This window comes from Nocardia sp. NPDC050413 (genome assembly GCF_040655475.1).
GTDB classification, from domain to species: domain Bacteria; phylum Actinomycetota; class Actinomycetes; order Mycobacteriales; family Mycobacteriaceae; genus Nocardia; species Nocardia coubleae.
Window position 1 is genome coordinate 1 of the sequence record NZ_JBFAJZ010000015.1, and the last position, 56,511, is coordinate 56,511.

The window sequence follows — 56,511 nt, forward strand, 5'->3', positions numbered from 1 at the left end:
TGACCGTCCCACCGGTGCATCAGCGTCTCGTGGGCGCGGCGACGCCGCCAGACCGACGATCAGGCGCCGTTGCTTGCTCCTTCGTCGCCTACGCACCGGCACCTGATCGTCGGGACGGCCGCCGACCGCCGCTGCGCGGCGATCCCTCCTCGAGGTCGGGATGTGCGGGGTCGGGAAGGTGGTCATGGGCATGACCCGGGTGGATCTGGTCGAGGGCGCGCGAGGTGTGGTCGCCGCCGTCGAGGACAACGATGTGGCGATTCGGGAGGGGGCGGTAGGTCACGCACGCTGCGTCGAGTGTGCCCGGCGAAGGGTTGACACTGTGGGTGCGGCATGTTGTTCGGCTGCCTTCGGGCGCGCGACTCGGTGCTCGTCGGGAGGTTCACCCGGTGAAGGGTGGCGGGTTCAGCGGGGCATGTGCTGTGGCCAGGCGGGGAGGGGTGGGGTGGGGCGGGCCGTCAAGTAGCGGCTCCACTCGGGGAAGGTGGGCAGCGGCTGCGGCTTGTAGTAGGTGAGCGGTGGGCGCAGGGTTGTGGTGGGGCGGGTCGAGGCGTCGTCGGTGTCGACCCCCGACACAGCGCGGGCCAGTCCGACGACGAACAAGAAGACGAGTACGGCGATCACGCCTGAGCTCGATCGTCTGGCACCGCCGGCGCTCGGACCTCCGAGGTACTCGCGGCGCACCGCCGGGTCTCGCAACGACCCGGAAGGATCGGGTACCTGCCGCAGCAGTTCCCGCGCCGCGGGCCCGTGGGCCGGTTCGAGTTCGGCGGCCCGCAACAGCCACCGCTCGGCATCCGCCCGCCTGCCCGACCGCGCGGCGTCCGCGCCGAGCAGATACATGGCCTCGGCATTGTCGGGTAGCAGCCGCAACGCCTGCTCGAGTGCCGCACGGAACGCCGCGGCGCGCTGGGCGTCGGCCTCGGCGCCGTGCCACAGCACGCGGGCACGCGTGATGTAGAGCAGGGGTTCCTGCGGGTCGAGTTCGATGCCGACGTCGACGGCGGCCAGCGCCGCCTCGCGGTCCCGGGGCGCCAGTACGACCGCGAGTACCCGGTGACACTCGGCCGACCAGGGGTTCAGGTCCACGCAGGTGTACGCCGCGCGCACCGCCTCGTCCTGATGGACGAGCGCCGCGATCCGATCGGTATCGGTCAGCCGGTCGAACAATCCGTGTTCACTGAGCGCGAGCAGGATCCACGCGAACAGGTGCTCGGGGTCGTGGCGCAGCGCCGTGCGTGCCGCCGCGCTCGCGGTGGCGAAATCCGCGGACCTCAGCCACGTGTGCGCGACGTGTGCGTGGGCATCGGCGTTGTCGGGTTCGACGGCCAGGAGGGCGGCCAGCTCGGCGCGGGCCGCCTCGAGTCGGTCCAACTCGACCAGTACGACCGCCCGGTCGAGTCGCGGTTCGCTCATCGGTGTCGGTTCAGCGCTTGATGCGCTTCAGGTACCGGGCGAGATCGTCATAGCTCCCGTCGCCGTTGGCGAATTCGACCACATTGCGGGCGGATTCGAACCAGGCACCGGTACTCGGCCGCACCTGGGCGAGCGCGGCCCGCACATCGGGCATGCCGACGGGACGCACCTCACCCGTGCGCATCGAGTCCGCCATCGCCAGCTGGGTGGCCGAGGTGCAGATGTGGGCGAGGTCGGCGCCGGACAGGCCCTCGGTGTGCGCGGCGAGGGCAGTGAGGTCGATGCCGGCGATCGGGCGGTCGCGCAAGTGGTAGTGCAGGATCGACCGGCGCGCGGTCGCGTCCGGCAGGCCGACGAAGATCATCCGATCGAACCGGCCCGGCCTGCGCAGCGCCACATCCACATCCCACGGGTGGTTCGTCGCGCCGAGCACGAACACGCCCTCATTGCTGTGCGTCGCCGAATCCATCTCGGTGAGCAACTGGTTCACCACCGTGCGCATCGCCGAGGAGCCGTGCATCTGGCTGCGCTTGTGTCCGAGCGCGTCCACCTCGTCGAGGAACAGCACGCACGGGGCGTTACGGCGGGCCATCTCGAAGATGCTGTGCACATTGCGCTCGCTCGACCCGGTGTAGATGTCGAGGATGTCGGCGATCTCGATCGGGTAGAAGTTGGCGCCGAGTTCCCCCGCCACCGCCGAGGCGATGAAGGTCTTGCCGCAGCCGGGCGGGCCGTAGAGCAGCAGGCCGCCGCGGGCGGAGGTGCCGAACGCCTTGGCGAGCTCGGGGTTGCGCAGCGGACCGAGCAGGGTGAGGTCGAGTTGTCGCTTCACCTCGTCCATGCCACCCACATCGGCCAAGCCGAAGCGAGGGCGTTCGAGAGTGGCCGCGTCGTCGTCGGTGACGAACTCGGTGGGAGCATCGACGAAGGCGGGGGCGATGATGTCGCCGACCTGACTCTCGGCGGCCGCCCAGTCGTAGCCGGTCGGCACGGCAGCGGGCGGGGCGGCGGGCGCCGGTTCCGGCGATCCACCACTCAACGCAGTACTGCACCGTGTCATCAACGCCAGGACCTGCGCGTTTCCGGGCTCGTTCCCGAGTGCGACACCACAGTGAGCAAGCGCGTCGGCATACCGTTGCCGCTCGATCAGCAGCTCGATGACGCACACGCGCAGCGCGAGCACCCCCGGACTGCGGTCGAGCATCGTCAGCATGTCGGTGAGTACCTGGTCGTCGGCCACCTCTCCCCCTTCGAACCGCGAACATTCGACCGTACCGTAACCGCCCCAACGGGTTTCGCTGAATCGGCCGAAGATCGGTCCCACCCACCGGGACCAGGTCCGCGAGCCCGGTGCCCGACCCGATGCCGATCATTCGCCGCGAATATTTCGCACCGATGCGAACAAAATGACCGCGAGCAAACCCAATTGAGACCGGCATCACAGATATCGCAGTTATGCATTACTACCGCCGAAACGATCGGATAAGTGACGTTTCCAGATTCCGACCGCGACGGCGGGCGGCGCGCCCGGCATGTCGACTGGACGTCAACGGGCGGGTCGCCTTGGCGCCAGGCTCGCCCAACCTGGGACTTCACTGAGAATTCACGGCGTGTCGCACAGACACACCGACCCGACGCCGCGCCGGGGGACAGTCGGCCCGCTCGAGAATTTCGACCTGGCGTTATCGTTTCGTGATTCGGTGTGACTCACGTCGCACGTTCGTTCCGGTCGAATCGACGAATTCCCTTCCAGGACGCATGTCCGACTTTACAAACCACCGTGATTGGTTCGTAACCTTTTCGAGACCTCACGGAGTCCGCCAGGCCGCAACGGCTCGGCGCGAGGAGTCCGCCCCGTCATACGGACGGGACGTCGTGGGGCAGATTGGAAGTACCGCATCATGGCGACCAACACCGTCAAGCGTCAGGCGCAGCGTGCCGTTGCCGCCGGAGCCGTCGGCGCTGCCACCATCGGCGCGTTCCTCCTGCCGGCCGCTCCCGCGTCGGCGACGCCCGTCACCGTGCCCGGCATCGGCACCTTCGAGGTGCCCAACGAGATCCCGATCCCGGCGGGCATCCCCGGCATCGAGGCCCCGGCCGCGCCGCACGTGTTCACCGCGCCCACCGCCACCGCCGCCGACATCGCCCTCGATGCCGCGCTGAGCAAGGTCGGCTCCCCCTACGTCTACGGTGCCGCGGGCCCGGACGCCTTCGACTGCTCGGGTCTGGTCCAGTGGGCCTACCGCCAGGCGGGCGTCGAGCTGCCCCGCACCAGCGGCGCCCAGCTCGGCGCGGGCACCCCGGTCGCGCTCGGCGACCTGCGCCCCGGCGACCTGGTGTCGTTCTACGGCGGCGGTCACTCGGGCCTCTACGCCGGTGACGGCAATGTCGTCCACGCCGCCACCTCGGGTTCGCCGGTGCACGTCGCGTCGCTCGACTCGATGCCGTTCGCGGGTGCGCGCCGCTTCTGATCCAGCCGGCACGGTGCGTCGTTCTCGGGGAAGGGCGCACCGTGACCCTTTCGTGCCCCACTGGACACGAACCCTCGCCGTTCCGTAATCTGATCGAGACCTTCGTGGCGGACGGGGAAGTCCGGGTTCAGGTAAGGCGCTTGCATCGTCGGATATCGAGAGAACGGGGCACGGGGCACTGTGAGATCACAACACCGGAGATTTCACGCAGCGCGTGGATTGGCCGGAGCCCTGTCCGCGACCGTCCTGGTATGCACCGCCGCCGTAGCCGGCCCCTCCGCGGCCGACCCGGTCGCCCTCCCCACCACCGCCGGTGACGCGATCGCCCGCATGGTCGACCTGTCCCGGCAGGCCGAAGCGGTCAACCAGGAATCCCTCACCGCGCAAACCGAACTCGACGCGAAACTGGCCGTCCAGCGCGATGTCGACGCGAAGCTCGCCGCCGCGACGGCCGTCGCCGACGCCGCCCGTGCCGAGGTGCGCAAGTTCCAGCCGATGATCGATCGCGCCGCCGTGGCCGCCTACACCGGCGCGCGCACCGACCGCATGTTCGCCGTGCTGTCGAGCAACTCCCCCCAGCAACTGCTGGACAAGATGTCGACCCTCGACGTGCTGTCCCAGCAGACCGCCGACTCGGTCCGCGAATTCAAGAAGGCCGCCGACGCGGCGACCGCCGCCGAGACCACCGCCCGCACCGCCGCCGATGCCGCCCGCGCAGCGACCGCCGCCGCCGAGGCCGTGCGCGCCGATGTCGACCGCAAACGTGCCGATCTCGCGGCCGCGACCACACAGGTCGTCGAGGCGTGGGGTGCGCTGTCGGCCCGCGACAAGTCGACGCTCGCCGGCTCCCCCTTCCCGCCCGGCTTCGATCGCGACAGCCTGCTCGCGGGCCTCGTTCCCGGCAGTGGAACGAGCGCGCTGGCCGCCGCCCTCACCCGGGTCGGCGACCCGTACGTGTGGGGCGCCACCGGCCCCGACCAGTTCGACTGCTCCGGTCTCGTGCAGTGGGCCTTCAAGCAGGTCGGCAAGAACGTCCCGCGCACCAGTTCCGCGCAGGCCGGCTACGGCACGCCCGTCGCCAAGGAAGATCTGCAGCCCGGTGACGTGGTGCTGTTCTATCCGGAGATCTCGCACGTCGGGATCTACGCGGGCAACGGAATGATGGTGCACGCCTCCACCTTCGGTGTGCCGGTCGCCGTCGCACCCATCGGCACCACCCCCTATCACTCGGCCCGGCGATACTGAAGCCGTGAACGTGCGCACCTGGCTGTCGGCGCGTGGCCGACTCGAATTCTGTCTCACGCTCGCCTCGGTCACCCTGCTCACCGGGGCGTGCGTCGCCCTGATCCTGGTGCCGCGCAACGCCGGACCGCTGCAGCTGGCTACCGATCAGGCCGAGGTGCTCGGCACGACCGTCGGTATCGACGATCCGCGCCTGGCCCCGGTGCGCCGCGAGGTGCAGCCGTTCGGCCCGATCCTGGTGCGTCAGGTCGAGGCCGGTGGCGCCGACACCGCGCTGGTGGTCGCCCATCCGGGACACGAAGCCGATCTCGAGGTGCTCGAGGCCCAGCTCGCGCCCGCGATCGCCGACGTCGGCGCCGTGTGGGGCACCGAGTGGAACCGGGCACCGGTCATCGTGGTCGCGAGCAACAGCGCCGAGTTCACCGCGTTGACCCGCCGGGCGGGGGCGTCGACCACCGCCGACGTGGCCGCGGTGTCGTTGACCGGCTCCTACGTGCCCGGTACCGAACCGACCGAGCAGCGCATCGTGTTCAACCCCGATGCCCGTCGCCGCGTCGGTGACGAAGGCATGGCCACCCTGTTGCGCCACGAACTCACCCACGTCGCCACCCGCGCGGTCACCGTCGACGGTGCGCCGCAGTGGATGCTCGAGGGGTTCGCCGAGTACGTCGCCCAGCGCGCGAGCGGTCAGACCTTCTCGCAGATCGCTCCGACACTCACCACCCGATTACGGGCGGGCACGCTGCCTGCCGACCTGGTCACCGACGCCGAGTTCACCGGAACCGACGCCGCCCTCGCCTACGAATCGGCGTGGAGCGCGTGCGCCTACATCGCCGAGCAGCACGGCCTCGGCGCGCTCACCCAGCTGTACCGGCAGCTCGCGCAGGGCCCGCAGTCGACCGCCGCACAGGACGCGGCGTTCACCACCGTGCTCGGCGCCTCCCGATCCCAGCTGCTCGACGGCTGGCGCTCCTGGCTGCGCGCCAACGCTGTCTGACCACCGGCCACCTCGCCCGACCGCCGCCCCTCGCCGAGGCACCGACACATTAGGTTGTTCACTATGGCCCGAACTCTCCTGGTTACCAACGATTTCCCACCTCGGCCGGGTGGTATCCAGTCCTATCTGCAGGCACTGACCCAGCAGCTGCCGCCCGAGGATCTCGTCGTCTACGCCCCCCGCTGGCGCGGTGACAGTCACGAGAAGTTCGACGCCACCCAAAAGTTCCGCGTGGTCCGCCACCCGACCACACTCATGCTTCCCACGCCGGCCGTGATCAAACGAGCAAGTGCACTGCTGCGCGAAAACGATTGCGACACAGTCTGGTTCGGTGCCGCCGCGCCACTGGCCGCGATGGCGCCCGCACTGCGGCGAGCGGGCGCCGAACGCATCCTGGCCAGCACCCACGGGCACGAGGTCGGCTGGTCGATGCTGCCCGGTTCGCGACAGGTACTGCGCACGATCGGCGAGAACACCGATGTGGTCACCTACGTCAGCAAGTACACCCGAGGCCGGTTCGCCTCGGCCTTCGGCCCGCGCGCGGCGCTGGAACATCTGCCCCCTGGCGTCGATCCGTCCGAATTCCGCCCCGACCCGGGCGCCCGCGCCGAGCTGCGCGCCCGCTACGGCCTCGGCGACCGACCGACCGTCCTGTGTCTGTCGCGGCTGGTGCCACGCAAGGGCCAGGACATGCTCATCGTCGCGATGAACGAGATCAGGGAACGGGTCGACGGCGCAGTGCTGGTCATCGCGGGCGGCGGACCGTACGAGACCCGGTTGCGCGGCCTGGCCGAGGCCCTCGACCTCGGTGACAGCGTGGTGTTCACCGGCCGCGTCCCCTCCGGTGAGCTCGCCGCCCACCACACCATCGCCGATGTGTTCGCCATGCCGTGCCGCACCCGTGGCGCCGGGCTGGACGTGGAGGGACTCGGCATCGTGTTCCTCGAGGCATCCGCGACCGGGGTGCCGGTGGTGGCAGGCGATTCCGGCGGGGCGCCGGAGACGGTGCGCGAGGGCGAGACCGGCCTGGTGGTGCACGGTCGTTCGCTGCCGCAGATCAGCGATGCCATCGTCGAGCTGCTCACCGACCGCGACAACGCCGCGCGCATGGGTGCCGCGGGCCGCGAATGGGTGCAGCGGAACTGGCATTGGGATCGCCAGGGAGCCCGGCTGCGGCAACTGCTCGGATGACACCCCGGACTGTCGCAGTGGCGCGTCCATTACTCTCAGCGAGGTGAGCAGTATCCAGGTCGCCGATCAGACCTTTCTCGCCGCGCCGCCCGCCGCGATCGCCGAGGTGCTCGGCGCCCCGAACAATTGGCGTCGCTGGTGGCCCGACCTGCACCTCGACGTGCGGGAGGACCGGGGCGACAAGGGCATCCGCTGGACGGTCGCGGGCCCGCTGACCGGCACCATGGAGGTGTGGCTCGAGGCCGTCGCCGACGGTGCGATCCTGCACTACTTCCTGCACGCCGAGCCCACCGCGAGCAAGCCGCTCACGCCGCGGGCACTGGCCGCCGCCAACCGTGCGCGGCGGGTCGCGGGCAAGGACATGTCGTTCGAACTGAAGGCACGGCTGGAAGCGGGCCGCCCCGCGGGCGTCGCACCCGCCTCGGCGCTGTAACGAAAGGAATCCATGGCCCCCGACCGGACCAAGAGATCGATCGTCATCGAGGCGCCGTCGCAGCAGGTGATGGCCGTTATCGCCGATCTGGAGTCCTACCCGGAATGGGTGGCCGCGGCGAAATCGGTCGAGGTGCTCGGCACCGATGCGGCGGGCCGCGCCTCGACCGCGCGTTTCGTGCTCGACGCGGGCGTCGTCAAAGACGCCTACACCCTCAGCTACACCTGGCGAGCCGACGGCAAGGCGGTGAGCTGGCACCTGCTCGAGGGGGACCTGCAGAAAGCCCAGGACGGCAGCTACGAACTGCTCGACCGTCCCGACGGCAGCACCGAGGTGACCTACGAGCTCACGGTCGACTTGAACATCCCGATGATCGGCATGTTCAAGCGCAAGGCCGAGAAGGTGATCACCGATACGGCGCTGAACGAACTGAAGAAGCGGGTCGAGGGCTGAGCGCCCCGGGCATCACCCGCGTCGAACTGTTCGTCGGCAAGGGCGGGGTCGGGAAGACAACACTGGCCTGCGCGACGGGCATGTCCTACGCGCGCGCCGGCGAGCGGGTGCTCATCGCCTCGCTCGACCAGGCGCATTCCCTCGGCGACGCGCTGGGTTTCCGTTTCCCGCACGATCCGGGCACGGTGGCCGGGGTCGCCCGGGTGGCGCCGGGTCTCGAGGTGATCGAGATCGATTCCCTCGCCCTGCTCGAGGACCGGTTCCGCGATGTGGTGCGGATGCTGGACAAGGGCAGCGGCCATGATCACGGCATCGACCTGGCCGCACTCGATCCCGCCGAGCTCACCGGGCTGCCCGGGGTGCAGGAACTGCTCATGCTGGTGGAGATCGGGCAGTTCGCCGAGGAGAACGACTGGGACGTCATCGTGGTCGACTGTCCGCCCTCGGCCGACATGCTGCGGATCGTCACCGCCCCCGACACCCTGCTCAACTATCTGGAACGGCTCTGGCCCAAGCATGCTCGCACGATGAGCGCGATCGGCACCGACCTGCGCAAAGCGGTACTCGCCGCGGCCGTGGAGCGGGTGGTGAACGCGGTGACCCAGGTGCGTGACCTGCTCGCCGACCGCGCCCGCACCAGTGCCCGCCTGGTCACCGGACCGGAGCAGGTCGCGGTGGCCGAGGCGCGGCGGGTGCGGTCGGCCGCGGCACTGCTCGGCTTGCGGTTGGACGCGGTGGTGGTGAACAAGGTGCTCGCCCCCGTCCCGCCGCCCGGTGAGAACGCGCACCCGGCGGTGCACTGGTATCTGAATCGGCGCGCCGAACAGCTCGAGGTGGTCGCGCGGTTGCACGAGCAGCTCACCGATGTCCCGATCGTCGTCGCCAAGCACGCCGGCGCCGAACCGGTGGGGCTGAGCGCGCTGTCCGCGTTCTCCTATTCGGTCGACACGCTGCCCCGCCCGTCGCTCGGGGCTGCGGAATCAGGGGAACCGATGGTTCGATGGGAGTCGGGCTCCGGCGTCGACTCCGTGTACGCGATGCGGATGCGGCTGCCGGTGGTCGATCCCGGCACCTTGCGGCTGGGCCGAGTGGAGGACGATCTGATCGTGGGAGCTGACGGGGTGCGCACCAGGGTGCGCCTCGCGCCGGTGCTTCGCCGCTGCACGGTGGCGGGCGCCGAGCTCGACGACGGTCATCTCGTTGTCCGGTTCCGGCCCGATCCGCAGGTGTGGCCCGCCGATCCGAACTACACGAAGGCCAGGCGCACATGAGCAGTGACAGGCAGTCCGACCGCCACCACGACGGTTTCGCCGAGTTCGCCGAGGAACTGCGCCTGCTCGCCGAGGTGCTGCTCGCGCGCGTCGAACCGGTGCTGCGCCGCACCGCCGCCGACGGCGCGGCCGACCTCGGCGGCTGCGCCTGGTGCCCGGTGTGCGCGGCCGCGGCCCTGGTCCGCGGCGACCACCACGACGTCGTCGCCGCCCTCGCCGAACACGGCACCTCGATGGTGACGGTCCTGCGCGAAGCCCTCGCCGGCGTCCCCGTCGAGCCGGTGCTGCCCCCGGAATGGGCCGATCACGCCGCGGGCCACCCCGGGCACGCGCGCGCGAATGCCACGGGGGCGCAGCGATACCAGCCGGCCGACGAAGCGTCCGGGGCGCAGCCGACGAGCGGTGCCGGTGCCACGCACGGCGATCAGCGGAACCCGCACGCGCCGAGCGGCACGCGTGGTGATCGACCCGCCTCGCCGCGGTCGGACGGGTCCGCTACGCCCAAGGATTCCTCTCGGGCCACCGGTCTCGGTGAACAGCCGACCCCCCGCCCACGCCGGGTCGACGAATTCAGCGCACGCACCCCGCACATCACCCCGGAACCGGCGGACGAAACCACGGCGGGCGCAGGACAGTTCACCGTGGGCTCCGGCACACGTCCGGCCCACGGCGAGGAGCCGCCTGCGGGCGCCCGCGCGCCGCGCTCGCGTTATGTCGATATTCCGGTCACGATCCGGGGATGAGCCAGGCGAGTACCCACCCACTGACCGTCGGAGTCGACGTGGGCGGCACGAATATCCGCGCCTCCGTCGTCGACGCCGACGGTGAGGTGCTCGACACCGTGCAGGCGCCGACACCGCATTCGGCCCGCGCGCTCGAGGCCGCCATCGACCGATCCGTGCGCGAACTGGCCCGCAGGCATCCCATCGCGGCGGTCGGGCTCGCGGTGGCCGGGTTCATCTCCGCCGACCGCACCACCGTCCGGTTCGCCCCGCACCTGCCCTGGCAGGACGCGCCGGTGGCTCAGCGGCTCACCACCCGCCTGGAACTGCCGGTGATCCTCGAGCACGACGCCAACGCGGCGGGCTGGGCCGAGTACCGCTTCGGCGCGGCGGCAGGCGGGCACACCGTCGTCCTCGTAGCGATCGGCACCGGCATCGGCGCGGCCCTGCTCATCGACGGCCGGCTCTACCGTGGCAGCCACGGCGTCGCACCCGAACTCGGCCACCTGCAGGTGGTCCCGGACGGCCGCGCCTGCGCGTGCGGCAAGCGTGGCTGCTGGGAGCGCTATTGCAGCGGGACCGCGCTGGCCGACACCGCGATCGAAATGCTCGCCACCGACCCCGTGCGTTCGGTGCTCGCGCGCGATGTGATCCGTGATCCCGGTTCGCTCACCGGCCGACGGGTGGCCGGTGCCGCCCAGGACGGTGACCCGCTCGCGGTACGGGTGATGTCGGACTTCGCGCGCTGGCTCGGCCTCGGGCTCGCCTTCGTCAGCGACATCTTCGACCCCGACCTCGTGGTGATCGCCGGCGGGGTGAGCAGTTCGGCGCCGCTGTTCCTCGACGAGGCCCGCGAGCACTACGCGAGTGCCGTCACGGGCTCGGGTCATCGCCCCCTCGTCCGGTTGCGCACGACCCAGCTCGGCGAGGCGGCGGGCATGATCGGAGCCGCCGAATTGGCCCGGGCGGCGATTGGAACGCCGCTGGCGGGTACTACCGGGAGATGAGGGTCACACCCATGCCCGTCGGCTACCGTCCTGGTTGGTTGTGACCTGCGACCAGCGGTAAAGTCGTTTTCCGACGAGGCTGCACACGACCATCCCGGTCCCCGGGGAAAGGACGCCATGTTCTACTGGCTGCTCAAGTTCGTACTCGTGGGACCGTTCATGCACCTGTACAACCGACCCGTTGTGGAAGGTGTGGAGAACATCCCGACCGACGGGCCGGCCATCATGGCGGGTAACCACCTCTCCTTCGCCGACTGGTTGTTCGCGCCGCTGCTGAGCCCGCGCCGCATCAACTACCTGGCCAAGGCGGAGTACTTCACCACCCCCGGCTTCAAGGGCCGTCTGCAGAAGTTCTTCTTCTCGGGCACCGGCCAGTACCCGATCGACCGCAGCGGCGCCACCGCCGCCGAGGACGCGCTCAACGCGGCCAAGAAGCTGCTCGACGAGGGCCGCCTGGTCGGCCTGTACCCGGAGGGCACCCGCTCCCCCGACGGTCGCCTCTACAAGGGCAAGACCGGCATGGCCCGCCTCGCGCTCGAGACCGGTGTCCCGGTCATCCCGGTCGCGGTGATCGGCACCGACAAGGTGTCCCCGCCCGGACCGTTCAAGTGGCGCCGCCACCGGGTCACGCTGAAGTTCGGTGCGCCGCTGGACTTCTCGCGGTACGAGGGCATGAGCGGCAACCGTTTCGTCGAGCGCGCCGTCACCGACGAGGTGATGTACGAGCTGATGCGCCTGACCGGTCAGGAATACGTCGACGTGTATGCCCACAGCCTCAAGAAGGGTGTGAAGCCCACCGATCACCAGATCGAGGCCACCCGCATCCCCGACCGCGCCGCCAGCTGACGCCGATCCTCCTGTGCCGCAGGCCGGCTCGGCACCGCGCCTGAAAAGCATCTCGTAAGGGCCGTCGGCCAGACTGGTCACATGTTCAAGCAAATGCTGGCCGCAGCCGGCGTCGGCGGCGCCGAGGTCGACACCGAATTGTTCACTCCCGGTGTGCAACCGGGCGGTCTCGTCGAGGGTGTCATCCGGTTGCGCGGTGGGCGTGTCGATCAGGCGGTCGGGCAGGTGGCCGTCGAGTTCATCACCCGCGTCGAGCGCGAATACTCCGACGGTGAGGAGCGCGTCGCCGATCAGGCGTTCGGCCGCGTCGCCGTCACCGGGCCGTTCACTCTCGGCGCCGGCCGGATCGCCGAATTCCGTTTCGCCGCACCTGTTCCGCTGGAAACCCCGATCACCTTCTTCGACGGTCACCACCTGCCCGGCGCGGCGGTTGCCCTGCGCACCGTGGTCGATCTGCACGGTGCGGTCGATTCCACCGATACCGATCCGATCGGCATCGGCGCGCTGCCCGCTCAGCACGTGGTGCTCGACGCGGTGCGGCGCATGGGTTTTCCGCTGCTGCGCACGGACGTGGAGGCGGGCCGGGTCAACCGCACACCGCAGCGGCTGCCGTTCTATCAGGAACTCGAATTCGGCCGCTCCCCGCATTTCCCCCGGGTGAACCAGCTCGAGGTCACCTTCATCGCTGCCGAACAGGGCATGGCGGTGGTCCTGGAAGCCGATATCCAAGGCGGCCTGCTCCGTGGAACCCGCGATGGGATCGGTATGTTCTGGGTCGATTACGCCCAGCTGGCACACCAGGATTGGACCCGGGAGATCCACCAGAGCCTGCACCGGCTCGGCGCCCTCGGCTGAGCCGCCTCGCAAGTTCGGCTCAGTTCCGCCTGCGGTCCGGTTCGGCTGAGCCCGGCCCCGCCGCTCGATTCGGCAGCGCCCGGCCCGCCGCTCGATTTGGCTGAGCCCGGCTCGCCGCTCAGGTTCGGCAGCGTCCAGCCTGCAGCGTGATCGGCTGAGCCCGCGGGAACCTGGCAGCGGAGCACGCAGGCGTATCTGCTCGGGCAGTCGCCTGCTCGACAGGTCCTGATGTGCGGACGCCACCACGACCGGTTGGTAACGTGTGCCGCACACGCGGGCCGAGGATGTGGGTCGCGTGGCCGTCGACGGGGAGGGCGAGGTGGACATGGCCGCAGATGAATTCGACGCGGGTCGTGTCGTGCGTTTTCCCCGCCGCAAGCCCGACGGGGCGCCGCCCACCGGCCGGGTTGCCCGGGGCACCAGGCTGGCAGCGGTGCCCGTCGCCTATATGGGCAGACGCGTAGCGGGAATCGGCCGACGGGCGGCCGGACGCGATGCGGCCACTGTGGAGCGCGAGATCCGCCACCGCACCGCCGAACACCTCTTCCAGGTGCTCGGCGAACTCAAAGGCTGCGTCGCCAAACTCGGCCAGTTGCTCGGCCTGCTCGAACTCGGGCTCGCCCCCGATCTCGCCGAACCGTACAGCCGAGCCCTTGCGCGCCTGCACGATTCGGCCCCGGCCATGCTGCCCGCCGCCGTCCACGCCGAACTCGCCACCCATCTGGGCCCCCGCTGGCGTTCGCTGTTCCTCGAGTTCGACGACCGCGCCGCGGCGGCCGCATCGGTGGGTCAGGTGCACCGGGCCCGCTGGCACGACGGCACACCGGTGGCGGTGAAAGTCATGTACCCCGGTGCGCGGCAAGCGGTGCTGGCAGATCTGAGTGTCCTGCGCCGCGCAACTCCGCTGTTCACCGCCTTGCTGCCGGGCGCGGAGACCCGGCCGGTGGTCGAGGCTCTGTGCGAGGAGATCGGCGCCGAACTCGACTACGCCCGCGAAGCCGCCAACCTCGAGCACTTCCGCACCGCCCTGCGCCACGACCCGGACGTGGTGGTCGGCCGGGTGATCGCGCAGCGCGGTGACGTGCTGGTCACCGAGTGGCTCGACGGAATCCCGCTGTCGCGCTTGATCGCGCGTGCCGAACCGGCCGAACTCGACCGGCTGGGCGTGCTCATCCTGCGCTTCCTGTTCTCCGCGCCCGCGCGCGCCTCCCTCATCTACGGCGACCCGCACCCCGGCAACTTCCTGCGCATGCCCGACGGGCGGCTCGGGGTGGTCGACTTCGGTGCGTGCACGCCCTGGACGCCCGCATTCCTCACCGTCGCCGGTGACGTGGGCGCCGCCGTCGTCGCCGAATCCGTGGCCGACCTCGAAGCCGCGCTGCGCCGCCACGGTTATGTCGCCCCCGGCGGCGACCTCGACATCGCCACCGTCGCCGAGCGTCTCCGTCCTGTTCGCGAAGCACTCATGTCCCCGACCTACCCGCTGTCGGCGGACTGGTTGCGCGAGCAGGTCCGCCTGGCCACCGACCTGAGCCTGTCGAACATCCTGCGCCAGCTCACCATGCCCCCCGCCGACACACCCTTACTGCGTTCGTTCCTCGGCGGGGTCGCCATCCTGTGCCAACTCCAGACGGCGGTCCCGCTCCGTGCGGAGTGCACCCGCTGGTACCCCGAAACCGCTGCCGCCGTGGGTCTTTGATCGCTGAACAGGTCCTTTCGCCCAGGTGGACGTGAGTCTTTCCGTCCGGCAGCGTTCACCGGCTGTTGCCGTACACACGACCGCCCGTTCGATTCGTCCGGGCACGGTGCAGGACATGGTCGACTTCCCGATGTCCCGGCGCACGCTGCTGCGCGCCTCCGCTCTCGGTCTGCTCACCGGCCCCGCGCTGGCCGCCTGCGGTGACGGCCCCGGGTTGGTGCGGGCCAGGCCGACCCTCACCCACGGCATCGCGGTCGGCGACCCGCGTAGCGACGGCGCGCTGATCTGGGCCCGCTCGGATCGTCCCGCCACGCTGGTCGTCGAAACGGCGGCCACCGAGAAATTCAGCGACGTACGACGTTTCACCGGCCCGCTGCTCACTCCCGCCTCCGACGGCACCGGCCGCGTGCGGGTGAACGGCCTGCCCGCGGGCCATCTCGTGCACTACCGGGTACGGCTCGAAGGCGAGGACGGCGCCGCCTCGGAAACGCTGAGCGGCGTGTTCCGCACCGCCCCCACCGCGCCCGCCGACATCTCGCTGGTGTGGTCCGGCGACGTGGCGGGCCAGGGTTTCGGTATCAACCCCGACGTCGGCGGCATGAAGGTCTTCGCGACCATGGCCGCTCGCGACCCGCACCTGTTCCTGCATTCCGGTGACGTCATCTACGCCGACAACGCGCTGAAGGAATCGGTGACGCTGCCCGACGGCCGGGTGTGGCGCAATATCACCGCCGACGCCAAGAACCAGCCCGCCGAGACCCTCGACCAGTTCCGCGGCAACTACGCCTACAACCTCACCGACGAGAACTACCGCCGCTTCAACGCCTCGGTGGCCCAGATCGTGCAGTGGGACGACCACGAGACCACCAACAACTGGTCCCCCGGCGGTACCGTCGCCGCCGACAAGGGTTACACCGAGCGCAACATGGACACCCTCGCCACCCGGTCCTGGCAGGCGTTCCACGAGTGGATGCCGCTCGAGCCGCGCGAGGCCGTCGACGGGCGGCTCTACCGCAAGATCTCCTACGGCCCGCTGCTCGACGTGTTCGTCCTCGACATGCGCGCCTACAAAGATGCCAACACCGCCAACACCGGACCTCAGGGCCAGGTGCTCGGTGCGGCCCAGACGGCATGGCTCATCGATGGTTTGAAGCAGTCCACGGCCAGTTGGAAGATCGTCGCCGCCGATCTGCCCATCGGCGTGGTGGTCCCCGACGGCAAGACCGCGTTCGAAGGCGTCGCCAATGCCGCGCCGGGCGCGCCGTCGGGCCGTGAATCCGAGATCGCCCGGGTGTTGTCGGCGATCAAGGCGAACAAGGTGCGCGACGTCGTCTGGCTCACCGCCGACGTGCACTACACCGCCGCGCACCACTACTCGCCCACGCGCGCGAACTTCACCGACTTCGACGAGTTCTGGGAGTTCGTCTCCGGGCCGCTCAACGCGGGCGCCTTCGGCCCCAACCCACTCGACCCGACCTTCGGACCCGAGGCCGTTTTCGTGCACGCGCCCCCGGCGCCGAACACCTCGCCGCTCGATCCCGAGTACCAGCATTTCGGCGAGGTCCGCATCGACGGCGGCACCGGGGAATTGACGGTCGACCTGTGCGACGCGACCGGAAAAGTCCTGTTCAGCAAGCAACTTCCGCCGTCGGGGAAATAGGTGGGAACTACCCGTCGCCAGAATCGCCGCGCTGTGGTTAGCTATGCGGTCATGGGCACGCCGCATACCGTCACCTCCGAAGAATATCTCCCCACCGACACTGCGGATGTCGTTCGCACCGTGCGTGATTCGCGTGATCGAGCCGAACGTCTGACGGTACGTGGCGGCGAACCGACCGAAGAGTCCTCGTTCGGGCTTGCCGATCAGCGCGGCGTGCTGTCGTTGCGCAAGATGAACTCGGTCCTCGACATCAATCTCGGCCGGCGCACGGTGCGGGTGCAGGCCGGCGCGAAGCTGTCGGAGATCGACCGGCGCCTCGGCGCGCACGGCCTCGGCCTGCCCGTGGTCGGCGACCACCGCGACATCACCGCGGGCGGTTTCGCCTCCGTCGGTGGCGTGAGCACCGCCTCGCACCGCTACGGCATGTTCATCGATCAGATCGTCGACCTCGAGTACGTCGACCCCGACGGCCGGATCGGCACCTGCGGGCGTGGCCACCACACCGAGCGGTTCCAGCGCATCCTCGGCGCGGGCGGGCGCGCGGGCATCATCACCGCGCTCACCCTCGATGTGGTCGAGGTCGACAAGGACCACACCTGGCTCACCACCGACGCCGACCGCTTCCTCGACTTCGATTCCTTCGTCGAGCACGCGACCGCCGAGATCACCAACCCCGGTAGCGCGGCGCTGCAGGTGGGACGCTGGGTCGACACCGCGCCGCTGAAGGTCACCCGCCCCGTCGGCACCGGACAGGTCACCCTCGGCGCGGTCCGGTTCGGCCAGTGGTCGAGCCTGTACCCCACCGCGCCCACCCGTGGCCTGCGGGCGCGGCGCGAGGTCGGCACCCGCACCCGTAAGTCGTTGGGCGCCATCGCCTCGGCGGCGGGCGGGCGCGCCGGTATGCCGGTGCGCAACGCGGCGGCGGGCGCGCTGATGTTCGCGCCGAAGGTGCTCACCATGCGTGATGCCGAGTACCTGGCCGACACCGTCATCAACTCCTCCGAGCGCGGCCCCGCCTACCGTGTCGGCGTGTTCGCACCGCTGGCCAACTACGGTTCGGTCTTCTACGGCCTGCACGACCTGTTCGCCGAGCACCGCGAACGCTCCGGGTGCTTCACCGTCATCTCCGCGATGACCTACGGTGTGCGCTCGCCGTACCTGCGGGCCGAGGCCGCCGCCCGCGGTCTGACCCCCGCCGACTACGGCCTCATCACCTTCACCTGTCGGCTGCGTCCGTCGGCCCTGCCGTCGGAGCAGCTACGGGAGATCGTCGCGGGTATCGACGACATCTGCCGTTCGGAGCAGGCGCTGCGCTACAGCGTCTGACACCTCCGCGCGTCGCCGCATCAGAACGCGGTTCTGGTGGTGTGCACGAAGGGTTGGCGCGCACACCGGGCGGTGAGTGTGTCGGCGCGGCGTGCGGTGCGGTACGCGGCGGGTGGCACGCCGTATTCGGCCCGGAATGCGCGGGAGAGCTGGTCGGCCGTGCGGAATCCGCAGGTCTCGGCTATCTCGCGGATACTGCGTGAGCTTTCGCTGAGCGCGGTCGCTGCGGCGACCAGTCTGCGGGTGCGGATGAGTCCGGCGACGGACAGGCCCTGCAGCTCGAAGGCGCGGAACAGTGTCCTTCTGCTGACGTGCAGTCGTCGCGCCACCGCGTCGGGGTTCATGGCCGGGTCGGTGAAACCGCGGTCGATGACGTCGATCGCGCGGCGACGCAGCATGTCCTCGGTGGATATCTCGATCGCGGCCCCGGCCAGGTCGCGTTCCAGCAGCGCGACCACGGCCGAACGGAAGACGATCTCGTCGATCCGGGCGGCGATGCCGAGATGCGCGGGACTCGTTGCGCCACAAGCCAGATCGCGCGCGAACAGCAGTGCCGACACCGCGGCGCCGGACAGCGCCCACACCTGACCGCCCGCCGCGGCGGGCTCGAGACCCCAGGCAGTCAGCGCGCCCATCGACACGTACAGGTGCAGCACGTCGACGGCGCAGGCCTCACCTCGCGACAGCACCGACCGGAACGGCGAGTCGAGGCAGACGGCGAACGCCTGCCCCGATGCCGCGACGGAGTGTGCGCCACGTTGTTCGAGGGCGACCCGGCCATCGATCACCAGACTCAACTGCAGGTACTGGCCGTAATGATCATGGGCGGCGGCGCTGTCGCGCTCGGCGGTGATGCCCGAGGTGCGCAGCCGGGCGACCAGCACCGACCCCGTGCTCAGGGTCCAGAGGGTGGCGGTGAAGTCCTCGTCGGCGCGCACCCGGCACCCGAAGGCCAAACGGTTCAGGTCCCGCGGCCCGCGCAGGACGATCCCCCCGCCACCGCCTCGGCCTGCCGTGTCGAGCAGGCACGCGAATTCACGATGCGGGGGTTCGCCCATCGATTGCCCTGAATCAGACAAACCAGACGGGACGGGCTCCGCATCACCGGTTCGGCCGGACGGACGGCCCGCCCGGCGTGCGCCGGGCGTATCTCGCCCACCGTGTTGCCGCTCATCGGTTTCGCGCACACCCGCATAGATCCGCATACCCCACCTCCGCGCCTGTCCCCGATAGTTCGACCGTGCCGACAACTCCCAAGCTGCGAAAACACAAGCATAACAGGGGAACTCGCCTCTTCCGGACCGCTTTCCGCGCATTCGGACCGCGAGCGGCCGAGCCCAATTTTCCGTGCCATCTTCACCAGAAAACCGTGCCAAACCCGGTCGCCAGGGAGTGCCGTCCCGAGTTCGGCAACCCCGCTGCGGCCTGGCGATTAGGTGTCACGAGCACGTCACGACCCGCATTCGAGGCGTTAACTGGACCATTGCACCGACTGATCGCCGCGGTCTAACTTCGAGATCTCCCGCATCCCTTGCGATTTCGCCGCGAATTTCCACAGTTCGTGTACCTCCCCTTACCGACGAGGTGGTGTCAGCGTGACTTCAGCGGTATCCGACGACCTGCTCTGCAGGACCGGTCGCGGGCCGATCCCACCTCACCCCGGCCGCGTTGGAGGAAACGTTGCGACTGTGGGCTCCGTTCGACCACGCCACCCGGCGCACGACCATCGAGATCGTCATCGGCGACACCGTCACCTTCGGCCACGGCATCCACTTCTGCCTCGGCGCACACGTCGCGCGGCAGGAATTCGCCTTGGTCCTAGCCGAACTCGCGAGGTATCCGAATTACCACCTGGCGGGCACACCCACCCGCTACTTCGAGAACGGCAGACATATCTGCCTGGATTCACTTCCGGTCATATTCGATCACCCGACGAAGGATGTCTGAGACATGCTGTGGGAAGCCCTGCTGTGGGTCGTGTTGATCGCCGGCCTGGCCGGTACGTGCGCGTACTACCTGCGCAGGCGCGGGAAAGGCCATGAGGGCGAATCGGTCAACGAGTCGGTGGGCCAGGTGTTCACCCTCGTCGCCGGTTTGCAGGTGGTGCTCGCCTCGTTCCTGCTCATCGGCGTACTCGACACCAACTCCGCCGCCGAGAAGGCGGTCTCGGACGAGGCCGACCGGCTGCTCGCCCTGCAGTGGGCGGGCGATTCGCTGCCGGAACCCGCCCGCAGCACCATCTCCGCCTCGGTGCGGCGCTACACCGGCGAGGTGATCGAGGTGGAATGGCCCGCCATGAAGGCCGCGAAGGAGGTCGACGACACCGCCTGGACGGAGCTCAGTGAGGTGCGCACCGCCATCGCCGCCACACCGGCGGCCGACGAATGGCAGCGTTCCCGCCAGATCGCGGCGGCGGACCGGCTGTGGGAGGTCTACGAGGCGCGTCAGACCCGAGTGGAAGCCGCGGGCAGCACGCTGTCGCCGATGATGTGGGTGGCGCTGATGCTCGGGGCGCTGCTGTCGATCGGCCTGTCGTTGATGTTCGCCGGCACCAGCGCCCGGGTGCACGTCGTGGTCGTGGCGAGTTTCGCCGCCGTGGTCACGTTCATGATCTACACGATCTATCAGCTGCAGAACCCGTACGGGCGGGCTGCGAAGATCAGCCCGGACGCCTTCACCGCTGTACTGGGTCAGCTCACGTGAGAACACCGATGCGCACGGGATTCTGCGCGATCGCGGTGGGTGCCAGCCTGTGCTTGCCGGGTGCGGTCGATGCCGCACCCGGATTTCCGTTCGTCCCCGGCGCTGAGCCGGGCGGCGGGATCCCGGGCGGTGGTATCCGGCCGGACCGACCGGTCGACGAGTACCTGGCACCACCGACCCCGATCGATGGGCGGCCCGCAGCGCCGTCACGTCCGCAGACGCCGAACACACCGGCCCTGCCCAAGGTATCCGCCCCGGATCCAGACCGTGACTCACAAAACCAGCCCGGCCCGAAAGGCCCATTCGCCCAGATCATCATCCCCGGACCCGCACCCAGGCGCGACGCACCTCCCGCACCGCCGCCACCTCCCGCACCCGCGCCGGTCCCCGAAACTCCGAGCACGACGCCTACCCCCGCCGTCCCCGAGCCGAACCTGCCCGGCCCCGCGCCGGAGCCACCGCTGCTCCCGCCACCCGACCCACCGGGCCATGGCGACCTGCCCGGAATCCCGCTGCCACCCGAGCCACCTCACCCCGAGCCCGGAATACCCTTGGCGCCCGTTCCTGTGCCCCCGCCCGACGTCCCACCACCAGCGGCACCCGTCCCGCCCGACATACCCCCACCGGCGCCCGCCCCGTTCGACATACCCCCACCCGCTCCCGCGCCGTTCGACATCCCGGCCCCGGCGCTGCCCAACCCGGACCCGCCGCCGGTCGCTCCCGCCCCGATGCCCCCGCAACCACCGGTCGTGCCCGAGCCGCCGGCGCCCGCACCACCCCTGCAGGCTCCCGCACTCCCCGCACCACCGGCTCGCACCGAACAACCCCGCCCCAGCACACCGACCAGCCCGCCCGCGGTTCCTTCGACAAGGCCACCGGTGCGGATCCCAACCTCGCGAGAACGGGAACCACAGGTCGTCGACGCGCGCCCGGTCGTCGAGGAGCAACGACGGTGGGCGCTGGCGATCCTGCTGCTCGTGATCGGCAGCGCGGGCGCGGCCAGAGCCGCGACGCGCCGCTCCTGACCCCGGGCCTACCGAAGGTTCCGAAACGCCAATCGCCGCAATCCTGTACAGGATTGCGGCGATTGTGCGTAGTGCGTCAGTGCTTCTCGACGCCCAGGTAGTACTCGAAGACGAGGCCGGCGGCGGCGGCGAGCACCATCACCACGCCGAGGCCGATCAACCAGAACTGGAAGAACGCCAGGCCGAGCGCCGTCACCGAACCGGCGGCGGCCAGGGTGATGGGCCAGAAGCTGCCGGGCGAGAAGAAGCCCAGGTCACCCGCGCCGTCGACGATCTCGGCGTCCTCGAAGTCCTCGGGCCGCAGGTCGATGCGGCGGGCGACGAACCGGAAGTAGGTGCCGATGATCAGCGACAGGCCCGCGGTCAGCACGATCGCGGTGGTACCGGCCCATTCGATACCGGTGCGCGACTGCGCGGTGAAGAAGCCGTAGACGATGCCCACCAGGATGAAGAACGCCGTGAGCAGTTCGAAGATCCGTGCTTCGATCCTCATATCAGAATCCTCACTTGCTCTCGTTCACCGAAGCGCTCTTGATATCGCGCTTGGTGTTGAAGGGGTACGTGGAGGTGGCCACCGGGGACTCGCCGATCGCCTCGAGGGCCTGACCGTTGGTCTTGCCGTCGATGCGCGCCTGCAGGTACTGGGCGAACTTCTCCGGTGAGACCGCGCGGACCTCGAAGTTCATCATCGAGTGGTAGGTGCCGCACATCTCGGCGCAGCGCCCGACGAACGCGCCTTCCTTCTCGATCTCCGAGATCTGGAAGACGTTGTCGGACTGGTTTTCCTTCGGGTTCGGCATCACGTCGCGCTTGAACATGAACTCCGGCACCCAGAAGGCGTGGATCACGTCGGCGGCGGCGAGCTGGAACTCGATGCGCTTGCCGGTGGGCAGCACCAGGATCGGGATCTCGGTGCTGGAACCGACGGTCTCGACCTTGTCGTAGTGCAGGTACGAGAGGATGTCGTTGGCCGGCTTGCCGTGCAGGGGGCCCGGCTGCTTCTTGCCGTGGTCGCCCTCGCGCTCCTCGTAGCCGCGCAGCTGCTCCTCGTTGGCCTGCTCCCGCTCGGTGTCGATGCCGTTCCAGGTGAGGCCGCCCACGTTGGCCACGTCGCGGTAGCCGAACTTCCAGTTCCACTGGAAGGCGGTCACGTCGACGGTGACGTCCGGGTTGTCGGTCTTCTCGTGCACGTAGTTCTGCACGACGACGGTGAAGTAGAACAGCACCGCGATGATCACGAACGGGATCGCGGTGTAGGTCAGCTCCAGCGACACGTTGTAGCCCGTCTGGCGCGGGAACTCCGGGGAGTCCTTGCGCTTGCGGTGCATGATGACGGTCCAGAAGGTCAGACCCCACACCAGCACGCCCATGGCGAGCGCGGCCAGGACCGACCAGGTCCACAGCTCCCGCATCCGGGTCGCCTGCGGCGTGATGCCCGAGGGCCAGCCGAACCGCAGCCAAACATTGTCGATCGAGCAGCCCGAGACCAGGAGAGCAGTCATCCCCAAGGACACCGCCAGCCCGGCCCGCCGAAGGATACGGCCCTGCCGACCCCGAACGGGTCGAGCCCCGATCTCTTCGCTCGCCTTGTGCGCCACGCTCACGCCTTCCTGGTCGCTACACATTCCGACACTTTGCGTCTTCGGGGCCGCGATCCGCCCGTCCGACACGTTTTCCAGCACGTTTCGGTCCGTCCCGAGTATCGCGGCTGTGACGCCGGTTCACCTGAGAAGGACCTGAGTACTACGCAGCGTAGACCAAAGCGGGTGCTGTCTTGTCGCGGGGTCGGATTCGACACTCCGCCTTGATCGGACGCGACCGCACGACCTGCGGTTCTGTCCACGCGACCCGGCGATTCGGGCGGACGCGCGAACCGCCGCACCGGGTTTCGCCGCGCACATGCCCGCTCGCCTGGGTACCGGGCGGGCGGAGTCGGTAGAGTTCAGTGCAACCCCGGTCGACCCCGTCGCGCCGGACGTCCACGCGCCGAGCCTGCCAGGTGGTCGCACCACCGTCGCTCATGCGCACATCGAACGAGAGAAGGTTGCCGACACGTGTGCGGACTGCTCGGATTCCTGACAGCTGATGCGGCGACGACCGAGGTGGTCGATCAGGTCTACGACGCCCTGCACTGCCAGCGCCACCGCGGGCCGGACGAGAAGGGCACCTGGCACGACGATCACATGATCTTCGGCTTCAATCGCCTTTCCATCATCGATATCGAGCACTCGCACCAGCCGCTGCGCTGGGGTCCCGCGGACAACCCGCAGCGCTACGCGATGACCTTCAACGGCGAGATCTACAACTACCTCGAACTGCGCGAACAGCTGGCCGCCGAGCACGGCGCCGAATTCCCCGAGGGCAAGATCTTCGCCACCGACGGCGACGGCGAGTCGATCGTCGCCGCCTTCCACTTCTGGGGCCCCGAGGCGGTGCGCAAACTGCGCGGCATGTTCGCGTTCGCGATCTGGGACACCGAGAAGCAGGAGCTGTTCCTGGCCCGCGACCCCTTCGGCATCAAGCCGCTGTTCTATGCCACCGGCCCCGGCGGCACCGCGTTCGCCAGCGAGAAGAAGAGTGTGCTCGAACTGCTGAGCCCGCTCGGCCTGTCCGACGAGCTCGACCCGCGCGCCCTCGAGCACTACACGGTGCTGCAGTACGTGCCGGAGCCCGAGTCGCTGCACAAGAACATCCGCCGCCTCGAATCCGGCACCTACGCCACGGTTCGGGTGGGCGCGCAGCCGTCGGCCATCCGCTACTTCCGCCCCGACTTCCGGGTGCGCCCGTTCGCCGAGGGCGCCGCGCAGGCCCGCTACGCGGAGATCGCCGCCGCGCTCGAGGACTCGGTCGCCAAGCACATGCGCGCCGATGTCACCGTCGGTTCGTTCCTGTCCGGCGGCATCGACTCCACCGCCATCGCCGCGCTGGCCATGCGCCACAACCCGAAACTCATCACCTTCACCACCGGGTTCGAGCGCGAGGGCTACTCCGAGGTCGACGTGGCCGCCGAGAGCGCCGAGCTGATCGGCGCCCGCCACATCGTGAAGGTGGTCTCCCCCGCCGAGTTCGCCGCCGCCATCCCCGAGATCGTCTGGTACCTCGACGACCCGGTCGCCGATCCGGCGCTCGTTCCGCTGTACTTCGTGGCCAAGGAAGCCCGCAAGCACGTCAAGGTCGTGCTCTCCGGTGAAGGCGCCGACGAACTGTTCGGCGGCTACACCATCTACCGGGAACCGTTGTCGCTCAAGCCTTTCGAGTACCTGCCCGCCGGCGTACGCAAGCTCGTCGGCAAGCTGGGTGACCGCATTCCCGACGGCAAGCGCGGCAAGTCGCTGCTGCAGCGCGGCTCGCTCACCCTCGAGGACCGCTACTACGGCAACGCCCGCAGCTTCAACGACGCCCAGCTGCGTTCGGTGCTGCGCGAGTTCCGCCCCGAGTGGACCCACCAGGACGTCACCGCCCCGATCTACGCACAATCCAAGGGCTGGGACCCGGTGGCGCGCATGCAGCACCTCGACCTGTTCACCTGGCTGCGCGGCGACATCCTGGTCAAGGCCGACAAGATGACCATGGCCAACTCCCTGGAACTGCGCGTGCCGTTCCTGGACAACGAGGTGATGCGGGTCGCCCAGGGTCTGCCCTACGACCAGAAGATCACCAAGGAAACCTCGAAGTACGCGCTGCGTCAGGCCCTGGACGGCATCGTCCCCGACCACGTCCTCAACCGCGCCAAGCTCGGCTTCCCGGTCCCCCTGCGCCACTGGCTGCGCGGCACCGAACTCTACGACTGGGCCGAAACCCAGATCGCCGAGTCCCAGACCGATCACCTGCTGAACAAGCAGGCCGTCCTCCAAATGCTGCGTGACCACAAGGCGGGCGTCTCCGACCACAGCCGCCGCCTGTGGACGCTGCTGGTCTTCATGGTCTGGCACGGCATCTTCGTCGAAGACCGCATCAAGCCCGAAATCCAGGAACCGACCTACCCGGTCTCCCTCTGACACCACGAACGCCCCCGGGAAATCTCGGGGGCGTTCGTCGTTTCAAGATCAGCTAGAGGAGGACGGCCAGGTCGTCGGCGGCTTCGGGGCCGTAGGCCTTGGTGAGGCGCTCGAGGGCGTCCTCGGTGTTGAGGGTCCATTCCTGGGTGCCGGTGGTTTCCAGGATGAGGACGGCGATGAGGGAACCGAGTTGGGCGGCGCGCTCCAGGCTCAGGCCCGCGCGGTGGGCGGTGAGGAAGCCCGCGCGGAAACCGTCGCCGACGCCGGTCGGGTCGACCTTGTTCAGCTCGGGAACCACGCCGACGCGGACCTCGGTGCCGTCGGTGTCGACCACGAGCACGCCCTCGGCGCCGAGGGTGGTGACCCGGATGCCGACCTTCGCGGTGATCTCGGCTTCGCTCAAGCCCGTCTTGGACTGCAGCAGCGCCCACTCGTACTTGTTGGTGAACAGGTAGGCGGCGCCGTCGACGAGTTCGGCGGCCTGCTCGCCGTCGAGGCGGGCCAGCTGCTGCGAGGGGTCGGCCGCGTACGGAATGCCCTGCGCCTTGGCCTGGCGGGTGTGGGCGATCATCGCCTCGGGGTCGTTCGCGCCGACCAGCACCAGATCCACCGCGTGCTCGGCGGCGATCGCGGCGATGTCGATCTCGCGCGCCTCGCTCATGGCGCCGGGGTAGAACGACGCGATCTGGGCCATCGTCTCGTCGGTGGTGCACACGAAACGGGCGGTGTGGGACTTGGTCGACACGTGCACGGCCGAGCAGTCGACGCCGTTGTCCTCCAACCACTTCCGGTACTCGGCGAAGTCGGCGCCGACCGCGCCGACGAGCAGCGGACGCTGCTTCAGCAGCCCCATCGCGTAGGCGATGTTGCCCGCGACGCCGCCGCGACGGATCTGCAGATCGTCGACGAGGAAACTCAGCGACACATGGTCGAGCTGATCGGCGAGCAGCGCATCGGCGAATTTGCCGGGGAAACGCATGAGGTGGTCGGTGGCGATGGACGCGGACACGGCTACAGACACGAGGCGAAGCCCCTTCGGCGCTAGACGGAAACAAAGAAGCCCGGGATCACCCGATCCCGGACCTCAACCGTAGCAAGCGTGACCGCCGGTAGTTCACCTCTTGGTCACCTCGCCACGTCGTCGCGGCGCATGTGAGCGCGGGTTCACGGAGCCCGCAAACCCGCGGCAGCCGACCTCAGTTGAACGAATCGCCGCAGGCGCAGGAGCCCGTCGCGTTCGGGTTGTCGATGGTGAAGCCCTGCTTCTCGATGGTGTCGACGAAGTCGATCGAGGCGCCCTGGATGTAGGGAGCGCTCATGCGGTCGACCGCCAGCTTCACGCCGGAGAACTCGACGACGATGTCACCGTCGAGGACGCGGTCGTCGAAGAACAGCTGGTACCGCAGGCCGGCACAGCCACCCGGCTGCACGGCGATCCGCAGCGCGAGGTCGTCGCGACCTTCCTGGTCGAGCAGCGCCTTCGCCTTGGCGGCGGCAGCGTCGGTCAGCGTCGCACCGTGGGTTTCGGTGGCGGTCTCGTTCTGCACAGTCATGGACACTCCTAGTTCGGCTCAGCCCGTCAACGGACCTCAGGTGCACAGCGCACGACTGAAATCAACACATCGCACCGGCTGCGTTATTCCATTTTGCCACCCATGCCGGCGCGTGTGGACCCGCCCCGGGTGCTCGTGCCCACACTACTCGCCCACCGGGTGTGATCCAGCTCGCATCGGTTCGGCGGTGAGACCACCGGCACCGCCGGGCAGACCGAGTTTCCCCCTCCTCGACCCCATCGAATAGCCTGGTGAACGTGAAATTGTTCCGTCGCGACGAGTCCAGCACCATCGACGAGTCCGTCGACCCCTCGGTGCCCGACGTCGAGAAGACCGCCGCCGCACCCGCATCGACCACGCCCGGCAAGGGTCGTCCGACCCCGAAAAGGCGTGACGCCGAAGGCAAACGACGCGGCCCGGTGGCGCCCGCCCCGATGACGGCCAAGGAGGCGCGGGCCCGCCGCAAGGCGGCCAAGGGCAACCGCGCCGACCGCAAGGCGGCGGCCGCGGATCGTCGCGCCGCCGTGCAGGAGCGGCGCGCCAGGATGCTGGCGGGCGAGGACAAGTACCTGCTGCCCCGCGATCAGGGCCCGGTCCGCGCGTATGTGCGTGATCTGGTCGACGCGCGCCGCAACCTGGTCGGCTTGTTCATGCCGATGGCGCTGGTGCTCATCCTGACGATGTTCGTGGCACCGCAGCTCAACAGCATCATCACCCTCGCCATGCTGGTGATGATGCTGTTCATGATCATCGAGGGTTTCGTGCTCGGCAAGATCGTGAACAACCGGGTGATCGAGCGGTTCCCCGACACCACCGACACCGGTTTCAAGCTGGGCTGGTACGCCTTCGTTCGCGCGTCCCAGATCCGCAAGATGCGTGCACCGAAGCCCCGGGTCGGCCCGGGCGACGCGGTATAACTTCCCCATCTGCGCGAATGCCGTTCCATCCACCCGGATGGGACGGCATTCGTTGTTTCAGAAGTGGCCCGGACGGATATCGGTCGAGTAGCCGGCGATCGCGCGGAGCTCGGCATCGATGCGCTGGGCGTCGCGGTCGATGACCCCGGTGGCGCCCGCGGTGCCACGTCCGGCGAGGACGGCGAGCGCGGTGACGGCGGCGAGGACGATCAGAAAAGTAAGCATGGCAGTAATTTTGCGCGCGTAGGTTTTCGGCCGAAAGTGGCTGTTCTGTCATTGTGCGTAAAAATTCGGCCAGTAGGATGGGGTGATGCTCTCCAGGGTTGCGGTCGTCCTCAACGAGAAGCTCGCGATGTTCGAGTTCGGTGTCGTCTGCGAGGTTTTCGGGCTCGACCGCACCGCCGACGGGTTGCCCGGTTTCGAGTTCCGGGTCTGCGGGGCGGAGCCGGGTAAGCCGCTGCGCTCGACGACTCCCGGCGTCACCGTGACACCCGAATACGGTCTCGACGAGCTCCTGCACGCCGATCTCGTCGCGATCCCGGCATTCCCCTTCACCACCGAACACGCCTACCAGCCCGGCGTCGTCGAGGCGGTGCGCGCGGCCTCCGATGCGGGCGCCACCGTGCTCACCGTCTGCTCCGGGGCCTTCCTGGCAGGTGAGGCGGGCCTGCTGGACGGGCGCAAATGCACAACCCATTGGCGCTACGTCGACACCCTCGCCGCCAAGTACCCCGAGGCCACCGTCGACCCCGACGTGCTGTTCGTCGACGAGGGCAACCTGATCACCAGTGCGGGCACCGCGGCAGGCATCGACGCCTGCCTGCACCTGGTCCGCCGCGAGATCGGCACGGCCGCCGCCAACGGCATCGCCCGCCGCATGGTGGTGCCACCCCAGCGCGACGGTGGGCAGCGCCAGTTCATCGAGCAGCCCATCCCCGAATGCCACGCGGCGGGCCTGTCCGACCTCCTCGCCTGGCTCAGCGAGAACCTGGCGCATCCGCACACCGTCGACGAACTCGCCGCCCGCGCCAGCATGTCCACCCGAACCTTCGCCCGCCGCTTCGCCGCCGAAACCGGAACCACCCCGGTCAAATGGCTCACCACGCAGCGCGTGCTGTTCGCCAAACACCTGCTCGAAGCCACCGAGCTGCCACTGGAACGCGTCGCCGACCAGTGCGGCTTCGGATCCGGCGCGCTGCTGCGCCACCATTTCCAGCGCCAGGTCGGCTTGGCCCCCACCGAGTACCGCCGACGCTTCGGCTCCGGGAACTGAACGCCTATACCTTCTCCAGGGTTCGAATCCGCCCGGTGAGGCGCAGACCGTCGCGCACATTCAGCGACATGAGGACGATATTGGCGGCGCCCGCCACGAGTTCGAGCGCCTGCACACCGTAGAACAGCGGCCCGAATCGGTCGCGCCCGGCGAGAACCGCGAGGACGATCGCCGACGGGATCAATACGAACAGCCCGTTGGCCGCGATGATCGGCATCCGCCGCTTCTTCGCGACGACGACGGGCAGCGTCGACCCTCCCGCCAGCCGGAACCCGGTGCCGCCGGTCGCAGCGAGCGCGAGGACCAGCACCGGCAGCGCCCACGGGATGGCCTGCTTCACCGCGACAACGGCATCTTTCGAGCCACTGAGTTCGCTGAGCACCGTGGACAGCCAGAACGTGAGAATGGTGAGCAGTCCGATCACGCCCGCGACGGGATGGATTCGAGTGAGCATCGGGTACCTCTGTTCGGTCGTCAGGTGCCGCGATCGGCTTCGAGGTTGCCGATCGCCTGGGCGGCCAGGCGCAGCAGTTCTTCGCGCTGGGCATCGGAAAATTCCGCTGTCGCAAGGGTGTTCACCTCACGGGCCGCCGCTTCCAGTGCGGGGCGGAGCCGGCGTGACCGGTCGGTGAGGTGGATCAGCGCGCGGCGGCCGTCGGCCGGGTCGGGTGTGCGTTCGACGAGGCCGTCGCGCTCCATCCGTTTGAGCGTGTGCGCCATCGTCGACTGGTCGATACGGACCTTCTCGCAGAGCTCCTGCTGCGAGACCCCCTCCCGCTCGTACAGCGCGAGCAGTTGCGCGAATTGGCCGGGCACCACCCCGTGCCGGGCGATGCGGTCGCGCAGCGCCTGTTCCATGAGGCGCGCGAGGTGGTTGATCACGTACCCGAGCGAGTCACCGCGGTCCATAGCGAGCCAACCTCCCGTCGTCTGCCTCTAGATAATACATGGCAAGCCATATATTTGCTCGTTCGCCATCGATTCGCCTGTGACGGTTCATAATTTGTGAACACGTCAGTTCATCGAGAAGCCTGAGCGACTTGACCTGCGATGGGGAACCTGGTCAGCTGGAACGGTGTTTCGTAGCGGGTGGGGAAGTTTCGCGCGGTCGAGGACGGTTCTGGCGGCCGTGACGGCGGCTGTGGTGGTGTCGTCGGTCGGTTCGGTAACGGCTGCGGCCGTGCCTGCCGCGCCCGTGTTGCGTACGCCCGCAGGCGGTTTCGAGGAACTGTTCGTTCCGTCGAGCATGGGGCCGATCAAGGTGCAGGTGCGGTGGGCGGCGCGGGGCGGTTCGGCCGCGCTGTATCTGCTCGACGGTTTGCGTGCACCGGCCGACCACAGCCAGTGGACCACCGATACCGATGTACTGAACCGATTCGCCGGTGACAACGTCACTCTGGTGTTCCCCGTCGGCGGGCATTCGAGCTTCTACACCGACTGGTACCGCCCGAGCAGCACCAACGGACAGGCCACCACCTACCGGTGGGAAACGTTCCTCACCCGCGAACTACCGGACTTCCTTGCCGGATACGGTGTTTCACGCACGAACAACGCGGTGGTCGGCGCCTCCATGGGTGGCAACGCCGCGCTGACGCTGGCCGCGCACCACCGCGACCAGTTCCGGTTCGCGGGCGCGTTCTCCGGTTTCCTCAACCCGACCTTCCCCGGCTGGGATCTGACGATGCGTGCCGCCATGCTCGACGAGGGCCGCTTCAACCTCGACGACATGTGGGGCCCGGTCGGCGATCCCGCCTGGCGGCGCAACGACGCGACCGTCCAGGCCGAACTGCTGCGCGGCCTGCCGCTCTACATCACCTCGGGCAACGGCGTGCCCGGACCACTCGACGCGAGCTCCGCGGTGGGCAACACCGTCAACGCGATGGGCATCGAGTCGCTGGCCGTGATCGCGGCCAGCATCTTCCGGGAACGAACCACCGCACTGGGCATCCCCGCCCGCGTCGACATCACCGCGGGCACCCACACCTGGCCGTACTGGCAGCAGTCGCTGGCCAACGCCCGGCCGATGATCCTGCAGGCGCTCGGCGAAGCCTGAGGTTCCCGGCGAGCGGCGCCGATTGCTACCGTGCTGCCATGTCGGCCACTGCCTCACGCACCCTCGTTCTGGGTGGCGCCCGCTCGGGCAAGTCCGCGTTCGCCGAGGGACTGCTTGCCGAGTCGATCGAGGTGCGCTATCTGGCCACCGCCGTCCTCGATCCCGCCGACCACGACTTCGCCGAGCGCGTCGCCGCCCATCGCGACCGGCGCCCGGCGCATTGGTCGACCGTCGAGAACATCGAACCCGCAACGGTTCTCAGCACCGGCGCACCCGCGACCCTGCTCGACGACATCGGCACCTGGCTCACCGCCCGCCTCGACGCCCGCGCCGCCTGGGACGCGCCGCGCGGCACCGTCACCCCCGACTGCGACGAACTCGTGGCGGCCGTCGCGGCCTACCGGCAGCGGCTGGTGATCGTGTCGCCCGAGGTGGGGATGGGGGTCATTCCGGCGACGCGGTCGGGTCGGCTGTTCCGGGACGAGATCGGCACCCTGAATCAACGGCTGGCCCAGGTGTGCGACGAGGCATTCCTGATCGTGGCCGGGCTGCCGGTCCGGTTGAAATGAGCCGGGGCCGCCCGGCGCACCGTGGTCCGGGCAAGATGAGCAGCGAAGAACCACTTTGTCGAAAGGCTTGCCAGTGACACACGGATTCGGCCCGGTCGCGGCCCCCGACGCGCAGGTGCGTGCCGCGGCCGAGCAGCGCCAGACGCAGCTGACGAAACCGGCCGGATCGCTGGGACGACTCGAGGAACTCGGCAACTGGGTCGCCGCCTGCCAGGGTGTGTGTCCGCCGAAGCAGTTCGAACGTGCCCGTGTGGTGGTGTTCGCCGGGGACCACGGTGTTGCAAAGCATGGCGTCTCGGCGTATCCGAGCGAGGTCACCGCACAGATGGTCGCCAATTTTCTCGCCGGTGGGGCGGCGGTGAACGCGCTGGCCGCCGTCGCGGGCGCGACCGTGCGCGTCGCCGATATCTCCGTCGACGGCGACACCGACCCGACGGTCTCCCAGCACAAGGTGCGCCGCAGCTCCGGCTCCATCGACCGTGAGGACGCGCTCACCGGCGAAGAGGTGGCCGCCGCGCTCGCCGCCGGGCGCGCGATCGCCGACGAGGAGGTCGACGCGGGCGCCGATCTGCTGGTCGCCGGGGACATGGGTATCGGCAACACCACCCCCGCCACCGTCCTCGTCGCCACCCTCACCAACACCGAACCGGTCGCCGCCGTCGGACGCGGCACCGGTGTCGACGACGCGGGCTGGATCCGCAAGGTCGCCGCCATCCGCGACGGCATGCGCCGGGCCCGTCCCGTCGCCGCCGATCCCGTCGAACTGCTGCGCGTGGCGGCGGGCGCCGATTTCGCCGCCATGGTCGGTTTCCTCGCCCAGGCCGCCACCCGCCGCACCCCCGTCCTGCTCGACGGTGTCGTCGTCACCGCCGCCGCCCTGGTCGCCGAGGACCTCGCCGCAGGCGCCAAAGCGTGGTGGCTCCCCGCCCACCGTTCCACCGAGCCCGCTCACGACCTGGCCCTGAAACACCTGCGCCTGCAACCACTCCTGGACCTGAATATGCGCCTCGGCGAAGGTTCCGGCGCCCTCACCGCCCTCCCCCTCCTCCGCGCCGCCGTCGCCACCCTCTCGGAGATGTCGACCTTCGCCGACGCGGGCGTGAGCACATCCGACGAAGTATCTGTCGACCTCGTCAAGTGACGCCGCGAAACAGTGTGAACGCCGCGCGATTGGCGATCTCCTGGCTCACTGTCGCACCCGTTCGCGGTCCGGCACAGGTCGACCGGGCCGTCGCGGGGCGGGCGATCACGCTCGCGCCGCTGGTCGGACTACTGCTGGGCGGTGGGGTGGCCGGGGCGCTGTGGGTGTTCGAGCGGGCCGGACTCACCAGTGCGCTCGCCGGCCTGCTCGCCGTGGGGCTTCTCGCCCTGTGCACGCGCGGTATGCACCTCGACGGGCTAGCCGATACCGCCGACGGGCTCGGCAGCTATGGGCCGCCCGAGCGGGCACGCGAGATCATGAAGTCCGGTGCGGCGGGGCCGTTCGGGGTGGCGGCGTTGATCTTCGCGATCGGGATTCAGGCGTTCGCCTTCGCCGCGCTCGTCGACGAGCGGCGGTGGGCGGCGATCGTGCTCGCGGTGACGCTCGGCCGGGTCGCGGTGGTCATCGCCTGCCGACATGGCGTTGCGGCCGCTCCGGGGTCGGGTTTCGGCACCCTGGTCGCGGGCACCCAGCCGGTCACCGCAGTGGCCTTCTGGTCTGCCCTCGCCCTCTGCTGCTCCGTATTCGTCGTTCCCGGCAACTTCTGGCTCGGCCCCGTCGTCGTCCTCACCGCCCTGGCCGGATCGGTTCTGATCACCCGCCACTGCGTGCGCCGCTTCGGCGGCATGTCCGGTGACATTCTCGGCACGACGGTGGAAATCACGACTTCTCTTGCCGCCCTTGGCTTCTCGCTGACATTCTGACTCCCCGCCGCACGACTATGTGAAACCAGCACTGTTCACAAATGGGGTGCTCGCCGGTTGTGCGCTCCCACAGACCGCCCGGTCATCGGTACTCGGGTGCATCGCCAGCACACCGGTGGCAATACAGTGGAAGACATGTCTTCCGAGCGCCTCTACTTCCGTCAGCTGCTGTCGGGCCGGGATTACGCCGTCGGCGATCCGATCGCGACACAGATGCGCAATTTCGCGTATCTCATCGGCGATCGGGAGACCGGCGAGACCCTTCTCGTCGACCCCGCCTACCAGGCCGCCGACCTCGTCGAGGTGGCCGCCGCCGACGGCATGCGCGTGAGCGGCGTGCTGGCCACCCACCATCACCCCGACCATGTCGGCGGAACCATGCTCGGCTTCACCCTCGGCGGTGTGCGCGAACTGCTGGAGAAGACCAGCGTGCCCGTCCACGTGAACAAGCACGAACTGGACTGGGTCGCCAAGACCACCGGTATCGCCCCGAGCGAACTGACGGGCCACGACAACGGCGACACCGTCTCGGTCGGCGCCTTCGACATCGAACTGCTCCACACCCCCGGCCACACCCCCGGCAGCCAGTGCTTCCTGTTCGACGGCCGCCTCATCTCCGGCGACACCCTGTTCGTCGACGGCTGCGGCCGCACCGACTTCCCCGGCGGCGACTCCGACGAGATGTTCCGCAGCCTGCGTCACCTGGCCGGGCTGAACGGCAATCCCGTCGTCTACCCGGGCCACTGGTACTCCGAGGCGCCGAGCGCCGAACTGTCCTCGGTCCGCGACAACAACTACGTGCTGCGTCCCCAGTCCCTGCAGCAGTGGCAAGCCCTGATGCCGGGCTGACAAGCGAAAAGAGCGGGCCCACACCGGGGCCCGCTCTTTTTTCGCCGATTACAGCTTGCGCATCCACCCGTGGGTGTCGGCGAACGTGCCGCGCTGGATACCGGTGAGCGTGTCGCGCAGCGCCATCGTCACCTCGCCGGGCTCGCCGCCGCCGATCGCGAATTCGCCGTCGTGGGAACGCACCCAACCGACGGGGGTGATCACGGCGGCCGTTCCGCACGCGAAAACCTCACTGATCTCACCGGATTCGGCGCCCTTGCGCCATTCCTCCACCGAGACCTTGCGCTCCTCCACCGGGTAGCCCGAGTCGGCGGCCAGGGTGAGCAGCGAGTCGCGGGTGATGCCGGGCAGCAGCGAACCCGACAGTTCCGGGGTCACCAGCCGCGCCTGCGACCCGGTGCCGAACACGAAGAACAGGTTGTTGGTGCCCATCTCCTCGACGTAGCGACGCTCGCAGGCGTCCAGCCACACCACCTGGTCGCAACCCTTCTCGGTGGCCTGGGCCTGGGCGAGCAGCGAGGCGGCGTAGTTGCCCGCCACCTTCGCCTCACCGGTACCGCCGGGCGCGGCGCGCACGTATTCGGTGGACAACCACACCCGCACCGGCTTCACACCGCGCGGGAAGTACGCGCCCGCGGGCGAGGCGAGCAGCAGGTACTTGTAGGCGGCGGCCGGCTTCACCCCGAGACCGGCCTCGGTGGAGAACATGAACGGGCGCAGGTACAGCGAGTCCTCACCACCGGCGGCGGGCACCCAGTCGGCGTCCACCTCGAGCAGCTGGCGCACCGACTCGATGAACAGCTCCTCGGGCAGCTCCGCCATCGCCATGCGGGCCGCCGAACGACGGAACCGCGCCGCGTTGGCGTCGATGCGGAAGGTGGCGATGCTGCCGTCGGGCTGGCGGTAGGCCTTGAGGCCCTCGAAGATCGCCTGTCCGTAATGGAAGACCATGGTGGCCGGGTCCATCGACAACGGACCGTACGGCTCGACCCGAGCGTTGCCCCACTGACCGTCGGTGTAGTCGATCGACACCATGTGATCGGTGAAGTACCGCCCGAAACCGGGCGCCGCCAGTACCTGTTCCCGCTGCTGCGCCGAGATGGGCGCGGGGTGCGGAATACGGGTGAACTGTGCAGCGACTGTCATGATGCGATCCTATCGGGCGGTAACTGTTACTTGGTCTTGGTGTCGACGAACGGCGGCTTGACCACCTCGCAGCGCAGCCTGCGCCCGCGCACGTCGACCTCCACCTCGTCACCGGGCGCGAGCTTCGCGTCGGTGTCGAGCAGGGCCAGCGCGATGCCGACCTTCAGCGAGGGCGAGAACGTGCCCGAGGTGGTCTCCCCGACCGGTTCGCCGTCGCGCAGGACGGTCTGGCCCTGGCGCAGCACACCTCGGTCGAGCGCTTTGAGACCGAGCAGGGTGCGGCGCGGTCCGTCGGCCTTCTCCTTCGTCAGCGCGTCCTTGCCCCAGAACTGCGGCTTCTGCCAGCCGACGGCCCACCCGGTGCGGGCCTGGTTGGGGGTGATGTCGAGGGAGAGTTCGTGGCCGTGCAGGGGGTAGCCCATCTCGGTGCGCAGGGTGTCGCGGGCACCCAGTCCGGCGGGCTGACCGCCCGCGGCGCGGACCTGTTCGACCAGCGCGCGGAACACCGGTTCGGCGTCGTCCCATTTCGGCAGCAGCTCGTAGCCGTGTTCGCCGGTGTAGCCGGTGCGGCACACGCGCACGGGCCGACCGTCCCATTCGGCGTCGGCGTAGGCCATGTACTCCATGTCGGTGGGCAGGCCGAGCGCGGCGAGTACCTCGGTGGACTTGGGTCCCTGCACCGCGAACACCGCGTACTCACGGTGTTCGTCGGTGACGGTGATGCCCTCGGGTGCGGTCTTGCGCAGTTCGGCGACGACCGCGGCGGTGTTCGCGGCGTTCGGGACGAGGAACACCTCGTCGTCGCCGACGTAATAGGCGATCAGGTCGTCGATCACGCCGCCGTCCTGAGCGCAGCACAGCGTGTACTGCGCCTTGCCCGGGCGGATGCGGCCGAGATCGTTGGTCAGCGCCGAGTTCACGAACTGCGCGGCGCCGGGCCCCGCCACCGTCGCCTTGCCCAGGTGACTCACATCGAACAGGCCGACCGTCGTCCGCACCGCGGTGTGCTCGCCGACGGTTCCCGCGTACTGCACCGGCATCTCCCAGCCACCGAACGGGGCGAAGGTTGCCCCCAGTTCGACATGAACGGCATGGATGGGGCCTTCGAGCAGGACGTTGTCGGTCATGGCAGCGAGCTTATCCGGCGGTCACGACATCGCGGCGTGCCCCTGCATTTGGGGGCTCTCACCAGCCATCTCGGCACGCCGGAGCATGCGAGGATCACGCCATGAATCTCCGTAGACCCATCTCCGTCCTGATGCTCGCCGGCGCCTCGGTGCTGCTGACCCAGCCGGTCGCGCACGCCGAGACCGGCAGCAGCCAGATCAATGTGGGCTGCATCCTGCAGTCGCTGTCCGGCGAGAGCCCGACCGCCGACTGCAACCCGTCCCCGATCCCGATCCCCTGATCGGGAACCGTCGTGACCCGGCTTCGAGGGGTGCACGGGTCGCGACGGTCGCGAGCGAAAGATGAAGACGGGCAACGGCGGTAGTGTTCTCGGTGTGAGTGATCTGCCCCGCGCCCGGTTCGGTCATGTCGCCCGGATGGACGAGACCATGAGCCGGGCTGTGTCCCGCATTCCCGAAACCGCCATCGATCGCGGCATGCTGCGACTGACCCGCTCGGCGAACACGGGCGGGCTGTGGTTGGCCACGGCTGCGGTGCTGGCGGCCAAACCCGGTCCGCCGCGCCGGGCCGCGCTGCGCGGTGTGATCGCCCTGGCGGGCACGAGCATCGCGGTGAATCTCGTACTGAAGACGCTGATCCCCCGGCGCAGACCACCGGCCGAGCTGATGCCGCACGGTCGCAGGCTCGTCGACGCGCCGGTGTCGTCGTCGTTTCCGTCAGGGCACAGCGCCAACGCCGCCGCGTTCGCCACGGCTGTCGCGCTGGAGAGCCCGCGCACCGCGCTCGCCGTGGCTCCCGTCGCCGCCGCCGTCGCCTACTCGCGCATCCACACGGGCGCGCACTGGCCCTCCGACGTGCTGGTCGGCGCGAGCGTCGGCACCGCCGTCGCGCTCACCACCCGACGCTGGTGGCCGATCCGCGAATCCGACGAGGCCGAGGCACACGCCGTGCAGGACGCACCGATCCTGGCCGACGGCAAAGGCCTTGCGCTGCTGATCAATCCGCGCTCCGGGGACTCCACCTACGACCCGACCCCGGATATCGCCGAGGCCCTGCCCGCCGCGAAACTGCTGCACACCGTGCCCGGTCGCGACGCCGCCGAGGTACTGCAGGAGGCGATCGACCCGTCGGTGCTCGCGGTCGGCGCCGCCGGTGGTGACGGCACCATCGCCGCGGCCGCCGCCGTCGCGATCCGCAACGACCTGCCGCTGGTCGTCGTCCCCGCGGGCACCCTCAACCACTTCGCGCGCGACCTCGGCGTCTACGACCTGCGCGAGGTGGCCGACGCCACCGGTGCGGGCGAGGCCGTCGAAGTCGACATCGCCGCCGTCGAATTCGACACCCCCGAGGGACCGCACACCCATCACCTCATCAACACCGCAAGCGTCGGCGCCTACCCGGAGCTGGTCCGGTTGCGGGAGAAGTGGGAGGACCGCTGGGGCAAGTGGCCCGCGTTCGCCGCGGCCCTGGTCGTCACCCTGCGCCGGGCCGAACCGATCCACATCCGCATCGATGACCGCTGGCACGACATGTGGTTCCTGTTCATCGGCAACGGCCCCTACCACCCGCACGGCGCGGTGCCCGCGTTCCGGTCCCGCCTCGACGAGGGGCTGCTCGATGTGCGCTGGCTACGCGCCGACGTGCGGTTCTCCCGGACCCGCGCGGTGATCGCGTTGATGCTGGCCGCGATCGGGCACAGCCGGGTGTACGGCGAACGCCAGACCCACGAACTCACCATCACCTCGAAGTCCCCCATCGCGGTGGCCGCCGACGGTGAGGTGGTCGGCACGGCGAGCACCCTGCGGTTCTCGGTGGCGGGCCGGGTGACGGTGTACCGCCGCGACGAGGAGAACCCGCGCTGGGAGAACCGGGCCCGCCCGCATCACCGTCGCCCGCTGGCCTGGCTCACCGATCGGCGCCGCTGACCCGGGTTTCTCACGAACCCGTCTCACCTCGATCACCATCGCCCACAACAACCTTGCGCCACCGTGTCGGGCTGTGCACATGATGGATCATGAGCTTTCCGGACGGTGGACGTCCGATCACCGCGTTCGAAGCAGACCGCCGCTGGGACCCCTGGACTCCGAGCGTGGTGGCCGCCCGTCTCGCCGACTGCACGGCGCCGTGGGCGGTGGCAGGCGGGTGGGCGCTCGACCTGTTCGCCGGGACCATCTCCCGGGCCCACGCCGACATCGAAATCGCTGTTCCCCGAGCGGCTTTCCCGACGATCGCGGCGGCGTTCCCCGAGTACGAATGGGATGTCGTCGGTGACGGCACGCTGTGGTCGTTCGCGGCCGCCGCCGAGAACGCCGACCTGCACCAGACCTGGTTGCGCGATCCGTTCACCGGCGCCTACCACCTGGACGTGTTCCGCGAACCGCACGACGGCGACACCTGGATCTGCCGACGCGACCCCACCATCACGCTCCCCTACCGCGATCTGATCCGCACCACCCCCACCGGTATCCCCTATCTGATCCCCGAAGCGGTCCTGCTGTTCAAGGCGAAAGCCGACCGCCCCAAGGATTCGGCCGATTTCCACCACGTACTGCCACTGCTCACCCCGGAACGCTCGAACCGGCTGCACAACTGGCTGACCCGAGTCCACCCCGGCCACCGCTGGCTCGCCGAACTACCGGCCCCATCGGCTACGCAGTGACGCACCACCCCTGCCGGTAGTCGGCCCAATCCTGGGGCGTGGCAGCGAAATCCACGTACAACGCCACCCCGAAGTTCGCGCGACCCACATCGGTGCGCGTCTGCCCTAATCGGATCCCACGCACCGCCGCCGCCACGGTCTCCGCCGCCCCGTGATGGCCGGGATCGTCGGCCCAGAACGCCGGTGCGCCCATCAGCAGATCGACCTCCGCGGGCGTCACCTCCAGCGCCAGCTCCGTCTGCTGCGCGACGTAGCCGCTGTAGAGCGCGCGCGTCGGCATCGCGGTGTCGTAGGACATCACCGCCACCTGGTCGACCCGCCGCGCCACCTCCGCGAAATAGGCCTGGCTCCACCACTTCCCGTGATCGGCCACCGCGATCCCCACCGAGTGCAATCCGGGCAGCGGATCAATCACCGGCGCCGACACCGACAAGGTCACCCCGGCGGCCGCGGTCATCACCCGGGTCTGCTCGAGCAGGGCCAGGTACCCCGGCGACCCTGATCGGATGGGTTCCAGGTCGTAGTGCACGCCGTCGAACCCGTAGTCGAGCACTCGCCGTGCCGAGGCGACCACCCGTTCCCGCGACGCCGCCGATTCCACGTCGAGACCGTCGAATTCGGGCTGCACGATGTCGCCGAGCCACGACTGCACCCGGATGCCGGGCAACTTCGTGTGCACCGCGTCGACGAACCAGCGCGCCCTGGGGGCCAGGTCGTCGCGCAAGGAGCCGTCGTGCTCCAGTGGGCCCGTGTGGACGTACAGATCACGAATGCCGGTGCCCGCCAGCAACTTCGCGAGCCCGTCGACATCGGCGTCGGTGCGGCGCCCGTCGACCCAGGCGTGGCCGAGCCAGAACGCGTCCTTACCCCGGCTGCGCGCCTGCTCGGATTGCTCGCCGACGTTGTACACCAGCAGCGCGGTGACTATGCCCGCGACCGGCACCGATACCACCGCCACCAGCGCGAGCACGACGACCACGCCACGCATCCACCACGACCACGCCCGCCACTTCCCCCGCATTGTTCCTCCCCCGATCGATGACGTCCCGATACTACCGGCAGGTACCGACAGGGAAATTTCCGGCAAATCGCCCACGCGTGAAACACTGTGCGCCGCTGTACAACTGAACGGAGCACCACATGAAATTCGCCGTCACCCTCGGGTCCGCCGCTGTCGCGGCTTTCGCCTTCGCGATCGCGACCCCGGCCGTGGCCAGCGCCCAGCAGTCCTCGGACTGCCACGGCTCGTACTCCCCCTGCCTACCCATCGTCAGCGACGTCGACTGCGAGGGTGGCAGCGGCAACGGACCCGTCTACACCGGCAAGGTTAAGGTCATCGGCCCCGACGACTACGGCCTCGATCGCGACGGCGACGGATACGGCTGCGAGTAGACAGCACGAGGGGCGTGCGATGACGGATCATCGCACGCCCCTCGGCGTAGCTCAGCGGTTCTCGGGCCTGCCCCAACCCTCGTCGTCGGGCTTGCCGAGATCGGGCCCCGAGCCTGGACCGCCGTGGCCGCCGCCACCGGTCCCCGGGCCGCCGTAACCCTGGTCACCGGCACCCGGACCGCCATAGCCGGGCTGCTGCCCGCCCGCACCCGGAGCGCCGTAACCGGGACCGCCGTATCCGGGCCCACCGGGCTGCTGACCGAAGCCGGGCTGGCCGTATCCGGGCCCGCCGGGCTGTTGCCCACCGAAGCCGGGCTCACCGTAGCTACCCGCACCCGGAGCGCCGTATCCCGGCTGCTCACCGTATCCACCGGCCGGACCACCGTACGGCGGGTAACCCGGATCAGCGACGCTCTGACCACCGACGACCGGCCCACCGGTGATCACCCGGTAGGCGTAGGCCGTCGCCAGCACCGACAGCGGAATCGACACCAACAGACCGAGGCCACACAGCAACGCGCCAACGATATTGATGCCGAACAGCGCGAGCGCCAGCAACAGCAGCGGCCCCGCATTGGCGGAGATCGCCGAAAAGCTCGACTTGATCGCGGTGATCGCGTCCTGGTTCCGGTCGAGTACGAAGTAGAGCGTGAACCAGGTGAAGAAGGCGATCACGATGCCGGGCAGGATGCACAGCACGAAGCCGATACCGGTGGCGATACCGACGAGCAGCGAAGCCACGATGATCGCGCCGACATTGGTGAACTTGAAGAATTCACCGAATCCCGGTTTGCGCCCGTCGGTTTCGTCCAGTGCGCCACGCACCATCGCCGCGGAGATCAGATAGCCGACGACGGTGCTCACCACACTGCCGATGAACTGCCAGACACCGAATCCGATGCTGAAGTTGCCGCTGTAATCGGTGTCGGCGGAATTGCCGAGCCCGAAGATGAAGTTGAGCGCCACCTGGATCACGGCGAAGATCAGGACGATACCGATCCAGACGACGACGTTGTTCTTGTATTTCTCCCAGGCGTACCCGAGAGCGGCGCCTACGCTGAGATCCGGTCTCGCCGGAGGATATCCGGGTTGCTGCTGTCCATACGTCATCCGAACCGCATCTCCTCATCGTCTGCGGCGACCGCGGCCGCCGTCATGAGTCATACCGATCCGGCGTCATCGCGCTCACGCCGACATCGCCGATCATGGCATATGTCGGCGTCGCTTATCAGCTCACATTCTCGCGTTTGGGCAATTTCCATCCCGGACGCGGGAAATGGCAGGTGTAGCCGTCGGGATAGCGCTCCAGATAGTCCTGATGTTCGGGCTCTGCCTCCCAGAATTCCCCGGCCGGGGTGACCTCGGTGACCACCTTGCCCGGCCACAGCCCGGAGGCGTCCACGTCGGCGATGGTGTCGAGCGCGATGCGCCGCTGCTCGTCGTCGAGATAGAAGATCGCCGATCGGTAGCTCGAGCCGATGTCGTTGCCCTGCCGGTCCTTGGTGGTCGGGTCGTGGATCTGGAAGAGGAATTCGAGCAGCGCGCGGTAATCGGTCCGCTCGGGGTCGTAGAGAATCTCGACGGCCTCCGCGTGACCGGGATGGTTGCGGTAGGTCGGGTGCTCGTTCTCGCCACCGGTGTAACCGACGCGTGTCGACAGAACCCCCGGTTGACGGCGGATCAGGTCCTGCATACCCCAGAAGCAGCCACCGGCCAGAATCGCCTTGCGGGTCTCGCTCACAGATCCTCCTCGATGAGAGCTCGTGGTCGCACGTGTAGTGCACAACCGTGGAGTAGAACGCCGGATTCATCCCCGGAATTCCGCTCAGTACAGTCTCGCCCCGAGAGTTCACGCAACACCAACCCCAGTGTTACCCACATTCGAGGAGGAATACGGCGCAATGCCACGGTTCGGGGTTTCACAGTGTTCGGCGATCGCAGTGATCGCGACAGCTCTTCTCACGGGCACGGCCGGCGGTGCCCTCGCCCATCCGGGCGGTCCCGACGACACCGTCGGCCAGACCACGACCAGCTGCGAGCAGGGCGGTGAAACGCTGTACGACGACCGGTACACCCGCGCGGCGGCCGGCCAGATCGATGCCGTGCTGGTCGCGGCGGACACGCGCGCACCGATCGCGGGCGGCAAGGTGGTGCTGACCGGCGTCGACGCCTGTGGCGATTCGATCCACCGCCACCTGTTCACCGGCAATTCCGGCCAGGCCAGTTTCCGCGGCCTACAGCCCGGCCGCTATCAGCTCACCGCCTACACCAGCGACTCCGAGGTACAGCCGATCACCTCCACCGAGGTCGCTCTCGACACCCCGAGCACCAAGACGGTCCGCTTCGTCGCAGGCTGACGGTTCGGGCCGGGCATCCGTCCGGCCCGAAAACCGTTGACGCCCAGCGCGTTCACCCCGTCCGTGATAGACATCACCCGAAGTGGAAAAGGGGTGGTTTCCTCATGGAACCGACGGCCGCACAGCGCGCGACGCTCGCCGCGATCTGCAACACGTTCATACCGGGCGACGAGACCGGACTACCCAGCGCCGCCGACCTCGGCGCGGTGGAAACCATTCTCGCGATCCTCGGCCGTAACCCGCGCGAGGCCGACCGAAAGCAGTTCGCCACCCTGCTCGACCTGTGGGACACCCGCGCGTTCGGCGCGCTCACCGGTACCGGTTTCCGGCGGTTCTCCACCCTGTCGCAGGCACAGCGCGAGGCGGCCCTGCTGCGGCTCGCGGATTCGCGGCTCGCCCCGGTCCGCGCGATCTTCCAGGCCCTGAAACAGGCCTCCCTGCTGGCGTACAACGTCACCCCCGGCCCGACCGGCACGAATCCGCTGTGGGAGCGGATCGGCTACCCGGCACCGACCGGCCCCGCACCCGACGCCGCCGCACCGGAGCTGAAGCCGGAGCGGTTCACCCGGCCGACCACGCTCGACTGCGATGTGGTCGTCGTCGGATCCGGCGCCGGTGGTGGCACCGCGGCCGCCGTACTCGCGCGGGCCGGGCTCGACGTGATCGTGCTAGAGCGCGGAAACTACTACGACGACAAGGACTTCGGCGACGGCGAACTCGCCGCGCTGACCACCCTCTACGCGGCCGGCCCCGCGACGACGGCGGAAGGCCAGCTCACGCTGGTCGCGGGTAGCTGCCTCGGTGGCGGAACCGTCGTCAACTGGAGTACCTCGTTGCCGGTTCCCGACCGTGTGCGCGCGGAATGGGCCGACCTCGGCGTCCCCCAGTTCGCCGGTGACGAGTTCGGCGCAGCGCTCGATGTGGTGAGTGAGCGGATCGGCGTCACCCGCGCGAAATCGCCGATCTCGGCCCGCGACGGCATTCTCGAACGCGGCGCGCGAGCACTCGGCTGGGACGTCGACACCCTGCCGCGCAATGTCGGCGACGCCTGCGACGCGGCGATCGAATGCGGTCGCTGCGGCTACGGCTGCCGCCTCGGCGCCAAGCAGTCGGCGACCAAGACCTGGTTGCGCGACGCCGCCGAGCACGGCGCCCGGCTGGTCGTCGACGCCGACGTCCGCACCGTCACGGTGAAAGCCGGTCGGGCGGAATCGGTGTCGGCCCGCACCTCCGACGGCGTCGAGATCACGGTGCGCGCACGCGCGGTCGTCGTCGCCGCGGGTGCCGTGCAGACGCCCGCGCTGCTGCGCCGGTCGGGTCTGCGCAACCCGAATATCGGCCGCCACCTGCGCCTACACCCCGCCGCCGCCGTGTTCGGGGTGTTCGAGGACGAGATCCGGCCCTGGGAGGGCGCGCTGCAGGCGCGGATCAGCAGGCACCACGCCGACCTCGACGGCAACGGCTTCGGCGTCATCTACGAGACCGGCCCGGTGCACCCTGGCCTGGCCACCGGGTTCATGAACTGGCGCGGCGCACGGCAGCATCGCGACGCCATGCTCGAATTCTCCCGCACCACCTCCATCGGCGTCATCACTCGCGACCGGGACCCGGGGACCGTGACGGTGGACCGCAACGGCGAACCGGTCGTGAAATACCGGCTCTCCGACTACGACGCCGCCCACCTGCACACCGGCATCGTCGGCGCGGCGACCATGCTCGAAGCCGCGGGCGCGCAACGCATCTACTCCGGTCACCAGGCGGGCATCTCCTTCACACCGGGCGCCGACGGCTCGCTCGCCCAGTTCGAGGCCGCCTGCGAACGGGCCGGATACGGCCCGGGACGCTGCTCGATGGGCGCGCTGCACATCATGGGCTCGGCCCGGATGGGCGGCACGGCCGAGCAGTCCGCGACCAACCCGGACGGCGCCACCTGGGACGTCGGCAACATCGTCGTCGCCGACGGCTCCTGCTTCCCCACCGCACCCGGGGTGAACCCGATGGTGACCATCGAAGCGATCGGGTACATGAACGCGACGCGGCTCGCGGCCGAGCTCACCTAGCTGTGCGCCCCCGAGCGCCCACCACATAATCTGGGTCGATGACCGCTGTTGCAGATCGTTCACTCGGACCGGAACTGGCACGCATCGAATCGCTCACCGCGGATACCGATGTGCTCGTGATCGGCTTGACCTCCTCGGAGAACGGACCGGCCATCGCCCCGGCCGACCTCTTCGGCGACGTGCTCACCCCCGAGGTCCGCGCGGAGCTGCTCGACGCGCTCGGCGCGGTCGGTGCCAAGGGCAAGCCCGAGGAACTCACCCGGGTACCCGCACCGGCGGCGCTGGACAACGTCACCAGCGTGCTCGCCGTGGGTCTCGGCGCGGCCGAGAAGGTCGACGCCGAGCAGGTCCGCCGCAGCGCCGGCGTCGCGGCCCGCGCGCTGTCGGGCACCGAGCTCGTCGCCACCACCCTGTCCGGCATCGATCTGGGCGCCGCCGCCGAGGGCTTCTACCTGGGCGCCTACACCTTCTCCGCGTTCAAGTCGGCCAAGAGCGCGCCCAAGCCCGACGAACAGCCGGTGGTCCGCGTCGAACTGCTGGTTCCGGAACCGGAATTCGGGGTGCTGGAACTGCTGCGCGCCCAGCTGGTCGCCGAAGCCGTCGCCACCGCACGCGATTTCGTGAACACCCCGCCGAGCGCGCTGTACCCCGCCGAGTTCGCCGACCGGGCCCGTGTGCTCGCCGAAGCCGCCGGGCTCGAGGTAGAGGTGCTCGACGAGAACGCTTTGGCGGCAGCCGGTTACGGCGGCATCATCGGCGTCGGTCAGGGTTCCTCCCGCCCGCCGCGGCTGGTGCGCATCACCTATGCAGGCGGGCCAAAGAAGGTCGCGCTGGTCGGCAAGGGCATCACCTTCGACACCGGCGGCATCTCGATCAAGCCCGCCGCGAACATGGAGAACATGACCTCCGACATGGCCGGTGCGGCGGCGGTCATCGCGACCGTGCTGCTCGCCGCGCGCCTCGGTCTTCCGGTCACCGTCACCGCGACCGTGCCGATGGCCGAGAACATGCCGTCGGCCACCGCGCAGCGCCCCGGCGACGTGCTCACCCAATACGGCGGCACCACGGTCGAAGTCATCAACACCGATGCCGAGGGCAGGCTCATCCTCGCCGACGCCATTGTGCGCGCCGTCGAGGACGACCCCGACTACCTCATCGACGTCGCCACCCTCACCGGCGCGCAGATGGTCGCGCTCGGCACCCGCACCCCGGGCGTGATGGGCACCGACGAGTTCCGCGATCGCGTCGCCGAGATCTCGCGCGCGGTCGGCGAGAACGGCTGGGCCATGCCGCTGCCGAGCGAACTGCGCGCGGACCTGAACTCCAAGGTCGCCGACCTGGCCAATGTCACGCCGCACCGATGGGGCGGCATGCTCGCGGCGGCGCTGTTCCTCAAGGAATTCGTGCCCGAGGGCGTGCAGTGGGCGCACCTGGACGTGGCCGGTCCGGCCTACAACACCGGCGGACCGTTCGGCTATATCGGCAAGGGCGGCACCGGTGTCCCGGTGCGCACGCTCATCGCGGTGATCGAACAGATCGGCGCGGAGTAGTCACTCATCCAGCTCGGCTTCCCTGGCCCGCCGCTGCTCGATGCGGCGGCGGGCGTCGAAGTCGCGCATCCGCTGGGGATAACCCGTCTTGGTCACGTCGTACACCGGCACGCGCAACGTGTCGGCCAGGCGGCGCGCGCCGTGCTCGCCGACGATCCGGCGCGTCCATTCGCCGTCCGCCGCCACCAGGACCGCTGTGACATCGGTCACAGTAGTCTTGGGCTCGATGAACGCCTCGACTCCGTGCCGCGCCCGCGCCCACTGCGCGAGCGCGCGCACCTCCGAGGCGTTCTCACGCGCGACTGACCTGCTCCGGCCCCGCACCCCGCGGAAACGATCCAGCAAACCCACCGGCTCAGCCCTTCTGCTTTCCGACGGAATTCTGCTCACCGCCGTACATTCCATGGTGCCAGCTCCGCACGGATTGCCGCCCAGCGCCACAGACGCGGCGGGCGAGTGCAAGGATGGTTGCCGGAACAAGAACCAACGATTCCCGGGAGTCCCGCCACACGGTCGGGGTGGACACACGCCGCGACCCGCGACGTAATGCCCACCGGGGTCGAAGCACTGTTGTATTACCCGTCGAACAGTCAGAGGAGTCAGAGGACATGGCCTTCTCCGTCCAGATGCCGGCTCTTGGTGAGAGCGTCACCGAGGGAACGGTGACCAGGTGGCTGAAGCAGGAAGGAGACACGGTCGAGGTCGACGAACCGCTGCTCGAAGTCTCCACCGACAAAGTCGACACCGAGATCCCGTCGCCCACCGCCGGTGTGCTGTCGAAGATCGTCGCCCAGGAAGACGATGTCGTCGAGGTCGGCGGTGAGCTCGGCGTGATCAGTGACGCCGGCGAAGCCCCCGCTTCCGCCCCCGCGCCCGCCGAGGAATCCGTGGCCGCCGAACCCGAGCCGGAGCCCGAGCCCGCCGCGCAGGCACCGGCCCCCGAGCCCGCCGCCGCGCCCGCTCAGGCCGACGCGTCGTCCGGCACCCCCGTGAAGATGCCCGAGCTGGGCGAGTCCGTCACCGAGGGCACCGTCACCCGCTGGCTCAAGGCCGTCGGTGACGAGGTCGCCGTCGACGAGCCGCTGCTCGAGGTCTCCACCGACAAGGTCGACACCGAGATCCCCTCGCCGGTCGCGGGCACGCTGCTCGAGATCTCCGCGCAGGAGGACGACGTCGTCGCCGTCGGCGGTCAGCTCGGTGTGATCGGCAGTGGCAAGCCCGCCGCCGCCCCCGCGCCGGAGCCGAAGCCCGAGCCCAAGCCCGAAGCCGCGCCGGCTCCGAAGGCCGAGCCGAAGCAGGAAGCGGCACCGGCTCCGAAGCCCGAGCCCAAGCCGGAGCCCGCTCCCGCGCCGAAGCCCGCGCCCGCCGCCAAGCCCGCGCCCGCGCAGGCCGCGTCGGCAGGTAACGGCAGCACCCCGTACGTGACTCCGCTGGTGCGCAAGCTGGCCGAGGAGAACGGCGTCGATCTGTCGAGCCTCACCGGTTCCGGTGTGGGTGGACGCATCCGCAAGCAGGACGTGCTCGCCGCCGCCGAAGCCAAGAAGGCACCGGAGCCCGCGCCCGCCGCCGCGTCGGCCCCCGCCGCGGCCCCGGCCAAGCAGACGGCGGCTCCCAAGCTGGCCGGTCTCGTGGGTTCCACCCAGAAGGCGAGCCGCATCCGGCAGATCACCGCGACCAAGACGCGCGAATCGCTGCAGACCACCGCGCAGCTGACCCAGGTCCACGAGGCCGATGTCACCAAGATCGCGCATCTGCGGCAGCTCGCGAAGGCCTCGTTCAAGAACCGCGAGGGCGTCAACCTGACGTACCTGCCGTTCTTCGCCAAGGCCGTCGTCGAGGCCCTCGGTGTGCACCCGAACGTGAACGCCTCCTACAACGAGGACACCAAGGAGATCACCTACCACGCGTCGGTGCACCTGGGTATCGCGGTCGACACCGAGCAGGGTCTGCTCTCGCCGGTCATCCACAACGCCAGCGATCTGTCGCTGGCCGGGCTGGCCCGCGCGATCGCCGACATCGCCAACCGCGCCCGCAACGGTGGGCTCAAGCCCGACGAGCTGTCGGGTGGCACCTTCACCATCACCAACATCGGTTCCGAGGGCGCGCTGTTCGACACCCCGATCCTGGTTCCGCCGCAGGCGGCCATGCTCGGTACCGGCGCGATCGTGAAGCGTCCGGTGGTCGTCACCGACGAGACCGGTGGCGAGTCCATCGGCGTGCGGTCGATGGTCTACCTGCCGCTCACCTACGATCACCGGCTCATCGACGGCGCCGACGCGGGCCGCTTCCTCACCACCATCAAGCACCGGTTGGAAGAGGCGGCGTTCGAGGCCGATCTCGGTCTGTAGCAGGTCGTTTCGATGAAGGTGGTCATCGCCGGTTCGTCCGGTCTGATCGGGACGGCGCTCGTCGCGGCTCTGCGCCGCGACGGGCACGAGGTGTCCCGGCTGGTGCGCCGCGCTCCCGCGGCACCGGACGAATTCGCGTGGGATCCTGCGCGCGCCCAGCTCGACGAGCGGGCGTTGCGCGGGGCCGACGCGGTGGTGAATCTGTGCGGCGCGAGTATCGGTGCGCGCCGCTGGAACGGCAGCTACAAGCAATTGCTGCGCGACAGCCGGATCACCCCCACCGATGTCCTCGCCACGGCGGTCGCCGCCGCCGGCGTGCCGACGCTGATGAACGCCAGCGGCGCGCAGTACTACGGCGGCACGACCGGCGACTCGATCGTCGACGAAACCGCTTCCAGCGGAACAGGTTTCCTCGCGACGCTGTGTCGCGACTGGGAAGCGGCCACTGCGCCCGCCACCGATGCGGGAGTGCGCACGGTGTTGGTGCGCAGTGCGGTGGTGCTCGCCCGCAACGGCGGCATGCTGAGCATGTTGCATCCGCTGTACTGGCTCGGACTCGGTGGCCGTTTGGGTAGCGGGCGCCAGTACACGCCGTGGATCTCTCTGGACGACGAGGTGGGCGCGATCGTCTTCGCGCTCACCCATCCCGACCTGTCCGGGCCGATCAATGCCGTCGGCCCGGCTCCGGTCACCAATGCCGAGTTCACCCGCGCACTCGGTCGCGCCCTGCATCGCCCCGCCCCACTCATCGTGCCCGCGTTCGCATTGCGGACGGTGGTCGGTGAGCTCGCGGACGAGGCGCTGCTCACCGGTCCACGGGCCATTCCCGCCGCGCTGGAAAAGGCGGGTTACACCTTCCAGCATCCGACCATCGGCGCCGCGCTCGCCGCGACCGTCGGCCGATCATGAAGGCGCCCATGCTGATTCGCGACGCCGACAAAGCCGACCTGCCGACCGTGCTGGAGATCCACAACGCCAACATCGCCGAGTCGACCGCGATCTGGGACACCGATCAGGTGGATCTCGACGACCGGCTCACCTGGTTCGCCGACCGCACCGCGGCGGGGATGCCGGTGCTGGTCGCCGAGATCGACGGTGAGGTGGCCGGTTACGCGTCCTACGGGCAGTGGCGGCCCAAAACCGGCTACCGGTATTCCGTCGAGAACTCCGTCTATGTCGGTGAGCGTTTCCAGCGTCGCGGAGTTGCCACCGCGCTGCTCACCGAATTGATCGCTCGCGCAACGGATTCCGGACGCGTGCATGCGATGATCGCCGCCATCGAGTCCGGCAACGCCGCATCGATCGTCCTCCACGAACGGTTCGGGTTCCGGGTCGTCGGCGAATTGCCCGAGGTGGGGCATAAATTCGGTCGCTGGATGGATCTCACGCTCATGCAGAGGTTGTTCCCTCTCGAACCGCGCTGACATTCCGCAGCCTTTCACCGGCGGGCCCGGAACCCCGGCAGGCCCGGAGTCGCGAAACGATGCTTGAACGCTTCATCGTCTTTCCGGGGACGGCTACAGTCGGGGTATGGGCATCGACTGTTCGAGCGTTGTCACAGCACCCCGTGCCGAGGTGTTCCGCTGGTTCGAGCGGCCCGGCGCGTTCACCCGATTGGCGCCGCCGTGGCAGCCGGTGCGGCTGCTGGCGGAATCCTCCGACCTTGCCCGTGGCGCCGCAGTCCTCGGTCTTCCCGGTGGCTTGCGCTGGATCGCCCGGCACGACCCCGCGGCCTACGATCCGCCCGTGTCTTTCGCCGACGAGGTGGCCGTCGACGGTCTGGCCTCGGCGCCGCTCGGCCGCCTGCTGCCGTGGCGGCACACCCACGAATTCGCCGAGGTCGACGCCGAGCACACCGCGGTTATCGACCGCGTCGACACCCCGATCCCCACCCGCTTGCTACAGCCGATGTTCGACTATCGCTATCGCCAGCTCGCCGGTGATCTCGCGGCTCACCAACGTGCCGCCGCAACAGGTTTCGCCGCGCGGACGATCGCGGTCACCGGAGCGTCCGGGTTGGTCGGCACCGCCTTGTGCGCGTTCCTGTCCACGGGTGGGCACCGGGTGATCCGCCTGGTCCGCCGCCCGACCAACGACCCCGCCGAACGCCACTGGAATCCCGACGATCCTGCACCGGACCTGCTGAAGGGCGTCGACGCGGTCGTCCACTTGGCAGGCGCCGGAATCGCCGGCCGCTTCACCGACGAACACCGCCACGCGATCGCCGACAGCCGCATCGGCCCCACCCGCGCCCTCGCCGAAACCGCCGCCCGCTGCGGTGTCCCCACCTTCGTCTCCGCGTCCGCCATCGGCTACTACGGCTACGACCGCGGCGACGAGATCCTCACCGAGAACTCCACGCGCGGAGACGGTTTCCTCGCCGACGTGGTCGCAGCCTGGGAGGCCGCAACCGACCCCGCAGCACACGCGGGCGTCCGCGTGGTCCGCATCCGCACCGGCATCGTCCAATCCCCAGCAGGCGGCACCCTGCGCCTGCTGCGCCCCCTCTTCACCGCCGGCCTCGGCGGCCGCATCGGCCCCGGAACCCAGTGGCAGTCCTGGATCGGCATCGACGACCTCCTCGACATCTACCACCGCGCACTCTGGGACACCGCACTCGCCGGACCGGTCAACGCGGTCGCCCCGAACCCCGTCCGCAATACCGACTACACCCGCACCCTGGCCCACGTCCTCCACCGCCCCGCCCTACTACCCGTCCCCTCCTTCGGCCCCGCCCTACTCCTCGGTCGCCAAGGTGCCCGCGAACTCGCCGAAGCAGGCCAACGAGTCGCCCCCACCCGCCTCACCGCCTCCACCCACCCCTTCCGAACCCCTGACCTCGAACAAACCCTGCGTCACCTGCTCGGCCGCTGATCAGAGGCACCTGCCAGCAGTTCAAGGCCCTGAACGAGTGCAGCCTCGACAGGCAAAGACTCTGCTCGACCTCGAACCATTCGAAGGTGGTGACTCGCCGGAACCCGAGGTGGGCCGCAAGTTTGAGCGAGCGCTCATTGGCCGACTCCGTCGCATTGGTTGATTATCGAGCTCAGCGGCGGCAAGCTGAGGTGGCTCGGGTGAGGCTGGCTGGTGTCGACCCATTGCTCGTGGGCGGTTGCCACGCATACGGTGTCTGATATGGCGCTGATCGAGATCGAGGACTTGCCCGCGGCAACTGATGCTGTCTTTCGTCGGCGAGCTCGCGCTGCCGGCTTACCGGTGTTGGAGTATGTGCGTCGAGAACTGATCGCGCTGGCGGGGCGGCGTGTGCCGCTGGACGCTGTGGTGGACTTCCTGGTGGAGGAGCGGCCGGGGCATCCGGGGCCGGAGATCGATTCCGGTGCAACGGCATTGCTTGATGTCTACGACCTTCCGGCGGAAGCCTGGAGTGTTTTCACCGGTCGCGCGGCCGCAGCGGGGATGCCGCTGAGCGATTACGCGCGTCGGGAGCTGATCGCGCTGGCGCAACGCAGCACGGTCGATGACGCGATGCTCGAATTCCGTGAAGCCATGGAACGGGAACCGGGGCTGGTCATCGACATGGAGGCAGTGGCCGCGTCCGTCCGTTATGCGCGTGGTCTGTAGATAGCCGACCGGGTGTCACTGTCGTTGATTCGCAGCGGCTTCGGTGTCGGCGAGTCGAGAGGAGTCCGCACCGAGCAGGGCGACCGCTTCGGTCAGTCCGTCGACGCGCTGTACCTCGGGGGGCAGCAGCACCTCCTGCCAGCCCGGGCCGCCGACGAACACCTGCGCCCCGGCCGCCAGGCCGGCGACCACCGCTGAGGTCAACGCGGTGGATTCTCGTTGTGACCAGAGCAGGACCGAGGTCGGTCCGCTCGGCCGGGCCAGTGCGTCGGCGAGGGCGACGGTCGGCACGTCCGCGCCGAGCATGCGCGCGCCTATCCCCTGCTCCGCCAGGGCGGCGCGCAGCACTTCGAGTGGGAGCGAATGGGTTTCGCCGCCCGTGCAGGCCAGCAGGATGGTGTGGTCGGGGCGGGCGTGTGGGGCATGGGTGCGCTGCATGACCGATGTGATGCACCACGACAGCAGGTGTTCGACGTCGATACAGCCCTCGCCGCTGCTCTGACGCGCGACGACATCGGCGAAGGCGGGTCTGCACAAACCGTCCCAGGTTTCCACGATGCCGACCGCGCGCACGTGCGCCTCGAGCAGTGCGACAACCCGGCCCGAGTCGAGAGCGAAGGCCGCATCGAGCAGCGGCAAGCGATCGCCGGGCAGCACGGCGATGCCGCGCACGGTGGCGGCGGCACCGGCCGGGCTCGCGCCGTCACGAATCAGCGCGAGCATGCGTTCGAGCGCGGCGATGTCGGCCTCGGTGTAGAGGCGGTGCTTGCCCGGGCGATCCTGTGCGGGACCGATGTCGTAGCGCCGGTTCCAGCTGCGCAGGGTGGCAGTCGGAATCCCGAGCCGGTCCGCCACGGCGCGCACCGTGTAACCGGCCGCATCGGAGACAGGGGCTGAACCGGCGGACATCGCTCCATTCTTGCCGATAACCCGTTCATCCCGCCTTACCGACGTGGTTCGGGGCCATCGTGCGGACCCGTCACTCACAGAACGCGCGCTCTCCGCTGCCCGCAGGACCCTCGCACAAGCCCAGAATGAGCATCGCCGGGGTCGATACGGCCGAAGTCTCCGACCGTCGACGCACACTCTCCGCTCGATGAATCATTTGCGCATCGTTTCTTGGTAACCTATCGCTACCGACAATTTCGAGGAGCCCTTGTGCGTATCGCCCTACCATCCGCGTTCCGCCGTTCGGCCGCGACCGCCTTCGTCGCCCTTGCGATCACCGCCTTGTCCTCGGCCACAGCAGCCGCGGCGCCCCCGGCTCCCGTTCCGTCCCTCGAACTGGACCGGTACCTCGGCGTCTGGCACCAGCTGGCCGCCGTACCCCAGCCGTTCAACCTCGCATGCGCGCGCGACACCACCGCCACCTACTCGCTCGACGAGCGAGGCGATGTCGCCGTGCACAACCGCTGCCACACCTGGTCAGGCGGCATCGATGAGATCCGTGGCACCGCCACCGTCACCGACCCCGCCACGAACGCCCAGCTGAACGTCTCCTTCCCCGGCGTACCCGGTCAGGACGGAGAAACCAACTACATCGTCACCGCGCTCGGCCCGGAGTACTCGTGGGCGCTGGTCACTTCGCCGAGCCGCCTGTCCGGATTCGTCCTCTCCCGCACACCCACCCTCGACGCCGCCGCATGGGACGACATCCACACCGCGATCGAAACGGCAGGCCAGAACACCTGCCTGTACCTGACCACGCCGACCACCGGCGGGCGCACCGACATCGTCCCGCTGTGCACCCGATGACCGTCTCGATCGCCCTGTTCACGCGCGACCTGCGCCTGGCCGACAATCCCGTCCTCGACGCCGCCCGCCGGTCCGCCGACACCGTCGTGCCGCTGTTCGTCGTCGACGACGCCCTCGTGCCCGATCGTTGCCCGCCCAACCGGGCGGCCTTCCTCGCGAGCGCCCTGACCGAACTAGACGCGGGCTTGCGCGACATCGGCGGCCGTCTCGTCGTGCGTCGTGGTCACGTCGCGACCGAGGTCACGCGGGTGGTCGCGGAGACCGGGGCGGAGTCGGTACACGTCGCCCAGGACGTCAGCGCCTTCGCCGCCCGACGTGAGAACGCCCTGCGCGCAGTACTGTCGACCGATGCTCACCCACCGCGAGCCACGCGCGTGGTGACGACTGCCAGACGTCCGGACTGCGCCCTTCACCCACACTCGGCCGTGATCACCGCCGTCGACCCATCTGCCCTGGCGCCTGCCACCGGCCGCGACTACTACGCCGTGTTCACCCCGTACTTCCGCCGCTGGGTAGACACCCATCGCCGCCGTCCACTCGACCGCCCCCGCGCGCTCGCCGTACCCGACATCCCCAGTACGGCAATACCTTCCGTCGCCGAGCTGTCGCCCGGACAACCTTCCCCGAACTGCCCGACCGGCGGCGAGATCACCGGCCGCGCGCTCCTGAGCAAGTGGCTGGCGGGCCCGATCGACGACTACGCCGACCGAAATGACGACCTCGCCGCCGATGCCACCTCGCACCTGTCGCCGTACCTGCACTTCGGCTGCCTGTCCCCGGTCGAGGTCGTGCACCGCACCGACCTGTCCACCGACGGCGGTCATGCCTTCGCCCGCCAGCTCGCATGGCGCGACTTCCACCATCAGCTGCTCGCCGCCCGTCCCGACACCGCGTCCACCAGCCTGCGCCCCGGCCCGTTCCCGGTGCGCCGAGATCCCCAAGCTGTCACCGCGTGGAAGGAGGGCCGCACCGGTTACCCGATCATCGATGCGGCGATGCGTCAGCTCGTCACCGACGGCTGGATGCCCGGGCGCGCCCGCCTCATCACCGCGTCGTTCTTCACGAAGACCCTGCGCCTGGACTGGCGGATCGGCGCCGCCCATTTCCTGCACTGGCTCGTCGACGCTGATCTGGCCAACAACCAGCTCAACTGGCAGTGGGCCGCAGGCACTGGTACCGACACGCGCCCCAACCGCGTCCTCAACCCCCTCCGCCAGGCCGACCGTCACGACCCCGACGGCACCTACGTCCGCCGCCATCTCCCCGAACTGGCCCACCTGCCGGGCGGCACCATCCACCGCCCGTGGCGCGCGGACCTGCCCGGCTCCACCTATCCAGCACCGCTGGTCGACGTCCCGGGCATGTGACCCCGCGTCCGCTCGGCAATCGTGCGACACGGCGGCCCGACCATCCGTTGGCGTCGTCGGCCGCCGGGCGTAACGTCAGGATCGTGAACGACACGCGCCCCTCCGCGTCCGCCCGATTCGATACGACCCCGATCGTGGTCGAGGATCTCGGACTCATCGACTACCACGCCGCCTGGGAGCTGCAACGGCAGATCGCCGACGAACGCGCCGCAGGCGAGGGCACCGACCGGCTGCTACTGCTGGAGCACCCGTCGGTCTACACCGCGGGCCGCCGCACCGAGGCCGACGATCTGCCCATCGACGGCAGCCCGGTGGTGCAGGTCGACCGGGGCGGCAAGATCACCTGGCACGGACCGGGGCAGCTCGTCGGCTACCCGATCATCCGGCTGGCCGAACCGGTCGATGTGGTGCAGTACGTGCGCCGTCTCGAAGAAGCACTGATCGACGTGATCTCGGGTCTCGGCATCACCTGCGGACGGGTCGAGGGCCGATCGGGAGTGTGGTTGCCCGCCACCGACTACTTCGCCGAACGCAAGATCGCCGCGATCGGGGTGCGCGTGCAACGCGGCGTCGCCCTGCACGGCATCTCGCTCAACTGCAACTCCGCCCTCGACGGTTTCCAGGCCATCGTGCCCTGCGGCATCAAGGACGCGGGTGTCACCACCCTGACCCGTGAGCTGGGTCGCGAGGTCACCGTCGCCGAGATCAAGCCGCTCGTCGCCACCGCGATCGT

General features: G+C 69.2%; 57 protein-coding genes (1 of these 57 only partly in view). 40 read left to right on the top strand and 17 right to left on the bottom strand.

The genetic code is table 11. From position 1 onward, the window contains the following. Positions 1-405: 405 nt before the first annotated feature. Both AB0I19_RS26165 and AB0I19_RS26170 read right to left on the bottom strand, forming a co-directional pair. On the bottom strand, positions 406-1,416 hold the full coding sequence (locus AB0I19_RS26165) for a hypothetical protein (RefSeq protein WP_357152043.1): 1,011 nt from the start codon (positions 1,414-1,416) through the stop codon (positions 406-408). 10 nt (positions 1,417-1,426) lie between these two features. Then, entirely contained in the window at positions 1,427-2,656 is a 1,230-nt protein-coding gene (locus AB0I19_RS26170) for an ATP-binding protein (protein ID WP_357152045.1), read from the bottom strand. Between the two features lie 661 nt (positions 2,657-3,317). On the opposite strand from AB0I19_RS26170, the gene AB0I19_RS26175 reads away from it, so the two are divergent. The 14 genes from AB0I19_RS26175 (at position 3,318) to AB0I19_RS26240 (ending at position 17,589) form a co-directional block, all read left to right on the top strand. After that, on the top strand, positions 3,318-3,887 hold the full coding sequence (locus AB0I19_RS26175) for a C40 family peptidase (RefSeq protein WP_067497378.1): 570 nt from the start codon (positions 3,318-3,320) through the stop codon (positions 3,885-3,887). A 219-nt stretch (positions 3,888-4,106) separates the two neighbouring features. After that, entirely contained in the window at positions 4,107-5,132 is a 1,026-nt protein-coding gene (locus tag AB0I19_RS26180; protein ID WP_357152049.1) for an NlpC/P60 family protein, read from the top strand. Positions 5,133-5,136: 4 nt separating this feature from the next. Then, positions 5,137-6,126, top strand: coding sequence for a hypothetical protein (locus AB0I19_RS26185; RefSeq protein ID WP_357152051.1), 990 nt, complete (start codon positions 5,137-5,139; stop codon positions 6,124-6,126). Between the two features lie 63 nt (positions 6,127-6,189). Continuing rightward, complete coding sequence (locus AB0I19_RS26190; RefSeq protein WP_357152054.1) at positions 6,190-7,317, top strand: glycosyltransferase family 4 protein; 1,128 nt, start codon at positions 6,190-6,192, stop codon at positions 7,315-7,317. 43 nt (positions 7,318-7,360) lie between these two features. Next, positions 7,361-7,750: a polyketide cyclase / dehydrase and lipid transport gene (locus tag AB0I19_RS26195; protein ID WP_067642979.1), complete on the top strand. Its 390-nt coding sequence runs from the start codon at positions 7,361-7,363 to the stop codon at positions 7,748-7,750. A 12-nt stretch (positions 7,751-7,762) separates the two neighbouring features. Then, positions 7,763-8,203 carry an SRPBCC family protein gene (locus tag AB0I19_RS26200; RefSeq protein ID WP_357152057.1) on the top strand — a complete coding sequence of 147 codons (441 nt, stop codon included), beginning with the start codon at positions 7,763-7,765 and terminating at the stop codon, positions 8,201-8,203. 26 nt (positions 8,204-8,229) lie between these two features. Next, entirely contained in the window at positions 8,230-9,474 is a 1,245-nt protein-coding gene (locus tag AB0I19_RS26205; protein ID WP_357152205.1) for an ArsA family ATPase, read from the top strand. Continuing rightward, a complete protein-coding gene (locus tag AB0I19_RS26210; RefSeq protein WP_357152060.1) occupies positions 9,471-10,217 on the top strand; it encodes a hypothetical protein in 747 nt (248 codons plus the stop codon). The genes AB0I19_RS26205 and AB0I19_RS26210 overlap by 4 nt, the downstream gene beginning before the upstream one ends. Next, the gene (locus tag AB0I19_RS26215) at positions 10,214-11,203 is read left to right on the top strand and encodes an ROK family protein (RefSeq protein WP_067495953.1); all 990 of its coding nucleotides are present in this window, start codon (positions 10,214-10,216) and stop codon (positions 11,201-11,203) included. The genes AB0I19_RS26210 and AB0I19_RS26215 overlap by 4 nt, the downstream gene beginning before the upstream one ends. A 117-nt stretch (positions 11,204-11,320) precedes the next feature. Then, entirely contained in the window at positions 11,321-12,049 is a 729-nt protein-coding gene (locus AB0I19_RS26220; protein ID WP_067495956.1) for a lysophospholipid acyltransferase family protein, read from the top strand. Positions 12,050-12,130: 81 nt separating this feature from the next. Continuing rightward, entirely contained in the window at positions 12,131-12,904 is a 774-nt protein-coding gene (locus tag AB0I19_RS26225; RefSeq protein ID WP_357152063.1) for a sporulation protein, read from the top strand. A 295-nt stretch (positions 12,905-13,199) separates the two neighbouring features. Then, positions 13,200-14,603, top strand: coding sequence for an AarF/ABC1/UbiB kinase family protein (locus AB0I19_RS26230; protein WP_357152065.1), 1,404 nt, complete (start codon positions 13,200-13,202; stop codon positions 14,601-14,603). A gap of 115 nt (positions 14,604-14,718) precedes the next feature. Beyond that, positions 14,719-16,263 carry an alkaline phosphatase D family protein gene (locus AB0I19_RS26235; RefSeq protein ID WP_357152208.1) on the top strand — a complete coding sequence of 515 codons (1,545 nt, stop codon included), beginning with the start codon at positions 14,719-14,721 and terminating at the stop codon, positions 16,261-16,263. A gap of 51 nt (positions 16,264-16,314) precedes the next feature. After that, positions 16,315-17,589, top strand: a complete 1,275-nt coding sequence (locus AB0I19_RS26240; protein WP_357152068.1) for an FAD-binding protein — start codon at positions 16,315-16,317, stop codon at positions 17,587-17,589. A 20-nt stretch (positions 17,590-17,609) separates the two neighbouring features. On the opposite strand, the gene AB0I19_RS26245 is transcribed toward AB0I19_RS26240, so the two are convergent. After that, a complete protein-coding gene (locus tag AB0I19_RS26245) occupies positions 17,610-18,647 on the bottom strand; it encodes a helix-turn-helix transcriptional regulator (RefSeq protein ID WP_357152070.1) in 1,038 nt (345 codons plus the stop codon). Between the two features lie 622 nt (positions 18,648-19,269). Here AB0I19_RS26245 and AB0I19_RS26250 point away from each other — a divergent pair. The 3 genes from AB0I19_RS26250 (at position 19,270) to AB0I19_RS26260 (ending at position 21,317) form a co-directional block, all read left to right on the top strand. After that, positions 19,270-19,536 carry a hypothetical protein gene (locus AB0I19_RS26250; protein WP_357152072.1) on the top strand — a complete coding sequence of 89 codons (267 nt, stop codon included), beginning with the start codon at positions 19,270-19,272 and terminating at the stop codon, positions 19,534-19,536. A gap of 3 nt (positions 19,537-19,539) precedes the next feature. Continuing rightward, complete coding sequence (locus tag AB0I19_RS26255) at positions 19,540-20,292, top strand: DUF4239 domain-containing protein (RefSeq protein WP_067495987.1); 753 nt, start codon at positions 19,540-19,542, stop codon at positions 20,290-20,292. Between the two features lie 878 nt (positions 20,293-21,170). Then, on the top strand, positions 21,171-21,317 hold the full coding sequence (locus AB0I19_RS26260; protein WP_357152074.1) for a hypothetical protein: 147 nt from the start codon (positions 21,171-21,173) through the stop codon (positions 21,315-21,317). A gap of 76 nt (positions 21,318-21,393) precedes the next feature. Here the strand turns inward: AB0I19_RS26260 and AB0I19_RS26265 are convergent, their stop codons facing one another. Together AB0I19_RS26265 and AB0I19_RS26270 are read right to left on the bottom strand one after the other, a co-directional pair. Continuing rightward, positions 21,394-21,810, bottom strand: coding sequence for a cytochrome c oxidase subunit 4 (locus tag AB0I19_RS26265; RefSeq protein WP_067495990.1), 417 nt, complete (start codon positions 21,808-21,810; stop codon positions 21,394-21,396). A gap of 10 nt (positions 21,811-21,820) precedes the next feature. Further along, positions 21,821-22,819, bottom strand: coding sequence for a cytochrome c oxidase subunit II (locus tag AB0I19_RS26270; RefSeq protein ID WP_067495994.1), 999 nt, complete (start codon positions 22,817-22,819; stop codon positions 21,821-21,823). 552 nt (positions 22,820-23,371) lie between these two features. Here AB0I19_RS26270 and asnB point away from each other — a divergent pair. Then, positions 23,372-25,315 carry an asparagine synthase (glutamine-hydrolyzing) gene (asnB, locus tag AB0I19_RS26275; RefSeq protein WP_357152077.1) on the top strand — a complete coding sequence of 648 codons (1,944 nt, stop codon included), beginning with the start codon at positions 23,372-23,374 and terminating at the stop codon, positions 25,313-25,315. A gap of 52 nt (positions 25,316-25,367) precedes the next feature. Here asnB and AB0I19_RS26280 read toward each other — a convergent pair whose 3' ends face one another. Together AB0I19_RS26280 and erpA are read right to left on the bottom strand one after the other, a co-directional pair. After that, positions 25,368-26,336, bottom strand: a complete 969-nt coding sequence (locus AB0I19_RS26280; RefSeq protein ID WP_357152079.1) for a carbohydrate kinase family protein — start codon at positions 26,334-26,336, stop codon at positions 25,368-25,370. A gap of 175 nt (positions 26,337-26,511) precedes the next feature. Continuing rightward, the gene (gene erpA / locus AB0I19_RS26285) at positions 26,512-26,868 is read right to left on the bottom strand and encodes an iron-sulfur cluster insertion protein ErpA (RefSeq protein WP_067496006.1); all 357 of its coding nucleotides are present in this window, start codon (positions 26,866-26,868) and stop codon (positions 26,512-26,514) included. A 314-nt stretch (positions 26,869-27,182) separates the two neighbouring features. Here erpA and AB0I19_RS26290 point away from each other — a divergent pair, with 314 nt between their 5' ends. Then, positions 27,183-27,785: a DUF3043 domain-containing protein gene (locus AB0I19_RS26290; RefSeq protein WP_357152211.1), complete on the top strand. Its 603-nt coding sequence runs from the start codon at positions 27,183-27,185 to the stop codon at positions 27,783-27,785. A gap of 57 nt (positions 27,786-27,842) precedes the next feature. Here the strand turns inward: AB0I19_RS26290 and AB0I19_RS26295 are convergent, their stop codons facing one another. After that, on the bottom strand, positions 27,843-28,010 hold the full coding sequence (locus AB0I19_RS26295) for a hypothetical protein (RefSeq protein ID WP_357152081.1): 168 nt from the start codon (positions 28,008-28,010) through the stop codon (positions 27,843-27,845). A gap of 85 nt (positions 28,011-28,095) precedes the next feature. Between AB0I19_RS26295 and AB0I19_RS26300 the strand changes: the two genes are divergently transcribed. Beyond that, positions 28,096-29,058, top strand: coding sequence for a helix-turn-helix domain-containing protein (locus AB0I19_RS26300; RefSeq protein ID WP_067643307.1), 963 nt, complete (start codon positions 28,096-28,098; stop codon positions 29,056-29,058). A 4-nt stretch (positions 29,059-29,062) separates the two neighbouring features. Here AB0I19_RS26300 and AB0I19_RS26305 read toward each other — a convergent pair whose 3' ends face one another. Next, complete coding sequence (locus AB0I19_RS26305; protein ID WP_357152084.1) at positions 29,063-29,512, bottom strand: hypothetical protein; 450 nt, start codon at positions 29,510-29,512, stop codon at positions 29,063-29,065. A gap of 20 nt (positions 29,513-29,532) precedes the next feature. Next, a complete protein-coding gene (locus AB0I19_RS26310) occupies positions 29,533-29,967 on the bottom strand; it encodes a MarR family transcriptional regulator (protein ID WP_357152087.1) in 435 nt (144 codons plus the stop codon). 211 nt (positions 29,968-30,178) lie between these two features. On the opposite strand from AB0I19_RS26310, the gene AB0I19_RS26315 reads away from it, so the two are divergent. From AB0I19_RS26315 to AB0I19_RS26335, 5 genes are all read left to right on the top strand, one after another. After that, positions 30,179-31,111, top strand: a complete 933-nt coding sequence (locus tag AB0I19_RS26315) for an alpha/beta hydrolase family protein (RefSeq protein ID WP_357152214.1) — start codon at positions 30,179-30,181, stop codon at positions 31,109-31,111. Positions 31,112-31,149: 38 nt separating this feature from the next. Further along, positions 31,150-31,680, top strand: a complete 531-nt coding sequence (locus AB0I19_RS26320) for a bifunctional adenosylcobinamide kinase/adenosylcobinamide-phosphate guanylyltransferase (protein ID WP_357152090.1) — start codon at positions 31,150-31,152, stop codon at positions 31,678-31,680. A gap of 73 nt (positions 31,681-31,753) precedes the next feature. Beyond that, complete coding sequence (gene cobT, locus AB0I19_RS26325) at positions 31,754-32,821, top strand: nicotinate-nucleotide--dimethylbenzimidazole phosphoribosyltransferase (protein ID WP_357152092.1); 1,068 nt, start codon at positions 31,754-31,756, stop codon at positions 32,819-32,821. A 14-nt stretch (positions 32,822-32,835) separates the two neighbouring features. Then, positions 32,836-33,585 (top strand): adenosylcobinamide-GDP ribazoletransferase, encoded by a 750-nt coding sequence (locus AB0I19_RS26330; RefSeq protein WP_357152095.1) that lies wholly within the window; start codon positions 32,836-32,838, stop codon positions 33,583-33,585. Between the two features lie 135 nt (positions 33,586-33,720). Next, positions 33,721-34,434 (top strand): MBL fold metallo-hydrolase, encoded by a 714-nt coding sequence (locus tag AB0I19_RS26335; protein WP_067643314.1) that lies wholly within the window; start codon positions 33,721-33,723, stop codon positions 34,432-34,434. Positions 34,435-34,482: 48 nt separating this feature from the next. Here AB0I19_RS26335 and AB0I19_RS26340 read toward each other — a convergent pair whose 3' ends face one another. Together AB0I19_RS26340 and gcvT are read right to left on the bottom strand one after the other, a co-directional pair. After that, on the bottom strand, positions 34,483-35,580 hold the full coding sequence (locus AB0I19_RS26340; protein WP_225282213.1) for a branched-chain amino acid aminotransferase: 1,098 nt from the start codon (positions 35,578-35,580) through the stop codon (positions 34,483-34,485). A gap of 26 nt (positions 35,581-35,606) precedes the next feature. Further along, positions 35,607-36,707, bottom strand: coding sequence for a glycine cleavage system aminomethyltransferase GcvT (gcvT, locus tag AB0I19_RS26345; RefSeq protein WP_225282212.1), 1,101 nt, complete (start codon positions 36,705-36,707; stop codon positions 35,607-35,609). Positions 36,708-36,808: 101 nt separating this feature from the next. On the opposite strand from gcvT, the gene AB0I19_RS26350 reads away from it, so the two are divergent. The 3 genes from AB0I19_RS26350 (at position 36,809) to AB0I19_RS26360 (ending at position 39,367) form a co-directional block, all read left to right on the top strand. After that, entirely contained in the window at positions 36,809-36,988 is a 180-nt protein-coding gene (locus AB0I19_RS26350; protein WP_157105104.1) for a hypothetical protein, read from the top strand. 94 nt (positions 36,989-37,082) lie between these two features. Next, on the top strand, positions 37,083-38,633 hold the full coding sequence (locus AB0I19_RS26355; RefSeq protein ID WP_225282211.1) for a bifunctional phosphatase PAP2/diacylglycerol kinase family protein: 1,551 nt from the start codon (positions 37,083-37,085) through the stop codon (positions 38,631-38,633). Positions 38,634-38,722: 89 nt separating this feature from the next. After that, on the top strand, positions 38,723-39,367 hold the full coding sequence (locus AB0I19_RS26360; protein WP_357152100.1) for a hypothetical protein: 645 nt from the start codon (positions 38,723-38,725) through the stop codon (positions 39,365-39,367). Here AB0I19_RS26360 and AB0I19_RS26365 read toward each other — a convergent pair. After that, complete coding sequence (locus AB0I19_RS26365) at positions 39,357-40,388, bottom strand: hypothetical protein (RefSeq protein WP_357152103.1); 1,032 nt, start codon at positions 40,386-40,388, stop codon at positions 39,357-39,359. The genes AB0I19_RS26360 and AB0I19_RS26365 overlap by 11 nt on opposite strands. 119 nt (positions 40,389-40,507) lie before the next feature. Here AB0I19_RS26365 and AB0I19_RS26370 point away from each other — a divergent pair, with 119 nt between their 5' ends. Continuing rightward, on the top strand, positions 40,508-40,759 hold the full coding sequence (locus AB0I19_RS26370) for a hypothetical protein (RefSeq protein WP_067643043.1): 252 nt from the start codon (positions 40,508-40,510) through the stop codon (positions 40,757-40,759). 51 nt (positions 40,760-40,810) lie between these two features. Here the strand turns inward: AB0I19_RS26370 and AB0I19_RS26375 are convergent, their stop codons facing one another. Together AB0I19_RS26375 and msrA are read right to left on the bottom strand one after the other, a co-directional pair. Further along, complete coding sequence (locus tag AB0I19_RS26375) at positions 40,811-41,869, bottom strand: hypothetical protein (RefSeq protein WP_357152110.1); 1,059 nt, start codon at positions 41,867-41,869, stop codon at positions 40,811-40,813. A gap of 118 nt (positions 41,870-41,987) precedes the next feature. Next, the gene (gene msrA, locus AB0I19_RS26380; protein WP_225282207.1) at positions 41,988-42,500 is read right to left on the bottom strand and encodes a peptide-methionine (S)-S-oxide reductase MsrA; all 513 of its coding nucleotides are present in this window, start codon (positions 42,498-42,500) and stop codon (positions 41,988-41,990) included. A 199-nt stretch (positions 42,501-42,699) separates the two neighbouring features. Between msrA and AB0I19_RS26385 the strand changes: the two genes are divergently transcribed. From AB0I19_RS26385 to AB0I19_RS26395, 3 genes are all read left to right on the top strand, one after another. Further along, the gene (locus AB0I19_RS26385) at positions 42,700-43,116 is read left to right on the top strand and encodes a carboxypeptidase-like regulatory domain-containing protein (RefSeq protein WP_357152112.1); all 417 of its coding nucleotides are present in this window, start codon (positions 42,700-42,702) and stop codon (positions 43,114-43,116) included. A 104-nt stretch (positions 43,117-43,220) separates the two neighbouring features. Continuing rightward, the gene (locus AB0I19_RS26390) at positions 43,221-45,176 is read left to right on the top strand and encodes a GMC family oxidoreductase N-terminal domain-containing protein (RefSeq protein ID WP_357152114.1); all 1,956 of its coding nucleotides are present in this window, start codon (positions 43,221-43,223) and stop codon (positions 45,174-45,176) included. A gap of 38 nt (positions 45,177-45,214) precedes the next feature. Then, positions 45,215-46,726, top strand: a complete 1,512-nt coding sequence (locus AB0I19_RS26395; protein ID WP_357152116.1) for a leucyl aminopeptidase — start codon at positions 45,215-45,217, stop codon at positions 46,724-46,726. Here AB0I19_RS26395 and AB0I19_RS26400 read toward each other — a convergent pair whose 3' ends face one another. After that, positions 46,727-47,077, bottom strand: a complete 351-nt coding sequence (locus AB0I19_RS26400; protein WP_357152119.1) for an oxidoreductase — start codon at positions 47,075-47,077, stop codon at positions 46,727-46,729. Between the two features lie 257 nt (positions 47,078-47,334). Between AB0I19_RS26400 and sucB the strand changes: the two genes are divergently transcribed. The 5 genes from sucB to AB0I19_RS26425 all read left to right on the top strand — a co-directional run bounded on the left by sucB (position 47,335) and on the right by AB0I19_RS26425 (position 52,656). Then, positions 47,335-49,074, top strand: coding sequence for a 2-oxoglutarate dehydrogenase, E2 component, dihydrolipoamide succinyltransferase (sucB, locus tag AB0I19_RS26405; protein WP_357152122.1), 1,740 nt, complete (start codon positions 47,335-47,337; stop codon positions 49,072-49,074). A 12-nt stretch (positions 49,075-49,086) separates the two neighbouring features. Further along, complete coding sequence (locus tag AB0I19_RS26410) at positions 49,087-49,983, top strand: TIGR01777 family oxidoreductase (protein WP_357152125.1); 897 nt, start codon at positions 49,087-49,089, stop codon at positions 49,981-49,983. Between the two features lie 8 nt (positions 49,984-49,991). Further along, positions 49,992-50,498, top strand: a complete 507-nt coding sequence (locus tag AB0I19_RS26415) for a GNAT family N-acetyltransferase (protein ID WP_067496167.1) — start codon at positions 49,992-49,994, stop codon at positions 50,496-50,498. A 106-nt stretch (positions 50,499-50,604) separates the two neighbouring features. Further along, complete coding sequence (locus AB0I19_RS26420; protein WP_357152128.1) at positions 50,605-51,948, top strand: TIGR01777 family oxidoreductase; 1,344 nt, start codon at positions 50,605-50,607, stop codon at positions 51,946-51,948. A gap of 261 nt (positions 51,949-52,209) precedes the next feature. Continuing rightward, a complete protein-coding gene (locus tag AB0I19_RS26425; RefSeq protein WP_357152131.1) occupies positions 52,210-52,656 on the top strand; it encodes a hypothetical protein in 447 nt (148 codons plus the stop codon). Positions 52,657-52,671: 15 nt separating this feature from the next. On the opposite strand, the gene AB0I19_RS26430 is transcribed toward AB0I19_RS26425, so the two are convergent. After that, positions 52,672-53,565 (bottom strand): MerR family transcriptional regulator, encoded by an 894-nt coding sequence (locus tag AB0I19_RS26430; protein ID WP_357152133.1) that lies wholly within the window; start codon positions 53,563-53,565, stop codon positions 52,672-52,674. 312 nt (positions 53,566-53,877) lie between these two features. Here AB0I19_RS26430 and AB0I19_RS26435 point away from each other — a divergent pair, with 312 nt between their 5' ends. The 3 genes from AB0I19_RS26435 to lipB form a co-directional block, all read left to right on the top strand. Beyond that, on the top strand, positions 53,878-54,411 hold the full coding sequence (locus tag AB0I19_RS26435) for a lipocalin family protein (RefSeq protein WP_357152216.1): 534 nt from the start codon (positions 53,878-53,880) through the stop codon (positions 54,409-54,411). Continuing rightward, positions 54,408-55,778, top strand: coding sequence for a deoxyribodipyrimidine photo-lyase (locus AB0I19_RS26440; RefSeq protein WP_357152136.1), 1,371 nt, complete (start codon positions 54,408-54,410; stop codon positions 55,776-55,778). The genes AB0I19_RS26435 and AB0I19_RS26440 overlap by 4 nt, the downstream gene beginning before the upstream one ends. Positions 55,779-55,861: 83 nt before the next feature. Further along, positions 55,862-56,511, top strand: partial view of a lipoyl(octanoyl) transferase LipB gene (lipB, locus tag AB0I19_RS26445; protein WP_067643319.1) — the 5' portion only. The gene runs 100 nt beyond the window's last position; the window shows 650 of its 750 coding nt (coding positions 1-650); it begins with the start codon at positions 55,862-55,864; the stop codon falls past the right edge of the window.

Coding starts and splice junctions, on each gene's coding strand:
- AB0I19_RS26335 (WP_067643314.1), top strand. CDS start 33,721: ATGTCTTCCGAGCGCCTCTACTTCCGTCAGCTGCTGTCGGGCCGGGAT.
- gcvT (WP_225282212.1), bottom strand. CDS start 36,707: ATGACCGACAACGTCCTGCTCGAAGGCCCCATCCATGCCGTTCATGTC.
- AB0I19_RS26305 (WP_357152084.1), bottom strand. CDS start 29,512: ATGCTCACTCGAATCCATCCCGTCGCGGGCGTGATCGGACTGCTCACC.
- AB0I19_RS26340 (WP_225282213.1), bottom strand. CDS start 35,580: ATGACAGTCGCTGCACAGTTCACCCGTATTCCGCACCCCGCGCCCATC.
- AB0I19_RS26425 (WP_357152131.1), top strand. CDS start 52,210: ATGGCGCTGATCGAGATCGAGGACTTGCCCGCGGCAACTGATGCTGTC.
- AB0I19_RS26175 (WP_067497378.1), top strand. CDS start 3,318: ATGGCGACCAACACCGTCAAGCGTCAGGCGCAGCGTGCCGTTGCCGCC.
- AB0I19_RS26310 (WP_357152087.1), bottom strand. CDS start 29,967: ATGGACCGCGGTGACTCGCTCGGGTACGTGATCAACCACCTCGCGCGC.
- AB0I19_RS26240 (WP_357152068.1), top strand. CDS start 16,315: ATGGGCACGCCGCATACCGTCACCTCCGAAGAATATCTCCCCACCGAC.
- AB0I19_RS26370 (WP_067643043.1), top strand. CDS start 40,508: ATGAAATTCGCCGTCACCCTCGGGTCCGCCGCTGTCGCGGCTTTCGCC.
- AB0I19_RS26225 (WP_357152063.1), top strand. CDS start 12,131: ATGTTCAAGCAAATGCTGGCCGCAGCCGGCGTCGGCGGCGCCGAGGTC.
- AB0I19_RS26390 (WP_357152114.1), top strand. CDS start 43,221: ATGGAACCGACGGCCGCACAGCGCGCGACGCTCGCCGCGATCTGCAAC.
- AB0I19_RS26365 (WP_357152103.1), bottom strand. CDS start 40,388: ATGCGGGGGAAGTGGCGGGCGTGGTCGTGGTGGATGCGTGGCGTGGTC.
- AB0I19_RS26210 (WP_357152060.1), top strand. CDS start 9,471: ATGAGCAGTGACAGGCAGTCCGACCGCCACCACGACGGTTTCGCCGAG.
- AB0I19_RS26215 (WP_067495953.1), top strand. CDS start 10,214: ATGAGCCAGGCGAGTACCCACCCACTGACCGTCGGAGTCGACGTGGGC.
- AB0I19_RS26220 (WP_067495956.1), top strand. CDS start 11,321: ATGTTCTACTGGCTGCTCAAGTTCGTACTCGTGGGACCGTTCATGCAC.
- erpA (WP_067496006.1), bottom strand. CDS start 26,868: ATGACTGTGCAGAACGAGACCGCCACCGAAACCCACGGTGCGACGCTG.
- sucB (WP_357152122.1), top strand. CDS start 47,335: ATGGCCTTCTCCGTCCAGATGCCGGCTCTTGGTGAGAGCGTCACCGAG.
- AB0I19_RS26270 (WP_067495994.1), bottom strand. CDS start 22,819: ATGACTGCTCTCCTGGTCTCGGGCTGCTCGATCGACAATGTTTGGCTG.
- AB0I19_RS26440 (WP_357152136.1), top strand. CDS start 54,408: ATGACCGTCTCGATCGCCCTGTTCACGCGCGACCTGCGCCTGGCCGAC.
- AB0I19_RS26350 (WP_157105104.1), top strand. CDS start 36,809: ATGAATCTCCGTAGACCCATCTCCGTCCTGATGCTCGCCGGCGCCTCG.
- AB0I19_RS26200 (WP_357152057.1), top strand. CDS start 7,763: ATGGCCCCCGACCGGACCAAGAGATCGATCGTCATCGAGGCGCCGTCG.
- AB0I19_RS26395 (WP_357152116.1), top strand. CDS start 45,215: ATGACCGCTGTTGCAGATCGTTCACTCGGACCGGAACTGGCACGCATC.
- AB0I19_RS26295 (WP_357152081.1), bottom strand. CDS start 28,010: ATGCTTACTTTTCTGATCGTCCTCGCCGCCGTCACCGCGCTCGCCGTC.
- AB0I19_RS26410 (WP_357152125.1), top strand. CDS start 49,087: ATGAAGGTGGTCATCGCCGGTTCGTCCGGTCTGATCGGGACGGCGCTC.
- AB0I19_RS26430 (WP_357152133.1), bottom strand. CDS start 53,565: ATGTCCGCCGGTTCAGCCCCTGTCTCCGATGCGGCCGGTTACACGGTG.
- AB0I19_RS26245 (WP_357152070.1), bottom strand. CDS start 18,647: ATGGGCGAACCCCCGCATCGTGAATTCGCGTGCCTGCTCGACACGGCA.
- AB0I19_RS26420 (WP_357152128.1), top strand. CDS start 50,605: ATGGGCATCGACTGTTCGAGCGTTGTCACAGCACCCCGTGCCGAGGTG.
- AB0I19_RS26255 (WP_067495987.1), top strand. CDS start 19,540: ATGCTGTGGGAAGCCCTGCTGTGGGTCGTGTTGATCGCCGGCCTGGCC.
- AB0I19_RS26375 (WP_357152110.1), bottom strand. CDS start 41,869: ATGACGTATGGACAGCAGCAACCCGGATATCCTCCGGCGAGACCGGAT.
- AB0I19_RS26165 (WP_357152043.1), bottom strand. CDS start 1,416: ATGAGCGAACCGCGACTCGACCGGGCGGTCGTACTGGTCGAGTTGGAC.
- AB0I19_RS26360 (WP_357152100.1), top strand. CDS start 38,723: ATGAGCTTTCCGGACGGTGGACGTCCGATCACCGCGTTCGAAGCAGAC.
- AB0I19_RS26190 (WP_357152054.1), top strand. CDS start 6,190: ATGGCCCGAACTCTCCTGGTTACCAACGATTTCCCACCTCGGCCGGGT.
- AB0I19_RS26415 (WP_067496167.1), top strand. CDS start 49,992: ATGCTGATTCGCGACGCCGACAAAGCCGACCTGCCGACCGTGCTGGAG.
- AB0I19_RS26265 (WP_067495990.1), bottom strand. CDS start 21,810: ATGAGGATCGAAGCACGGATCTTCGAACTGCTCACGGCGTTCTTCATC.
- AB0I19_RS26320 (WP_357152090.1), top strand. CDS start 31,150: ATGTCGGCCACTGCCTCACGCACCCTCGTTCTGGGTGGCGCCCGCTCG.
- AB0I19_RS26235 (WP_357152208.1), top strand. CDS start 14,719: ATGGTCGACTTCCCGATGTCCCGGCGCACGCTGCTGCGCGCCTCCGCT.
- AB0I19_RS26300 (WP_067643307.1), top strand. CDS start 28,096: ATGCTCTCCAGGGTTGCGGTCGTCCTCAACGAGAAGCTCGCGATGTTC.